This is a genomic window from Sporosarcina sp. P37 (assembly GCF_002109365.1).
Classification (GTDB): Bacteria; Bacillota; Bacilli; order Bacillales_A; family Planococcaceae; genus Sporosarcina.
This window is the reverse complement of record NZ_CP015349.1, coordinates 861851-918917: the sequence shown is the minus strand read 5'-3', so window position 1 is coordinate 918917 and position 57067 is coordinate 861851. Positions and strand designations below refer to the sequence as shown.

Annotated in this window: 58 protein-coding genes and 1 riboswitch (2 of these 59 cut by a window edge); of the genes, 37 read left to right on the top strand and 21 right to left on the bottom strand. The window is 44.8% G+C overall.

All coding sequences use genetic code 11. The features are described from left to right. Nucleotides 1-307 carry the 5' portion of an S-layer homology domain-containing protein gene (locus SporoP37_RS04875; protein WP_085430392.1) on the bottom strand. It extends 41 nt beyond the left edge of the window, so only the first 307 of its 348 coding nucleotides appear in the window; the start codon lies at nt 305-307; its stop codon lies off the left edge, out of view. A gap of 184 nt (nt 308-491) precedes the next feature. Between SporoP37_RS04875 and SporoP37_RS04870 the strand changes: the two genes are divergently transcribed. The 6 genes from SporoP37_RS04870 to SporoP37_RS04845 all read left to right on the top strand — a co-directional run bounded on the left by SporoP37_RS04870 (nt 492) and on the right by SporoP37_RS04845 (nt 5327). Next, on the top strand, nt 492-1277 hold the full coding sequence (locus SporoP37_RS04870) for an arylamine N-acetyltransferase family protein (protein ID WP_085430391.1): 786 nt from the start codon (nt 492-494) through the stop codon (nt 1275-1277). Between the two features lie 255 nt (nt 1278-1532). Continuing rightward, the gene (locus tag SporoP37_RS04865) at nt 1533-1946 is read left to right on the top strand and encodes a DUF1801 domain-containing protein (protein ID WP_085430390.1); all 414 of its coding nucleotides are present in this window, start codon (nt 1533-1535) and stop codon (nt 1944-1946) included. 147 nt (nt 1947-2093) lie between these two features. After that, a complete protein-coding gene (locus SporoP37_RS04860; protein WP_081242550.1) occupies nt 2094-2276 on the top strand; it encodes a hypothetical protein in 183 nt (60 codons plus the stop codon). Nucleotides 2277-2428: 152 nt separating this feature from the next. After that, nucleotides 2429-3271: a tyrosine-type recombinase/integrase gene (locus tag SporoP37_RS04855; protein WP_085430389.1), complete on the top strand. Its 843-nt coding sequence runs from the start codon at nt 2429-2431 to the stop codon at nt 3269-3271. Between the two features lie 417 nt (nt 3272-3688). Then, complete coding sequence (locus SporoP37_RS04850) at nt 3689-3937, top strand: hypothetical protein (protein ID WP_157118617.1); 249 nt, start codon at nt 3689-3691, stop codon at nt 3935-3937. 748 nt (nt 3938-4685) lie between these two features. Continuing rightward, nucleotides 4686-5327, top strand: a complete 642-nt coding sequence (locus SporoP37_RS04845; RefSeq protein WP_085430388.1) for a metal-dependent hydrolase — start codon at nt 4686-4688, stop codon at nt 5325-5327. An 85-nt stretch (nt 5328-5412) separates the two neighbouring features. Here SporoP37_RS04845 and SporoP37_RS16875 read toward each other — a convergent pair whose 3' ends face one another. Further along, a complete protein-coding gene (locus tag SporoP37_RS16875; protein WP_157118616.1) occupies nt 5413-5577 on the bottom strand; it encodes a hypothetical protein in 165 nt (54 codons plus the stop codon). Between the two features lie 182 nt (nt 5578-5759). After that, entirely contained in the window at nt 5760-5936 is a 177-nt protein-coding gene (locus tag SporoP37_RS17240) for a hypothetical protein (protein ID WP_198160053.1), read from the bottom strand. 684 nt (nt 5937-6620) lie between these two features. On the opposite strand from SporoP37_RS17240, the gene SporoP37_RS04840 reads away from it, so the two are divergent. Further along, a complete protein-coding gene (locus SporoP37_RS04840; RefSeq protein ID WP_085430387.1) occupies nt 6621-7193 on the top strand; it encodes a hypothetical protein in 573 nt (190 codons plus the stop codon). An 84-nt stretch (nt 7194-7277) separates the two neighbouring features. Beyond that, nucleotides 7278-7760 (top strand): nucleoside deaminase, encoded by a 483-nt coding sequence (locus SporoP37_RS04835; protein WP_085430386.1) that lies wholly within the window; start codon nt 7278-7280, stop codon nt 7758-7760. A gap of 93 nt (nt 7761-7853) precedes the next feature. Here SporoP37_RS04835 and SporoP37_RS04830 read toward each other — a convergent pair whose 3' ends face one another. The 6 genes from SporoP37_RS04830 to SporoP37_RS04805 form a co-directional block, all read right to left on the bottom strand. After that, nucleotides 7854-8987, bottom strand: coding sequence for an alcohol dehydrogenase catalytic domain-containing protein (locus SporoP37_RS04830; RefSeq protein ID WP_085430385.1), 1134 nt, complete (start codon nt 8985-8987; stop codon nt 7854-7856). A 321-nt stretch (nt 8988-9308) separates the two neighbouring features. Further along, on the bottom strand, nt 9309-9851 hold the full coding sequence (locus tag SporoP37_RS04825) for a hypothetical protein (RefSeq protein ID WP_085430384.1): 543 nt from the start codon (nt 9849-9851) through the stop codon (nt 9309-9311). Nucleotides 9852-9982: 131 nt separating this feature from the next. After that, nucleotides 9983-10840, bottom strand: a complete 858-nt coding sequence (locus SporoP37_RS04820) for an ABC transporter permease (RefSeq protein ID WP_085430383.1) — start codon at nt 10838-10840, stop codon at nt 9983-9985. Between the two features lie 3 nt (nt 10841-10843). Beyond that, nucleotides 10844-11755, bottom strand: coding sequence for an ABC transporter ATP-binding protein (locus tag SporoP37_RS04815; RefSeq protein ID WP_085430382.1), 912 nt, complete (start codon nt 11753-11755; stop codon nt 10844-10846). After that, nucleotides 11748-12161 carry a DUF3021 family protein gene (locus tag SporoP37_RS04810; RefSeq protein WP_158233611.1) on the bottom strand — a complete coding sequence of 138 codons (414 nt, stop codon included), beginning with the start codon at nt 12159-12161 and terminating at the stop codon, nt 11748-11750. The genes SporoP37_RS04815 and SporoP37_RS04810 overlap by 8 nt, the downstream gene beginning before the upstream one ends. 10 nt (nt 12162-12171) lie before the next feature. Continuing rightward, on the bottom strand, nt 12172-12618 hold the full coding sequence (locus SporoP37_RS04805; protein WP_085430380.1) for a LytTR family DNA-binding domain-containing protein: 447 nt from the start codon (nt 12616-12618) through the stop codon (nt 12172-12174). A gap of 266 nt (nt 12619-12884) precedes the next feature. Between SporoP37_RS04805 and SporoP37_RS04800 the strand changes: the two genes are divergently transcribed. Beyond that, nucleotides 12885-13811 carry an HNH endonuclease gene (locus tag SporoP37_RS04800; protein WP_099662743.1) on the top strand — a complete coding sequence of 309 codons (927 nt, stop codon included), beginning with the start codon at nt 12885-12887 and terminating at the stop codon, nt 13809-13811. Nucleotides 13812-14016: 205 nt separating this feature from the next. Beyond that, the gene (locus SporoP37_RS17235) at nt 14017-15351 is read left to right on the top strand and encodes a hypothetical protein (RefSeq protein WP_198160052.1); all 1335 of its coding nucleotides are present in this window, start codon (nt 14017-14019) and stop codon (nt 15349-15351) included. A 57-nt stretch (nt 15352-15408) separates the two neighbouring features. Here SporoP37_RS17235 and SporoP37_RS04785 read toward each other — a convergent pair whose 3' ends face one another. Further along, nucleotides 15409-18009, bottom strand: a complete 2601-nt coding sequence (locus tag SporoP37_RS04785; RefSeq protein WP_085430379.1) for a CBS domain-containing protein — start codon at nt 18007-18009, stop codon at nt 15409-15411. 245 nt (nt 18010-18254) lie between these two features. Next, on the bottom strand, nt 18255-18695 hold the full coding sequence (locus SporoP37_RS04780) for a cell wall hydrolase (protein ID WP_085430378.1): 441 nt from the start codon (nt 18693-18695) through the stop codon (nt 18255-18257). A 319-nt stretch (nt 18696-19014) separates the two neighbouring features. Here SporoP37_RS04780 and SporoP37_RS04775 point away from each other — a divergent pair, with 319 nt between their 5' ends. The 9 genes from SporoP37_RS04775 to SporoP37_RS17230 all read left to right on the top strand — a co-directional run bounded on the left by SporoP37_RS04775 (nt 19015) and on the right by SporoP37_RS17230 (nt 28615). Next, nucleotides 19015-19794: a gluconate 2-dehydrogenase subunit 3 family protein gene (locus SporoP37_RS04775; RefSeq protein WP_085430377.1), complete on the top strand. Its 780-nt coding sequence runs from the start codon at nt 19015-19017 to the stop codon at nt 19792-19794. A gap of 22 nt (nt 19795-19816) precedes the next feature. Beyond that, on the top strand, nt 19817-21577 hold the full coding sequence (locus tag SporoP37_RS04770; protein WP_085430376.1) for a GMC family oxidoreductase: 1761 nt from the start codon (nt 19817-19819) through the stop codon (nt 21575-21577). Nucleotides 21578-21661: 84 nt separating this feature from the next. Then, the gene (locus SporoP37_RS04765) at nt 21662-22237 is read left to right on the top strand and encodes an SCO family protein (RefSeq protein ID WP_085430375.1); all 576 of its coding nucleotides are present in this window, start codon (nt 21662-21664) and stop codon (nt 22235-22237) included. Between the two features lie 134 nt (nt 22238-22371). Further along, the gene (locus SporoP37_RS04760; RefSeq protein ID WP_085430374.1) at nt 22372-23967 is read left to right on the top strand and encodes a long-chain-fatty-acid--CoA ligase; all 1596 of its coding nucleotides are present in this window, start codon (nt 22372-22374) and stop codon (nt 23965-23967) included. 183 nt (nt 23968-24150) lie between these two features. Beyond that, the gene (locus SporoP37_RS04755; protein WP_085430373.1) at nt 24151-25437 is read left to right on the top strand and encodes a polysaccharide deacetylase family protein; all 1287 of its coding nucleotides are present in this window, start codon (nt 24151-24153) and stop codon (nt 25435-25437) included. Between the two features lie 40 nt (nt 25438-25477). Next, the gene (locus SporoP37_RS04750; protein ID WP_232329807.1) at nt 25478-25963 is read left to right on the top strand and encodes a sigma-70 family RNA polymerase sigma factor; all 486 of its coding nucleotides are present in this window, start codon (nt 25478-25480) and stop codon (nt 25961-25963) included. Further along, a complete protein-coding gene (locus tag SporoP37_RS04745) occupies nt 25950-27026 on the top strand; it encodes a S26 family signal peptidase (RefSeq protein WP_085430371.1) in 1077 nt (358 codons plus the stop codon). Before SporoP37_RS04750 ends, SporoP37_RS04745 begins: the two co-directional genes overlap by 14 nt. A 329-nt stretch (nt 27027-27355) precedes the next feature. Further along, the gene (locus SporoP37_RS04740; RefSeq protein WP_085430370.1) at nt 27356-27748 is read left to right on the top strand and encodes a hypothetical protein; all 393 of its coding nucleotides are present in this window, start codon (nt 27356-27358) and stop codon (nt 27746-27748) included. Nucleotides 27749-28135: 387 nt separating this feature from the next. Next, nucleotides 28136-28615, top strand: a complete 480-nt coding sequence (locus SporoP37_RS17230; RefSeq protein ID WP_158233612.1) for an OsmC family protein — start codon at nt 28136-28138, stop codon at nt 28613-28615. 86 nt (nt 28616-28701) lie between these two features. On the opposite strand, the gene SporoP37_RS04730 is transcribed toward SporoP37_RS17230, so the two are convergent. Together SporoP37_RS04730 and SporoP37_RS04725 are read right to left on the bottom strand one after the other, a co-directional pair. Continuing rightward, entirely contained in the window at nt 28702-30456 is a 1755-nt protein-coding gene (locus tag SporoP37_RS04730) for a GMC family oxidoreductase (RefSeq protein ID WP_085430368.1), read from the bottom strand. Nucleotides 30457-30482: 26 nt separating this feature from the next. Continuing rightward, nucleotides 30483-31298 (bottom strand): gluconate 2-dehydrogenase subunit 3 family protein, encoded by an 816-nt coding sequence (locus tag SporoP37_RS04725; RefSeq protein WP_085430367.1) that lies wholly within the window; start codon nt 31296-31298, stop codon nt 30483-30485. A 346-nt stretch (nt 31299-31644) separates the two neighbouring features. Here SporoP37_RS04725 and SporoP37_RS04720 point away from each other — a divergent pair, with 346 nt between their 5' ends. Continuing rightward, complete coding sequence (locus tag SporoP37_RS04720) at nt 31645-32217, top strand: SCO family protein (protein ID WP_099662744.1); 573 nt, start codon at nt 31645-31647, stop codon at nt 32215-32217. Between the two features lie 108 nt (nt 32218-32325). On the opposite strand, the gene SporoP37_RS04715 is transcribed toward SporoP37_RS04720, so the two are convergent. The 3 genes from SporoP37_RS04715 to SporoP37_RS04705 form a co-directional block, all read right to left on the bottom strand. Next, nucleotides 32326-33462 carry a CapA family protein gene (locus SporoP37_RS04715; protein ID WP_085430365.1) on the bottom strand — a complete coding sequence of 379 codons (1137 nt, stop codon included), beginning with the start codon at nt 33460-33462 and terminating at the stop codon, nt 32326-32328. Nucleotides 33463-33660: 198 nt separating this feature from the next. Next, entirely contained in the window at nt 33661-34635 is a 975-nt protein-coding gene (locus tag SporoP37_RS04710) for a bile acid:sodium symporter family protein (protein WP_085430364.1), read from the bottom strand. Further along, nucleotides 34632-36032, bottom strand: a complete 1401-nt coding sequence (locus SporoP37_RS04705) for an FAD-binding oxidoreductase (protein WP_085430363.1) — start codon at nt 36030-36032, stop codon at nt 34632-34634. Before SporoP37_RS04705 ends, SporoP37_RS04710 begins: the two co-directional genes overlap by 4 nt. A gap of 340 nt (nt 36033-36372) precedes the next feature. Between SporoP37_RS04705 and SporoP37_RS04700 the strand changes: the two genes are divergently transcribed. The 3 genes from SporoP37_RS04700 (at nt 36373) to SporoP37_RS04690 (ending at nt 39166) form a co-directional block, all read left to right on the top strand. Then, nucleotides 36373-37599 carry an ATP-grasp domain-containing protein gene (locus SporoP37_RS04700; protein WP_081242543.1) on the top strand — a complete coding sequence of 409 codons (1227 nt, stop codon included), beginning with the start codon at nt 36373-36375 and terminating at the stop codon, nt 37597-37599. 2 nt (nt 37600-37601) lie between these two features. Beyond that, nucleotides 37602-38615 (top strand): YheC/YheD family endospore coat-associated protein, encoded by a 1014-nt coding sequence (locus SporoP37_RS04695; protein ID WP_081242542.1) that lies wholly within the window; start codon nt 37602-37604, stop codon nt 38613-38615. 167 nt (nt 38616-38782) lie between these two features. Further along, a complete protein-coding gene (locus SporoP37_RS04690) occupies nt 38783-39166 on the top strand; it encodes a CotY/CotZ family spore coat protein (protein WP_198160051.1) in 384 nt (127 codons plus the stop codon). A 150-nt stretch (nt 39167-39316) separates the two neighbouring features. On the opposite strand, the gene SporoP37_RS17640 is transcribed toward SporoP37_RS04690, so the two are convergent. Together SporoP37_RS17640 and SporoP37_RS04680 are read right to left on the bottom strand one after the other, a co-directional pair. Next, the gene (locus SporoP37_RS17640) at nt 39317-40018 is read right to left on the bottom strand and encodes a hypothetical protein (protein ID WP_085430362.1); all 702 of its coding nucleotides are present in this window, start codon (nt 40016-40018) and stop codon (nt 39317-39319) included. 36 nt (nt 40019-40054) lie between these two features. Further along, a complete protein-coding gene (locus SporoP37_RS04680) occupies nt 40055-40438 on the bottom strand; it encodes a hypothetical protein (protein ID WP_232329806.1) in 384 nt (127 codons plus the stop codon). A gap of 282 nt (nt 40439-40720) precedes the next feature. Between SporoP37_RS04680 and SporoP37_RS04675 the strand changes: the two genes are divergently transcribed. Then, a complete protein-coding gene (locus tag SporoP37_RS04675) occupies nt 40721-41608 on the top strand; it encodes a 5'-3' exonuclease (RefSeq protein WP_085430360.1) in 888 nt (295 codons plus the stop codon). Here the strand turns inward: SporoP37_RS04675 and SporoP37_RS04670 are convergent. Continuing rightward, nucleotides 41597-42112 (bottom strand): C39 family peptidase, encoded by a 516-nt coding sequence (locus tag SporoP37_RS04670; RefSeq protein WP_085430359.1) that lies wholly within the window; start codon nt 42110-42112, stop codon nt 41597-41599. The genes SporoP37_RS04675 and SporoP37_RS04670 overlap by 12 nt on opposite strands. Before the next feature lie 283 nt (nt 42113-42395). Further along, a complete protein-coding gene (locus tag SporoP37_RS04665) occupies nt 42396-42716 on the bottom strand; it encodes a thioredoxin family protein (protein ID WP_081242536.1) in 321 nt (106 codons plus the stop codon). A gap of 165 nt (nt 42717-42881) precedes the next feature. On the opposite strand from SporoP37_RS04665, the gene SporoP37_RS04660 reads away from it, so the two are divergent. The 10 genes from SporoP37_RS04660 (at nt 42882) to SporoP37_RS04615 (ending at nt 53274) form a co-directional block, all read left to right on the top strand. Beyond that, a complete protein-coding gene (locus SporoP37_RS04660; protein ID WP_443028535.1) occupies nt 42882-45308 on the top strand; it encodes a 3-hydroxyacyl-CoA dehydrogenase/enoyl-CoA hydratase family protein in 2427 nt (808 codons plus the stop codon). Nucleotides 45309-45335: 27 nt separating this feature from the next. Beyond that, nucleotides 45336-46511 (top strand): acetyl-CoA C-acetyltransferase, encoded by a 1176-nt coding sequence (locus SporoP37_RS04655; protein WP_085430357.1) that lies wholly within the window; start codon nt 45336-45338, stop codon nt 46509-46511. A 31-nt stretch (nt 46512-46542) separates the two neighbouring features. Further along, the gene (locus tag SporoP37_RS04650; protein ID WP_369821955.1) at nt 46543-48342 is read left to right on the top strand and encodes an acyl-CoA dehydrogenase family protein; all 1800 of its coding nucleotides are present in this window, start codon (nt 46543-46545) and stop codon (nt 48340-48342) included. Between the two features lie 496 nt (nt 48343-48838). Continuing rightward, entirely contained in the window at nt 48839-49198 is a 360-nt protein-coding gene (locus SporoP37_RS04645) for an arsenate reductase family protein (protein WP_081242533.1), read from the top strand. A 76-nt stretch (nt 49199-49274) separates the two neighbouring features. Next, nucleotides 49275-49655: a glycine cleavage system protein GcvH gene (gene gcvH, locus SporoP37_RS04640; RefSeq protein ID WP_081242532.1), complete on the top strand. Its 381-nt coding sequence runs from the start codon at nt 49275-49277 to the stop codon at nt 49653-49655. Nucleotides 49656-49717: 62 nt separating this feature from the next. Then, nucleotides 49718-50071, top strand: coding sequence for a toprim domain-containing protein (locus SporoP37_RS04635; protein ID WP_081242531.1), 354 nt, complete (start codon nt 49718-49720; stop codon nt 50069-50071). Next, nucleotides 50064-50363: a thioredoxin family protein gene (locus SporoP37_RS04630; protein ID WP_081242530.1), complete on the top strand. Its 300-nt coding sequence runs from the start codon at nt 50064-50066 to the stop codon at nt 50361-50363. The genes SporoP37_RS04635 and SporoP37_RS04630 overlap by 8 nt, the downstream gene beginning before the upstream one ends. A gap of 50 nt (nt 50364-50413) precedes the next feature. Continuing rightward, a riboswitch (SAM riboswitch) is annotated at nt 50414-50519 on the top strand. A gap of 147 nt (nt 50520-50666) precedes the next feature. Then, a complete protein-coding gene (locus tag SporoP37_RS04625; RefSeq protein ID WP_081242529.1) occupies nt 50667-51692 on the top strand; it encodes a methionine ABC transporter ATP-binding protein in 1026 nt (341 codons plus the stop codon). Beyond that, nucleotides 51685-52353 carry a methionine ABC transporter permease gene (locus SporoP37_RS04620; RefSeq protein ID WP_081242528.1) on the top strand — a complete coding sequence of 223 codons (669 nt, stop codon included), beginning with the start codon at nt 51685-51687 and terminating at the stop codon, nt 52351-52353. The genes SporoP37_RS04625 and SporoP37_RS04620 overlap by 8 nt, the downstream gene beginning before the upstream one ends. Nucleotides 52354-52419: 66 nt before the next feature. Then, nucleotides 52420-53274: a MetQ/NlpA family ABC transporter substrate-binding protein gene (locus SporoP37_RS04615; RefSeq protein ID WP_085430356.1), complete on the top strand. Its 855-nt coding sequence runs from the start codon at nt 52420-52422 to the stop codon at nt 53272-53274. A gap of 67 nt (nt 53275-53341) precedes the next feature. On the opposite strand, the gene SporoP37_RS04610 is transcribed toward SporoP37_RS04615, so the two are convergent. Continuing rightward, nucleotides 53342-53584: a hypothetical protein gene (locus tag SporoP37_RS04610; RefSeq protein WP_085430355.1), complete on the bottom strand. Its 243-nt coding sequence runs from the start codon at nt 53582-53584 to the stop codon at nt 53342-53344. Between the two features lie 133 nt (nt 53585-53717). Here SporoP37_RS04610 and SporoP37_RS04605 point away from each other — a divergent pair, with 133 nt between their 5' ends. The 3 genes from SporoP37_RS04605 to sufD all read left to right on the top strand — a co-directional run. Beyond that, nucleotides 53718-54899 carry a dicarboxylate/amino acid:cation symporter gene (locus tag SporoP37_RS04605; protein ID WP_085430354.1) on the top strand — a complete coding sequence of 394 codons (1182 nt, stop codon included), beginning with the start codon at nt 53718-53720 and terminating at the stop codon, nt 54897-54899. Between the two features lie 263 nt (nt 54900-55162). Then, a complete protein-coding gene (gene sufC, locus SporoP37_RS04600; RefSeq protein ID WP_081242524.1) occupies nt 55163-55942 on the top strand; it encodes a Fe-S cluster assembly ATPase SufC in 780 nt (259 codons plus the stop codon). An 18-nt stretch (nt 55943-55960) separates the two neighbouring features. Continuing rightward, nucleotides 55961-57067: the 5' portion of a Fe-S cluster assembly protein SufD gene (gene sufD / locus SporoP37_RS04595; RefSeq protein ID WP_085430353.1), read on the top strand. It continues 201 nt past the right edge of the window; the window shows 1107 of its 1308 coding nt (coding positions 1-1107); its start codon is at nt 55961-55963; the stop codon falls past the right edge of the window.

The window sequence follows — 57067 nt, the reverse complement described above, 5'->3', positions numbered from 1 at the left end:
TTGCTCCGTGATAGCCGTTTGCTGTCGAGACATCCGAAAAGCCCGGATCGCTGACATTCTTTGTGTCCAGTTTGATCAACTTTGCAATAATCGCAGCGGCTTGTCTGCGTGTGATTGAATTGTTCGGTTTAAATGTGCCGTCCGGATAACCTCCAATTATATTGCGTTCTGCTAAATCATTGACCGCTTCCGCAAAATGCTTTGTAGAAGGCACGTCTGAGAATCGTTGCTTACTAGCGGCGGTGCTGGATAATGGAAGACAAAGCGCGAGTAAAAGCGCACCTGCTATCATAATGATTTTTTTCATCTACTTACTCCCTTTCTATTGTGTATTTATACATCAGCGTACAGACGGAGAATTTACGGAATAGTTTCATATTTTTTACATATTATTTGGGTGCCTGCACAATAATCATCACGTCATACTATTATCATCGCAAGAAAATTTGCTATGATGTGGTCAGCGCAACTGAAGAAAGGATGGATGAAATATGCTGCAATGGATTTCGGAACGGCTTACACTTACCGGCACACCGCTTGAGCAGATCAGCCAGGTTCAGACGCTTTTCGCCCAGCAATTCGAATTTGAAAACCTTGATGTTTTGCTTGCGAATGAAGAACCTATTACCGAGCAATACCTTCAATATAAAATGATCAAACAAGGACGCGGCGGTCTGTGCTATGAACTCAATGGATTGCTCCATATCACACTTAGAGATCTGGGCTTTCCGGTACAGCTTGCCGCAGCCACTGTCTGGGCACCGCCGCCGCGGGACAGCTACGTCTTAGACCGGACACACGTCGTGAACTTGTTTGAATACGAAGATACTCTGTACTTGATCGACAGTGGTTTCGGCAACAACCTTGTCATGCAGCCTGTCGCATTAGATGGTGAACCCGTCACTTCACCTGCCGGCACATTCCGCTTGCGGAGCGAATCGACCGAAAAAGGTACGATGGTATTCGAACAACTAAAAGACGACAGCTGGGAACTTCGCTACGGCCTCTATCCTGATTCGATAGGCTGGGCGCACTTGGATCGTGTGAAACAGCAGATCCATCACAGCCCAGAATCTTCATTCAACAAAGCGCTGCTCATTGCTAAATTAACAGATGGCGGTACGTACTCGATTAATGACGAACGTTACCATCGTAAATATAATGGCGGCGAAGAAACCCTGACGTTTCAAGATCACAGTGAATTACTTGAACAAGTCAGGGAGCATGCAGCCCCAGCCGTTTATGAAGCAGCTGTACATTATATCAAACAGAAATAAAAAAGGTGCCAGGTCCCGACACTATTTTGAATTGTGTCGGGACCTGGCACCTTTATGAAACTTTTTTAAAAAAGTATCTGACTATCAAAAGAGGAAGAGTTGCCTTTTGTAAAAGCTTTTTTAATTGAGGAATTAAGAGCTTCCGGGGACGATTGTTATGTTAACCTGTTGTATATACCGGATGAATAGGAAGGTACTGTCAAACCGGCCGATTATGTAATCAATAATTTGATTAGAGAATAGGAGCGTGCATATATGACCGAACGTAAGATGAAAGAAACTGAAAATAGTGTAATTGAATTTATTGAAATGATGGAAAATGAAAAGAAGAAGGCAGATGCTTATCAGTTATTAGAAATTTTTGAAGAGGCGACGGATTATAAAGGGAAAATGTGGGGTCCTAGTATTATAGGCTTTGGCAGCTACCATTATAAGTATGCATCAGGACGTGAAGGGGATGCACCTTTAGTCGGTTTTTCTCCAAGAAAAGCGAAAATTAGTCTTTATCTGTCATGTGAAAGGGAAGAGTTATTAGAAAGCTTTGGTAAACATACGAAGGGGAAGGCTTGTATATATGTCAATAAATTAGCAGATATTGATACGAATGTTTTAAAGGATTTAATAAAACAGTCAGTCGAGACATATCAGAATCTTTATCCGAACGAGTAAAATGATTGCCTTGTGTTTTCAATCCAATTCTATCTGGAAAAATGTTGATTTAAGTTTCACAGTTGCCAGATCAACAAACGAATACCTTCTTAAATTTATATATCGATAGACTCATAAAAATTAATTAATTATATGGAGATGTTGCAAATGAATAAAAATGAATGTCCAAAATGTAATGGCACTGAATTTGGAGAGGGTACCGATTTTATGGCAGTTAAACCGCTAGACAAAAAAATGTCAGTTGGATCGAATAAAATATTTACCTTCTGCTTAAATTGTGGAGAAGTTATTTCTGCAAGAATTGAAGACCCAGGTAAATTTCGGAAGTGAATTGTAGCCCTACTCACTTTGCTAAACCAGAGAGTATTGTCAACATATTTGAGTGGATTATGTTTTTGAAAACTAGTATCTTGCAGGGATGGATCGGTTAATTAAATTGATACTTAGTATTTACTTGATTCATAGTATGGGAGCGTGGAAATATGTTGTTGACAGAAGCTTGGGAAAAATATCAGTTCGATAAAAGAATTGAAGGCTACTCGCCGCTAACATTAAAAATGTATGGATTTCAATGTAATCTTCTAATGCGTTATTTAGGTAATATCCCCATGGACGAAATTACAGCGGATCATCTTAAACAATACTTGGGTGAAGTGGGGGTACATTTAAAACCATCGAGTTTGGGCCACCGTGTACGTTTTATTAAGCCATTATTTAGATGGACTCATGAAGAAGGGTTTATTTTAAAAAATCCGGCTGCAAAATTAAAAGAGCCTAAACTAGGAAAGCGGATTCCAAAGTTTCTTTCCAAACATGAAATTGAGCTTCTTAGAGAAGGCTGTCACACATCACAGGAGAATGCACTATTTGAATTTTTTTATTCAACAGGTTGCCGAATAGGCGAAATCGCGAAATTAAATCGTGACGATATTAACTTTGCAGGAAACTCGGTAATTGTCCATGGGAAAGGTGATAAAGAGAGGGAAGTATATTTCAATATACGCTGTGCGATTTGGTTGAAAAGATATGTAGATGAGCGCGATGATGAAGAACCATCTTTATTTGTCACAGAACGTAAACCAATACGACGAATGAGTGTGGATACTTTAAGATACGTTGTCAAACGAATTTCCAAGCGTGCCGGAATTAAAAAGACCATTCACCCGCATCGATTACGTCATAGCTATGCTACACATATGGTCGACAACGGTGCTCCACTTGAAATAATTCAAAGTCTTTTAGGTCATGAAAAGAGTGAGACGACGAGAATTTATGCTCATCTCAGCGGGAAATTAAGGTATGACTTTTACAAGAAGTATTTTTAATAGAAATGAGTTCGGTTGTCAGTCAGGGAAGAAACGTTAAACTTCAGTCTAAGAGGGGACACAATTCACATATGAACTGGTGTCTCCTTTTTAATTGTGACTCAATGCCTTAACGGGTTGTACAATTGAGCTGAAATTGCTGCATTAATTTATATGATGTCGTTAATACCAATGCTAAAAGTATTTCATAACACTAATTTCTTGCAGGGTCTTGGAATTTTTATGTTAAACTAGATATAGATGGGGGAATAATTGGAATTCTATTTTATTCAACAATCGGGCCATTTTATGAACGCTTTCACGTGTTCATAAATAGTAATTGTGATTGTAAATAAATACTTAATAAGAGTTGCAAATTAGTTAAAATACAAACTCAAATCGGAAGACAGGTTTTGAATGAATATATATATGTTGATAATGAGCTCATTATTTTTATTATTTATTGCAGGAAATACTTTTTATGTTACTTTTAAAAAATATCGAGAAGATGATGACTTTACTTTTAATACTTTAACTTGGATTGAAGTGATATTTAGTGTTCTATTATTAATTTCTGAAAAGTTTGTACCAAATAAATATCAAATTATTATCTTTAAAACTTTTTCCTTTTTATTTGGGATATTCTTTTTAGGATTTACAGTTTTATTATGGATCCTTTTTGCTTAATACATATCCTTTAACTAAAGGCACTTTAGTTGGATAACAATCTTCAATAATCGGGCGCGATTGTGTAGCATGGTTTATTCGTAATCACTTAGTTGATCGGAGTGGAAGCCGGCGACTCTGGGAGGATCAGCGGGACAGGTGAAACACCCAGCGAGCGAAGTGAGGGGTGTGGTTCACCGCCCGCCCTCCAGAACGCGTCCGGCTGCAACGCAGATCAACGGTTTCCAACCACTATTCCGCTATCTAACTAACGGCTACGATTGTTGAAGAAGCTTATTTGTAGTCGCTTAGTTGATCGTAGCGGAAGCCGGCGACTGGGAGGATCAGCGAGAGCCGTAACGAAGAACGGCTTTTGCGAGTGAAGCGCAGCGAGAAGGAGCGCATCTCTGCTTTGATAGGTGAAACACCTAGCGAGCGAAGCGAGGAGTGTGGTTCACCGCCCGCCCATAGGACACGAGTCCGGCTGCAGCGCAGATCAACGGGTTCTAACCACAATCCCGATGGGGCACAATTGTGGAACATCAAAAGCCTAATTTCCCTAGCTTTTAAAAGGGAAATTAGGCTTTATTATTTATTTTTAATGCACAACCGCAATTACAACGAATGCAGAACAACTCTAAAATGGAAGGCTTGGGAACTGCACACGCAATGTTTTCCTTTTCATCCCTAAATCGTTTATACTGGAATTGACGGAACGAATATATGTTCTTGATTCGGCCGTACTTTATACATCCAGAGAGGTTTACATATGAAAGGGACTTCACATCTATTTGTCGGCACAGCTGTTGGTGCCATCGCGGGGTACGCTGTGCAGCCGGATATCAGAACCGCATTGATCGGCGCGGCTGTCGGTGGAATATCCGGCGTTGTTCCGGACCTCGACACGAACGGGCTCGCCAGCAATAGCATCACACTCAGCAAAAAAGTCAGCAAATGGCTCATGGAGACCGCCGGCATGGTCATATTGCTGACACTTATCTATCAGACGGTTATATACGGGCTGAGCAGCGACATATATTTGTACGGCGGCATCGGGTTTCTGCTGCTTATTGTTTCGCGCCTGATTACACAACGGAGGATGCTTACGATTACCGGTATCCTCGTCATGCTACTAGGGCTTGTCCTGGATCAGTCGCCGGGCGTTCTACTCGCGGGCAGCTATATCATCATTGCTTCATTTCTGCCGCACCGATCCTACACGCACTCTATCCTAGGCATTGTTTTCTATGTATATATTTTGAAGCAGCTGTACGCACAATGGCCCGTCGACGGCCTTATTGCCGCAGGGACGGCGGGTTATATCAGCCACTTATTTGCTGACATGAAACTGCTTCCCGTCAACCGTCGCGGCGTCAAATGGTTCCTGCCGTTGTGGAAACGGGAATTTTGAAGCGAATGAATGTAATATACCTTTTTATGCAAGTGTCAAATGTCTATGCAATTTATCAGGACATGGCACGTGCCATAAAAGCTGCTTACTTTTCTTTGTCTTGCAGCTGTGCAATTGCTAAACAGGAAACACCGATTGACAGTAGGGTGATGGCAGTATCTGCAGATAAATCGCCCAATATATTTAAAACAAGTGTACTCACACCCATTGCCAAAGCAACTGCCTTGAAAATGATTATGAAGTTTTTCATAAGAATATGCTCCAATCCGCCAGCTGGTGACAAATAATTATTTTGTAATCGTACCTATTAATTTAATCGGTTTTTTTATTGGAACAGTCGCCGCAAATGAATGTTCCTTCGTTTCTTCCACACGCTTTACTTTCATTAGTACACGCTTCACATATAGGTTTACCCCAGAGCATTTTCATTTCTTACTTCCCGTCGTTGTTCTTGTCAGTCTTAGTGGTAAACGCAGTCATCAATATCATAAACACAGACAATAAAGCCCATAAGAAGAATCCCCAATGACTTGTGATTAAGGATAATACTAAAAAGAAAGCAAGTACTGCGCTTGAAATATAGACAGAACGTTTTTGGTAAGCATTCATTTTGCACGCTCCTTTTTTAATGGATTAACTGATGCGGGAGTCATTCCAAATTAGGTTTGCGGAATTCGTCTTCTATTTCTATTCAGTAAAATAGGTGGATTACAGACAGCATGTTGTGAGCCAGTATGGTAACGGCGCAGTCTTGATTCAATCATCATGCGCCGTTGCCCCAAAAAAAGAATTTTATGAGCTGACGGGATTTGATTTCATTTTCGGGATTAGTACGTAAAGTATAGCTAACAGATTCAGGCAGAAGGAGATGGAGTAATATATACTCTCAGATCCCCCCTAATGATAGGTGCCGTATCTAAGTGTATTGAATCCTAAAATGATCAACAGCAAAACAAATACTCTGTTACTCACAATCTTTTCACCTCTTACAGAAATTCCAAATGCTTTTAAGAATTGACTGAATTAACTTTTGTAGAACTATGTATCTATTGTTATTTTAGCACAAATAGAGCGGTAATATGCCTCGTTGTGTGATTACTCAGATAACTGTCCGTTGCTTTTATACAGAGGGCTGCGTTAAAGGTGTGAATGAGCGTGCCAATCTTCGTCCGTACCGTGCAATAGACAAGGCGTACCGTGCAAAGCCGGCTATTCATTTGAATCCATATAAAAAATCTATTTCTGACCGATATAATAACAGAATAGTGTGATATGAAAAGAGGAGGAAATAAAATGAAGATTACACCGGGTCAACCTGTTTTTAGAACCCCTCAAACACAAAAGCCTGCAGCGGAAAATGACAAGGCCGCGAATAAAAATTCATCTGCTCCCGATAAACCGGTCGATCAGTATATACCGTCTGAAACGGTTAAGAGCGTCACGTACGAGAAGCCGTCGGCAAAAGCAGATACGGCAACGATTGAACGACTAAAAGCGGAAAGTGAACAAGCCTATGAAAACCTGCGTAATATAGTTCGGGAACTCTTGGAGAGACAAGGAATTACGATGAAAGAAGCACTGAGCGGGGAAAAAGAAGTGGTCGTAGATGAGCAAACACGTCTGCAGGCAGAAGCGGCCATTAGTGACGGCGGAGAGTTCAGCGCTGAAAATGTCAGTGATCGCATAATTGAATTTGCCAACGCTATTTCCGGCGGAGACAAAAGTACATTTGAAGTGCTGAAGAATGCCATTGAAGAAGGATTTCATGCGGCGAAGCAAGCGCTCGGCGGGACGCTCCCTGACGTTTCGCAAAAAACATATGAATTAGTGATGGAGAAATTGAACAATTGGAAGGAAGAAGCATAATATTTTTGTCAGACAGGATATTTATTGAATGAATGTTACACTTCACGTGATAAAGGGAAGTGTAGAACGAGGAGGGATTCATTCATGGTATCAGAAACAGATCTGCGGCATTTAGAGCGCTGCATTGAATTGGCTGAAATTGCGGTGGACCACGGGGACGAGCCGTTCGGTTCAGTTCTTGTTTCCGCAGAAGGCAAGGTCCTGGCGGAAGACCGGAATCGGGTAGGTGGCGGTGACCCGACGCAGCATCCGGAATTCGCTTTAGCGCGCTGGGCTGCACAGAACATGGCGGTGGAAGAACGGGAGAAGGCGACCGTTTACACGTCAGGCGAACACTGTCCGATGTGTTCTGCAGCACATGGATTCGTCGGCTTAGGGCGGATTGTATATGCAAGCTCATCAGAACAGTTGTCTGTGTGGAAGAACGAGCTGGGTGTTGATTTCTCGCCAGTTCATACGCTTCCGATTGAAGAAATCATTCGCGATGCTCAAGTGGAAGGCCCAGTTCCCGAATTAGCTGAACGGGTTCACACATTGCATCGTCGGTCGCACGCATCTAAAAATTAAAGGAAATGCCAGGTCCCGACACTATTTTGAATTGTGTCGGGACCTGGCATTTCCTTAGAAAAGCGCGATGCCTGTACATCGCGCTTTTACAACTCATGGCTGGATCAATACTTTAATACAGCCGTCTTCTTTTTTATCGAAAATGGAGTAAGCATCTGCTGCATCTTCCAGTTTCACTTTATGTGTAATAATATCTGTCGGGTCAAATTCTTTTGCTTCAATTTTTTTGAACAGCTCCGGCATTAGATGGATCACAGGAGCTTGTCCCATTTTGATGGAAACGTTTCTGGTGAAGAAGTCGCCGAGCGGGAAGTTGTTGGCTTCTGTCGCATAAACTCCGGTTAATTGGACAGTGCCAAACTTCCTGACTACTTCTGAAGCGGTAACAATCGGGCTGATAGTTCCAAATTGATTATCACCGCTAGAGCCGAATGTTTCACCCGGCTGCACCGTTCCATCCATTCCTACACAGTCAATTACGACGTCTGCTCCGCCTTCTGTTTCTTCGTGCAGCAGCTTGCCGATGTCATCATGCTCTTTGAAATTATAGGTTTCTACTTTATTGGTCTTTTTCGCATGCTCCAAACGATAATCGACATGGTCAACTGTAATGACTCGTTTTGCGCCTTGCATCCAGGCGAATTTTTGAGCCATTAAGCCAATTGGACCCGACCCGAGGATGATGGCTGTATCTCCTTTTTTTAAGCCGCTGTGAAGAACGCTCCAATACGCTGTTGGAATAACGTCTGACAGCAATGCAAGATGCTTGTCATCCAATTCACTGTTTTCCGGTACTTTGAACGATGTAAAGTCGGCATAAGGAACGCGCAAATACTCAGCCTGGCCGCCCGGGAAGTTTCCGTTTGGCTCCGCAAAGCCGAACAATCCCCCCACTTCGCCATGAGGATTCGAGTTGTCACATTGACTTTCCATTTCATGCTGGCAGAAAAAACATTCCCCGCACCCTATATTAAAAGGAATGACGACACGGTCGCCTTTCTTTAAAGTTTTCACTTCGGAACCTACATCTTCGACAATACCCATCGGTTCATGGCCGACTACATAATCTTTTTCCGGTACGATGCCGCCATGGTAAAGATGTAAATCCGATCCGCAAATTCCGCTCGTTGTAATGCGTACGATCACATCACTGTTTTCCTGAATCTCCGGGGCTTTCACTTCTTTTGTCACCATAGATTTCTTGCCTTGAAATGTTACTGCTTTCATACGATCACGTCCTTTTTTAATGTACTAGTTTTGTACCCGGCGTTTTAGCAGGTAAACAGAATTAAAATGAATACGTTAAAAATGCCTAGTTCCGCAATGAATAGTTTGAATGAGTGAAGAGCGTATTTTTAGATTATATAAGAAGTAACGATTACTAAATTTCCAAATTACAGAAGTTTCGGCAGATTGCTGTTGGTATTTTATAGTGCTGGCGGTGAGATAACTGGTGTGTACACCGCGCCAAACCCGCCCAATCTGAATAAAAAACAGCGGGAAACAGCAAAAAAGCCAATTCTCAACTGAGATCGGCTTATGCGTATTTCACTTCTCTTTACCTGCCCGCGGCCAGACGAAGTAGGAAAGCGATATGGCCAGATCAATCGCTAAAATTAGTGTCCATAATTTTAACATTTGAAGCAGTGCTTCGGTTTTACTGGCATCCCCCACAAAGTAAATCATTGCCAGCAGGAAAACTCCGCCGATCACATATGCCAGCACATGCTGCAGCGAGCCTTTCATGGAATGGCGTGCATAGGCATATCCTGTTTTCTTCTCGGGTTTTGTGCCTTGCTTCTTGATGTAGTAAAGAAAACGTTCGTCCGCCCAACGGATCATGCTTTTGCCGAAAGCGATTGATACACCGAGATACATCGCCGCAATGGCATGAATTTGTGTGGCAACTGCGCCGTTATAAAGATCTGCAGCAGTCACGATTAACAATATCAAATCGACGACAGGTGTGAGCGCCAGAAAAAATAAACCTAGACTTTTACGGTTGAATAGATACCGTGTCAGTAGCCCAGCCAGAATAACCACCCAAAAGCCGATTTCACACGCAATGATGGTCCAAGCGATGAAATTCATGGAATCACCTCTTCGTTTAGTACAATTCTATGAATGATATAAATCATACCACAGATGAAACACGAGCCTGTCTGGAAGTCTGGCTTGTGTTCATTGCGTATGTTAATTAAACTACCATATACGATTACATATTATGATCTAGTAGTTAATGTATTCACAAAAATTGATAGAATAAAGAATACTATAACTGTGATGAGTAAGTACAGGACGCTGAATAAAGGGGAGACTTGTGAGCCGCTGAATTCAAAAAACACACCAAGGTTCAATTGGAAATTTTCCTTCAGTTCGTGCGGTGCGGAGGCGAACGCTTCGGCCATTGGAGCTTCCATGAAAATTTGGCGAAGCAGAGCGGCAACGTGCGATGCAGGAAAAACTTTTATGATTGTCTGTAAATATGAAGGCAACGTTCCGATTGGAATGTAGATGCCTGCCAGAAAACCGAGGAGAGTGCCGATTACCGTGCTGGCGGCGGAAAATGCGTTCGTTGTCCGGAAGAAAGATACAAGAAAAGAAATCATGGAACTGGCAGTCAAAACAGCCAGAAGAATAACGCCCAGAGATTTAGTCAGTTGCATAAATGAAAGTAATGGGTCACCAGCTATATAGAGGAGAGTATTTGCTGCGAGAAGGGTCATGATGCACATGAGAAATCCAATGGACAGTGAGCTGATGATGTAACCGCCAAGTAAAGCGGAGCGTTTAACCGGTGCAACACGGAAATCTTTGTAGGCGTTTGTTGCCCGGTCGTTCACCAGTACACTGAATGCTCCTAAAGTAGTTGTTACGCTGGTTACTGCCAGCACGCCTGCCATGATCCATGACTGGAGAAGCCAATGCTTGGATGGGAAGTCGGGTACGCCTTCGGCAATCAGATCACCCAAAAAGAATACGTATAATGCAATCAATATGAATACAGCGAGCAACGAGAAAAATACCGCAGATTTGTCACGGAAATATATCAGCAAATTTCTTTTAGCGAGTACAAACACCGCCTACACGTCCTTTCTATCATGAATTCGGATGAATACATCATCTAGGCTAGATTTTCGTACTTCAAATGATGATATGAGTGATTTATATCTGTTTAATATGCCGATGGATTCTAATGTATTTGAAAGATTGACAGTGAATCCGCCGTTTTCTTCCTTGAATTCTAATTGTTCATTCTGTAATTGCGTTCGCATTTCATGATGGTTGGCCGTTCTGATGAATAAGCGGTCAGCAGAGTATCTATGTTTTAAATCGCCGGGTGTCCCTTCAGTGATAATCTGTCCCTTTTTCATCACTACAACAAAATCAGAGTTGGCGGCTTCTTCAATATAATGTGTCGTCAGAAAAACTGTCATCCCATGGTCTTTCTGCAGTTTTTCGATCATGTTCCAAATATGCTGGCGGCTTTTCGGGTCAAGTCCTGTCGTCGGTTCATCCAGCAGCAAGATCTTCGGCAGATGAAGAAGGGCACGTGCAATATCTGCTCTTCGCTTCTGTCCCACCGATAATTTGCCGTATCGGCGTTTCATGATGTCATGGATATCTGCAATTTTAGCGCACTGTTCTATCGCGATCTTTCGTTCATGTGAAGTCATCCCATATAACTGTGCGCGTATATCCAAGTTCTCAAGAACCGTCAGCAAGGGGTCCAATAAGCTATCCTGGAATACGACACCAATCTCTTTTCGGATTAATTCATCCTCTTTGCCGACTCTGTAGCCATTGACAGTCACGTTTCCGCTGTCTGCGTGAAGCACTGTTAAAATAATAGAAATGACCGTTGATTTTCCGGCACCATTCGTTCCGAGAAATGAAAACAGCCTGCCTTTTTTTACACAGAAGCTAATATTGTCGACCGCTTTCACATCACCGAATGACTTACTTACATTCTCAACTTCAATGATATTAGACATCCAGCTTCCTCCTATGCAAAATTGCCTGGTTAATTTTCTGCTCATCTGCTTTAGTATTCAAATAGATTAGCAATATAACTGAACCGTATGCGATCAATGCCGACAGCACAGTCATCACTGTATAATAAATGCCAAACGGATATAAACCAAAAAATGCACCAGCTGCAGTTACAACAGCGACTACACAGCCCGCTTCGTACACATAAATCAATAGTTGATTCTCAACCGGCAGCTGATGCGACAGGAAAATGAGACCGGTAATGATCGTGCAAATAATGAACAATGAGAGACTCATACTCTCTGTCAGCGGTGGAAAAACAGCAAGCAGACGAAAAAGATAATAGACGATCGAACTGAATGTAAATGCAAAGCAAGCCGCGCTTATATAGACTAAACTAGTTTTCATATGATTCACCTCATCCCAGAAAATGCTTTCGAAACAATTTTGCATAATGACGATTCACGATTACTTTTTCACCGGTTTCCAATATCGCTTCAAATCGGCCGTTTAATAATGCGCGGACACTGTCAATTTTGGACGTGTTGATCAACACCTGTTTGCTCACACGTATAAAGCTGGTGTCCAGTAATTGACTCTCGAACTCATACAGCTTCAGCTCGCTTTCAAATAGATCATCCTTTGTATATAAAAAGGATGTATTGTCGACTGATTCAATATACAAAACTTCGTCAGATTCTATTATATGTACAGCATCATCTTTTTTAACTGTGAAGCTGTACATCATTTGATTGATCTGCCGTATCAGCCGGGATAGGCGCTTATCCACTCCGGGGCATCTAATCGTAATTTCTACTTCTTCATAATTTATGGATTCCTCGATATTCAGCCGTATTGTAATCACCTCTTTTTAAGCTCTTGGCTGAATCGTATCATGCAGAGGATATACGAACAATAGCCCCCGCAGTGACTTGCATTCTATATTAGGTAAGTTGCGTGGAAGGAAGTTTGCAGATGAACTATTTGAAAGAGAATAGGAGAACACCTAAAAACCTTAGGCGCATCTATGCTAATACCCAGTACAGCTACTCTTTTACCCCCCACAAGAAGCCATTTTTAGTATACTAATGTAAAAGAGGCATAATGCAGCTCATAAAGGAGTGAAGAGTCTTGCAAAGTTATATCGTCATGCAAGGACGTACATACGATCAGGAAAAAGAATTAGGTGTACTTTGGTCATTGCGGCAGGACAGTATAGGCAATCCGCAGCATTTCTGGGAACGGATGAAAGAAGTGCGCGAAGGGGACCGTGTCTTTCATTACGTGAAAGGAGATATTGTTGCTGTCAGCGTGGCGAAATCAGCATACAGAGTAGAGCGGAAACCTTCTGCGATTCCACTTGCAGGGAGTGAAGACGCAGACGGCTATCTGATTGAGGCTGCGTATTATGAACTGGAAAAACCGCTGACGATTGCGCAGTATTTCGATGAAATCCTTCCGCTTCTGCCTGTAAAATATTCTCCGTTTCAAGATAATGCCAATGGAAATCAGGGCTATCTTTACCCGTGCAATGAAGAACTGACAGACAAGCTGGTTGAGCTGATCGCGGACTTGAACATATATGAAATCGATGATGAACAATTAGAGTTTGCCATCAGTATTGTGCGGAAGAAAGAACATAATTTTCTCATTCCGCTGCTTGCCGAAACTGAATCAGAGGCGAAAATGAAAGTGCGGACGGGGCATCAGCGATTCCGCAAAGAACTGTTTCCGCTGTGGAACGGAAAATGCGCGCTTTGCGACATCGACATGCCTGAATTGCTTCAAGCCAGCTATGCAAAACCATGGAAAGACTGTACGGACAGTGAACGGCTTGATCCGCATAACGGCCTCTTGCTTTGCCGAAACCATGACGCACTTTATCAGAAAGGTTTCATCGCGTTTGACGGACAAGGCAGAATTCATATTTCATCCGAAATACCAGAAGATGAATATGAAAAGTATGGACTGCATGGGAAGATGCGAGTGCGCAGAACAGAGAAGAACAAGCCGTATTTTAAATGGCATAAGAAGCATATGTTTAATGAAGTTAAATAATAAGACGTTCATTGCCGGCTATGGTCAGCAATGAACGTCTTTTTTGTAATATAAAAATCTTTTTTGCTGTTTGTAAAACGGTTGTTTTTCATTGTACGCAGCACCTGTACACCGTCACACTGCAAAACTTGGTGAGTTTACTTGGTTTTTGTAGTATGATGCATAGAGAGATAGAATTCGATAATTTATTATGCGGAGGTACGTCATGAACTACGGTGATCCGTTAAAAAATAGAAACGTTGTACAAGACACGACTTTTTATAACAGTGAGGGTTTCGACAGACAAGGATATAATAAGTTCGGTTATGATCGTCATGGATTCGATAAGCAAGGGTATAATTCGAGCGGATTTGATAAGTATGGCTTTGATAAAGAAGGCTTTGATAAAAATGGCTACAATAACCGGGGCTATGACCGGGAAGGCTACAAGGCGACAGGTTTTAATAAAGACGGCTTTAACCGCGAAGGATATAACCGCTACGGCTATGATGAGCAAGGGTTTAACAAAGAAGGCTATAATGTGCAAGGGTACGATAGAGAAGGCTATAAGGCGAACGGCTTTAACCGTCAAGGTTTTCACAAGAACGGCTACAATCAGGAAGGTTATGACATCCGTGGCTTTAATAGAGAAGGCTACAATAAACAGGGCTTCGATAAGGACGGATTTGACCGTAACGGATTGACTGCACAAGGTTACAACCGCGATGGTTTCAATAAATTGGGCTATGATATAAACGGTTTTAACAAGGAAGGCTATAATAAATTCGGCTACGATAAAAGAGGCTTTAACCGGGAAGGCAAACATGCAAACGGCACAAGGTATGACGGCAGAGGCTTCGACTATAAAGAAAAGCATCTCAATGGAACGTACTATGATGATTTTGGCTACGATCACGCGGGGTATGATCAGGACGGCTATAATTACAGAGGCTTCAATCAGGATGGCTTCAATCTCGACGGAGAGCATATCAGTGATAAGATGTTCGACGAAGAAGGCTATGATCAGAATGGTTTTAATCTGGACGGGTATGACCGCGAAGGGTATAATGCATCGGGCTTTAATGCGCTCGGCTATGATCGGGAAGGCTATGATCAGGAAGGTTTTAATAAGCATGGAATCGACCGGGAAGGTTATGACCGTGAAGGCTTTAATAAAGCAGGTATGGACAGACAAGGCTTTGGCAGGAACGGGCGAAACAGAAGGGGGTATGACAGGAACGGCTTCAATCCCCAAGGGTATGATGTAAACGGCTTTAATAAAGAAGGGTATAACCGCTTCGGCTACGACAAATATGGTTTTAACCGCGACGGCAAACACGCGAATGGCACGAGATACGACACAAAAGGGTTTGACAGCAACGGCTTCACTCCGCAGGGTGTCCATCGGAACGGTACGCGTCTTGATGACGAAGGGTACGATAAATCGGGCTATGACACGAACGGCTATGATCGGAAAGGCTACAGTAAACTGGGCTATGACAAGAATGGCTATAATAAATACGGTTATGATAAAGACGGTTATAAAGCAGGTTCTCATTAAGCGATATACGATACAAATACCCCAAACTTCAGCGGATGAAGTTCGGGGTATTTGAATTTACACAGATTCCTGCTGATTATTGCTTACGTATGCTTCCAGCCATTTCTGTGCGTCTTCTTCAGAAGAAACGTCTCCGCTCAGCTGGCAGATCTCCAGCCGGTAGAGAATTTCTGAGAAAGCGGGGCCTGGTTTGAGTCCGGCTTTTACTAAATCCGCACCATTCAAATAGTTTTGGAGCCGGCTGCGGTTGTGCAAGTATTTGAGCACGGATTGCGATTGCACCGTCTGACGGGCTGCCAGGGTAAACAGGATGGCTTCATCAGAATAGTCATGCAGAAACTGATGGTATTCTTCGGGCTGAACGGCAGCTTCCCATTGGTCTTGTCGTGTTAAGTCCGTTACTTCCTCCAGCAGTTTTCGGCGGTTTTTCCGTAATGTAAACGTATCTGCCGCATACAGACTGTCGTTATAGTAAAACGGCAGTAAAAAGAAATTGAACCAATTTGGATTTTCATCGACATCCAGGTTCTTGTCATTTTGTATCTGGCCGCTGTAAATCGTTTGCAGCCGGTCAGCTGCTTCACAGGACGCCTGCAGGTACTTGCCGTTTACGCCAAACTGCTGCCAGACTTGCAATTCAAAGAGACGTTTTATTATTTTCTGCGGATCACCTTCTGTAAATAAACGTTTCATTTCTTCATTTATTCGTTGCGGCGATAGATGAATCACTTTATCGATGGATTCCAGCGCAAGGTTTTCGGTCTGCTCATCCATTGAAAATCCGAAGCGCTCTTCAAAGCGGACGGCACGGAAAATACGGGTCGGGTCTTCGATAAAGCTGATATTATGAAGGATTCTAATTTTTTTATCCTGCAGATCCTGCTGTCCGCCGAACGGGTCAATTAATTCCCCATACGCTTCTGCATTCAAGCGGATTGCCATAGCATTAATAGTGAAATCGCGCCGTTGCAGATCATCACTTAATATTGACGTTTCGACCTGCGGTAAAGCAGCGGGCTGTTCGTAGTATTCGAGTCTGGACGATACCATATCAATCGGCAGGCCGGATGGTGTTATCCATGTCGCTGTCCCAAAACTTTCGTGCTCAATTACTTCTCCGCCATGCGTTTCCTGCATACATTTCGCAAGCCGAATTCCGCTGCCTTCCGCGACGATGTCGATATCGTGATTTGGCTTGTCCAGCAAAATATCCCGTACAATGCCGCCGATTAAATAAACAGGTGTATCGATGCGGCTCGCCGTTTCACCAATATCCTTCAGCAGCTGGGAGACGTCTTCCGGCAAATGCTGTTCCATTTTTTCAGTCAGGTCATTTGAATTTTGCGTTTCGGGTGTAGCTGGATTGTTGAGCATATCACTGTACAGCACTTCGATAATATTCGTCCGGGTAACAATCCCTATCAGTTCTCCGTCTGCAATGACCGGCAGCCGTCCGATATTATGCTTGATAATGAGTTCCTGGATTTCTTCGAGTACAGTATCAGGGCCGACCGTTACAAGCTTTGTCGTCATATACGCTTTGACCGGCGCGTGGCCGAGGCCATGGTGGTTGGCCTTGTCCAGATCACGTCTCGTAATTAGGCCGACTAACTGACCGTTTTCGACAACAGGATAACCGGAATGACCATAACGGTACATACGGCGGCCTGCTTCTTCAATGGTAGTTTCAGGCGCAAGAGTTTTCACCGGGCTGGTCATGAGTTCTTTCGCTGTAATAGCAGGACGCAGCATAGATTCCAGACTGTTGACAATCTGGTCAAGAATCTGCTCTTTGTCACCTTTTTTTACCGCAGCGGAACCGGCATGCTGATGACCGCCGCCGCCAAGTTTCTTTAATATCGGCTGCAGCGTAATCCGTTCAGAATTGGCGCGGCCTACAATGAATACATTGTTCTTCATTTTGACTACGGTAATGGCGGCGTCTGTTCCTTTTACGCCAAGTACTTTCGATGTCACGAGAGCCAAGCCGTTTTGGAAACTGTCCAGTTCATGCGTACTCACCGCAATTTCCAGTCCATCCAGTTCATAAATTTCCGTGTGGGATAGAAGTCCGTCCAATAATCCTTGCTGCTCCGGCGTCAAGGTCTCTTCCGCAAAGCTCTGCACCATTTCCAGACTCATTCCCTGTTCCAGTAAATAGGCCGCTATCTGCAGGTCGCGTGCCGTTGTATTTGCATATGTAAAATTTCCTGTATCCGTATACAGACCAAGTCCGAATAAAGAGGCTTCCAGACTGGTGATAGGCAGGTTTCTTTTTTTAATTTCCTCAAGAAGAAGCGTGACAGCTGCACCTGTTAACTCTACGATGCCTTCATCATACTGCACGTCTTTATCACCTTTTTGATGATGATCATAGACAATGATATGTCGCTTGGATGCATCAAAATCATCAGGCAGCGTGCCGATCCTTGACAAGGAGGCCACATCGACAATGATCATCTCTGTCACTTCATCCCAGTCGATCCGTGCATTTGGGACAAAGTCGAACATATCCCGGTACATATTTAGAAAACGTTGCACCCGGCTTTCTAATTTATCGGAAATGATGAGCTGCGCCTCCGGATACAGTTTTTTCGCCGCAACCATAGAAGCGAGCGCATCAAAGTCGGTATTGACGTGTGATGTAATAATTTGCACTTGAAATCCCCCAGTTTAATCTGTGCCCATACATAGAAGGCCACAGAAATTTTTATAATCATAGAAAAAAGTAACCACCCTTAGCTCATAGTGTGGGGGTGGTTACTTTTTGAGTTAAATGAGCTTCAGCCTGACCGCCTGGCACATATCAGCCGAAATGAGCACATGGAAACTACTCTTTTATAGGTATAGTTTATCATCTTCCCATAAAATGTACAATTGAATCCAAGGAGGTAGTATGTTTATTATCCCATGTAGACACTGTCACATGTGCCGGCCTGCGGTTCGTAAAAACAGTGGTTCTTAAATTGACCGGTAAATGGCTGATTGTACCATGTAGGCGGGCAGGGCGCATACGGATTAAAATACCAAAGCGCATAGTGGGCAGGATGCTCTCTCCAGTACGTCAAAGCTTGCTTAGCCAGTCTTCTCTCAGATTCTCTTGCCCGTTGATAGAACAGGTTTCCTTTTTGTACCGCTTCAAATGAATAATTATTGCCTTGTATTTGGAAGATAACATCATTTATTGACCGTACGTCCCTGAAATCTAAACAGTCCGCTATCGCCCGGTTCACGATTACATTTCCAACGTATAACATTCCTTGATTTCCTTCCGCTTCTGCTTCTGCTCTCATCATCCTGGCCATCAAATCAATGTCCGAATCTCTGTATTTGACTCTCGCCATGTTTTTCACCTCATTAATAGTGTATGAAGAAAAGACGGGATGATGTGACTAATCCGCAAATTTACCTGTAAGATAAATCAAACTAAAAAATATTGACAGCTGCCAGATGTATTGCCGGGTCTGCCGTCTCTGCTGAAATAAAGAAAATCTATAGTTTAAAAGAATCAAAACAGAGTATCACAAAATAACCAGTGTGTTATATTCCATGTTAAATAGTAATTATTATTGTAAAAATATGTGGTTCACGCTAGGATGATCAGTTACGTCTCGTCGGCATCTGCATCAGTTGCCGGTAATACATAAAAGGGAGGAAATGTTAATGGCAGATAAGAATACAAACAATCCAAAAAACACGAATGAAGTAGCCGATCCGGGTCGCCGTACGTTCGTCAAGAACACAGGGATTGCTGTCGGAGGTGTTGCTGGAGGCGCGCTGCTTGGAGGTCTATTTGCGAATCGGTCTCAAAAAGAGAATGATACGGCTTCGACTGGGGGTAAAGGAAGCACAACAGAGAAGCGGTATGAAGAGGCGCGGATGTTCTTTACACGTATTGCCGATTTTGCAATTCTGGAGCAGGCGGTCGAACAAATTTTTCCGGAGGATCATAATGGTCCGGGAGCCATTAAATTGGGCGTGCCGTATTATATCGACAAACAGCTGGCGGGTCCTTATGGTTCAAACGTAAAGGATTACAGACAGGGGCCTTTTAAAGACGGCAATACTACGGCTGCGGATTCAAGTCTCAACCGCGGGCAGATTTTCATCAATGGATTACGGTCGATGGAGATGGAAAGCCAGAAGCGGTTTGACACAAATTTCGTCAAGGCAACGGAAGAACAGCAGCTGGAAATTATGACAGACTTTGCTGACGGTAAAGTGGATATAAAAGGAATTAATTCTAAAGGGTTCTTTGCGTTACTGCGTTCGATGACTCTTGAAGGTGCATATTCTGATCCGTTATACGGCGGCAACAGAAATATGGAAGGCTGGAAAATGAAAGAATATCCTGGAGCGATCGCGTCCTACGCCAATATGATTGAAGAAGATAAGTTTGTGAAAATGGATCAGGTCAGCCTGACAGATTACCAGCCAAAATAAATGAAGAGAAAGGGAGTACAGAATGGTAAAAACATTAGAAAAAGTAGATGCAGTCATCGTCGGTTCAGGATGGGCCGGTGGAATTACGGCGGCTGAACTGACAAAAAAGGGATATAAAGTCGTCGGACTTGAAAGAGGGCATGCACAGGACCGGCAAGATTTCGTCGGGTCGAAAGATGAACTGCGCTACGATGTCCGGAAAGTCATGTTCCAGGAACTGAACAAGGAGACATTGACCATCCGCAATACGCTGAAAGAAACAGCGACACCAAACCGCAGTAATGATACGAATGCGATCAACGGAACAGCTACTGGCGGTTCGGGTGTACACTGGAACGGCATGGTGTATCGCTGGCTTCCGACTGATTTTGAAATCCGCACCAAAACTGTGGAAAAGTATGGCGAAAAGATTATCCCAAAAGATATGCAAATGCAGGACTGGGGGATTACATATGATGAGCTTGAGCCCTACTATGATCAGTTTGAAAAAACAGCCGGTATTTCCGGCGAACCGGATCCGTTGCGTCCGGGTCAGCGGTCAGATGATTACCCGACACCGCCGATGAAAGAAACGGATATCATCCGCACGTTTACGAAAGCAGCAAAAGAATTAGGCTATCATCCGTACCGCATACCTTCTGCTAATATTTCAGAAACGTATACGAATCCTGACGGCGAAACAATCAATGCATGTGTGTACTGCGCATTTTGTGAAGCGTTCGGCTGTGACTTCGGAGCGAAAGCCGATCCAATTGCCACGGTGCTGGCTACTGCTCATAAAACCGGTAACTATGAATTGCGCAATAACGCGTACGCCGTTCGAATCGAACACGAGAACGGGAAAGCTGTCGGTATTAAATACGTAGATACTGAGACCGGTGAAGAATTCATCCAGCCTGCAGACCTGGTTGTCGTGGCGGGCTTTACGTTTACAAATACCCGTTTAATGCTTTTATCCAAAATAGGGAAGCCGTATAATCCGGTTGACGGAACTGGTGTCATCGGCAGTCATTTGACGGCGCACCAGCGCAACTTGACACATACGCGCGTTCGCGGATTCTTTGATGAGAAAAAATTCAATCGCTATGCAGGAACGGGTGCACTAGGCGTAACACTGGATGATTTCAATATTGAGCAGCTCGATCATTCGAAACTCGATTTCCTTCATGGTTTCTGTTTGCGTACTTCCCAAAGAGGAGACAGACCGATTACGAATAACCATGTTCCCGCAGGCGTACCGTCTTGGGGCAAGGAGTTTAAAGATAAATCGATCTTCTATGCAAACCGCCGTATAGACGTCCAGCAGCAAAATGGCGCACTTGCTTGGCGCGAAAATTATATGGATTTGGATCCGACATATACGGATATTTTCGGTGATCCATTATTGCGTGTCACCGCCAAATTCCATGACCAAGACCGTAATATTGTCAGATATGCCCACCAAAAGGCAAAAGGCTTGCTTGAGCAAATGGGTGCAGATCATATTACTGTTCCCGAAATAACGGACGAAACAGAATTTGATAAGACTTCACTTTCCGATCATACTGGCGGCGGTGTTATTATGGGAGATAATCCGGAAACGTCAGCAGTGAATAATTATTCGCAAGTTTGGGATATGCATAATTTATTCGTAGTCGGAGCTTCTGCATTCCCTCATATGGGCAGCTCCAATCCGACAGCGACAGTCGGTGCCCTGGCTTACCGGGCTGCGGAAGGTATGCTGAAGTTCCTCGAAAATGGCGGAGGTCAGCTGATTCCCAATAAGGATAAAGCAAAGGCGTAAGGTAAACGAATAATTACTCAATGGAGAGAGGGCATGACATGCTCTCTCTTTCTTCTATACATAGTAAAGTGAGGAAAGATATCTATGAAAATACGTTCACTATTCATCCTCCTGGCAGCTGTTTTGTTCTTAAGTGCCTGCACTGATAAAATTGAAATGAACAGATCCGAGAAGATTCCGGATTTTGACTATACAACGCAAGATAATAAAAAACTCGGACTGGATGATTTGAAAGGCGACTGGTGGATTTCTTACTTCTCCTATACGAACTGCACGACGGTATGTCCTAGAACAACTGCCGCTATGGTCGGTATTCAGGAAGAATTGAAAAGCGCAGGCTTAACGCCTCCTATTATTTCATTCAGTATTGACCCTGAACAGGATACGCCTGAAGTCTTGCAGGAATATGCGGAAGATTATGGAGCGGATACAGATACGATGACTTTCTTAACAGGCTATTCTTTTGAAGAGATTCAAGATCTGTCGGTGCATACGTTTCAGGCAGTACTAGAAAAAGGTGCGCTTGATCAGCGTTCACACAGCTTTTTCTTTTACTTGATCAATCCCGACGGTGAGATAGTGAAACAATATAATGGCATGAGTGATGCAGAAAATGATTTGCTGGTGGCAGATTTGAAGACCGTAGCAGGAACGCAGTAATGGAAGCTTTTCCAGCCGGCCGAAATAGAAATAAATCCCTCTATTATCCTGTAGAGGGATTTAAAATATTTGAAAATATGGATAATTGGAAGCGGTTACTCTATAATAGAAAAATAGAAAGAGGAGGGATATGGATGAATGTTCCATTAGTATTGACACATTTTCTGGACCGGGCAGTTTCGTTGTATGGCAATAAGGAAGCGATATTCGGAGAACATGGACGCTCGTATACATACGCGCAGTTATCCGGCAGAGTGAATCAGCTGTCACGGGGGTTGCGTGATGCTGGCGTGAAACAAGGAGATCATGTGGCGTATTTATGCGGAAACAGTGTTGAGATGCTGGAAGGGTTTTACGGATTATACCAGACAGGCAGTGTCATGGTGCCGCTCAATACACGGCTGAAGCCTGAGGATTATGCTTTTATTTTAAATCATAGCGAGTCGAAATTATTATTTGTAGATCAAGAACTTTATCATCTCATTCAACCGATCGAGCACTCGCTCGAAACGGTGGAGAAAATTATTGTACATTATAAATCAGACGAAAATTCCACTATAGATTATGATCAATGGCTAGTCTCTTTCTCTGATGAACCGTTCGCACGGGCGGATGTGCAAGAAGACGATGTGTGCAGCTTGCTCTATACGAGCGGTACAACTGGTAATCCAAAAGGGGTTATGCTGACGCACCGCAATAATTACTTGCATGCGATGAGCGCAATGCATCATTTGCGTGTGACCGATGAAGACGTATTGCTTCATGTGCTGCCAATGTTTCATGTGAATGGGTGGGGGTCTCCATTTTATTATACGGCGAACGGAGCATCTCAAGTATGTTTCCGCAAAACATCGCCGCAGACAATTATTGATGCAATACAAAAATACAAAGTAACAATTTTGCATATGGCACCGGCCGTGTTAAATTCGATTTTCCAGTATTGCGAGGAGCATAAGCCAGTATTTGATCATCAGATTCGGGTCATTGTTGCAGGGTCTGCTCCGCCGCCATCGTTCATTTCACGCGTGGAACAAGAGCTTGGCTGGGAATTCATTCAGGTGTACGGCATGACAGAAACATCTCCGCTCAGTCTGTTCTCTGGCATCCGTTCGACGGTGGCACATTTGCCGGACGACAAGAAGATAGAGTTGAAGGCGAAAGCAGGCTATTCAATGATTGGCGCGGAAGTTCGTATAGTCGATGACCATGGGGATGAAGTGGCGCATGACGGTCAGCAGGCCGGAGAAATTGCGGTGCGCAGTCATGGCGTCATGAAAGGCTATTGGAAGAATAAAGAAGCAACGAACGAAGTGTTGCGTGACGGCTATATGATGACGGGCGACATGGGAACAATCGATGAACACGGCTACGTGAATATCGTCGACAGAAAGAAAGACGTCGTCATCAGCGGCGGGGAGAATATCTCGTCGATAGAAGTAGAAGGTGTGCTTTACGATCATCCCGACGTTCTAGAAGCAGCTGTGATTGCGGTTCCGCATGAGAAGTGGGGAGAAACACCGCATGCGTATATTGTGCTGCGCACCGGTGCAAGAGCCACCGAGCAGGATATTATCGATTTTTCCAGATCGAATCTGGCGCATTTTAAAGCAGTGACGGGTGTGACGTTTGTCGATGCACTACCAAAAACTGCTTCAGGAAAGATATTGAAAGTGCAAATCCGTGACGATTACTGGGACAAGGCAGGAAAGACAGGCCGCAAAGTAAATTAACCATATGCCAGGCATTCTTTCGTTCTTAGAAGAACGGAAGGGTGCTTTTTCTATGCTGGGGAAAGACTTTTTGCCGACTCTGCACTAGATTCATTCCTTGCCGAAAACATTTTGAAAAACTTTTGAAACTTTTTTCCGATTCCTCCGTCTGTACGGTGCGCAAATGATTATAGGGGGATTCACATGAAGAGAATATATAGCTGTGTACTGTTACTTGCGAGCCTGATCTTATTTATAATGGAGGATAGGGCAAAATGGAATCTTAATGAAACACCGTTATTCCATGAGCAATCAGCCGCAGCATTTGCGGAAACAGTGCAAAGTAACCCGTCCGTCACAGACAGAGAATTTGAACGGGTGCTGACACTGCAAAACAACCAGCCAATTTATATGAAGCAAGACAATCTCATTCCAATCGGTGAACTGAAAGCGAATCAGCCGATTGCGGTTACTGATGAAGATGAAGAGTATTATGAAATTCGATTTGGCAAAATGGCGGCTTTTATTCGTAAAGGGCAAGCAACGGTAAAAGAAAATGTACTGCAAGTGCCTTTGCATACGGATTCAGGTGCTGTCAAGACAGAACGGCAAACGCCGGTTTACTCGAAAGCCGATGTGGAAAGTGAAGTCTTTCTGCAATTACAGGCAGGATATCGATACCCGATCGTGCAGCAGGAGGGGGAGTGGTACACGATCCAAATCGGAGAGCGTGCAGGCTATATTCATAAGCCGTCAGTGGCACTTGACGAAGGAGTTCCTGTCCTGCTGTATCATCAGGTGTTGCCGCGTAAATTGATGAAAACAGAGATCAGCACCATTTCATTGGAGAACTTCAAGAAGCAGATGGCCTATTTGGCAGACAGACAATTTACAGCACTGAACTCAAAGGAGTTGTATGATTACTTGGAAGGACGTCTGATTGTTCCGGAGAAATCAGTAGTGATTACGTTTGATGACGGATTATTATCATCGAAAAAATATGCCTATCCTGTTCTGAAACAGTACGGATTCACTTCTCCTCACCATATCATTTCAGCTCGTTTAGATAGAGGAAAAGGCGCACCGGCGTTTGATGGCGGTGGCCTCCTGAAATATCTGAATGCTGAGGACCTGCAAGAAATGAACGATGTGTTTCAATTTGAAGCTCATACATGCGCACTACATGAGCTCGGTACAGACAGCGGGGCAGGTGTGGTTTTTGAACACTCGCAAGAAGAAATCATCGAAGACTTACTGGCAAACTTGCAGCATGTGCCTTCAGCAGTTTCTATAGCGTACCCGTATGGTCAATATAATGAAGAGTTTATCGCGGCCGCAAAAGAAGTAGGATTATTAATCGGTTACACGACAGTGGAAGGGTATGCCAATAGAGAGAAGTCTAATTATGAAGTGAATCGCTTTGGTCTGACAGAAAAAAGGTCATTTGAAGATTTTGTACAGTATGTTGACGGAGATATGAGATGGCCATAGAAAAGAGTGTGTAACGAAAATGAATGAAATGGATCAAATAATGAATGAGCATTCGCGCTATTTGGTGCGTATTGCGTATTTATACGTAAAAAACTGGTCAACCGCGGAAGATGTGGTGCAGGAAGTATTCGTTACGTACTTCCAGAAAAGCGATCAGTTCCGCAATGAGGCATCTATTAAAACATATTTAACGAAAATGACAGCCAATCGTGCGAAAGATTATTTGCGCTCCTGGAAGCATAAAAAAGATGTGGTGTTCGAAACCATTTTTGTTTCGTCCAAAAGTTCAGAACAACAATTATTGGAACAGGAGCAGCTGGCCTCACTTGAAAAGCATCTGTTCCAGCTGCCGCTCAAGTATCGTGAACCGCTGCTTTTATATTATTATGACGAGCAATCGATCGCAGACATTGCAGAATTTCTCGGGTTGAATGAAAATACCGTCAAAACCAGGTTACGCAGGGCAAAGCTGCAGCTTAAAGAGTTTTTCGCGGAAGAGGAGGCAGAAACTTATGAACGATTTTAAACGCAAGCTGGACCAAATGATGGGAGACACAACGGAACAGGAACGCCGGATCAAACAACGGGTGCATGAAAACCTTCAGCCTCCGCGGAAGAGAACATTCTCCTGGCAGGCACTGCTCGTCACGGCCGCTCTGCCGGCAGTCGCCTTGCTGCTGGTGTTTAATCTGATCTCGGACAATCAGCTGTCTTCTGATCAAGGACCGGGCACACCGTATGATCCGCTCGATGATATGGCACAAATTTCTGCACTGCAAAAGAAGAATCAGTTATCGAACGTTGATTATGAAGAATTCGCCAATTTGCCCGAAGTGAAGAATGTTGACAAATTATTGTTTATAGACAGTGAAGCATTTTCATTGCAGTGGAGTACCGATACATTTCATACCGTGATTGAGCGGAAGGCAGATATGTACGATGCTATTGTCTATGAACCGGGGGATATCGTCCGCACACTGACGAATACGAGCAGTCATTTGCCGACATATGCGGGGGTTTACTATGAAATAGTGGCGGTTCCGGGAGATCGTGTCGTGCTGAAAGACGGTCAGCTGAAAATCAATGGCAATAAATTATCATCTGACTTGATGAAGCGCTACGAAGAGAACAACGTCACGATTGCAGGCGGATACGACCAGCTTTTGAACGCGCGGGAATATTTATTGCTGAATCATTTCCCGGCTGAAGGCACCGTGCAAGGGGCTACGATTACACCTGTCCATAAAATTTTCGGGGAAGTCGTAGGTCTTGCAACGGAAGAAGGCACTGATTCCATCTATATGGATTATCTGACAGACCGGCTGCAGGCGGACTATACACCAGAGCAATATTTTGATTTGTATTTATACGATCAGCTGCTGAACGGAAATAAATTACCCGGATCTGCCGCATTTGCACAATCCACCAGGGTGGGCGAACTGTTCCTGGAAGCTGCCTATCGACGGGCAACGCCGCTGTCTGCGAATCAGACAGAACTTCGCTATCACTATGGGCGTGAAGGCGTGGCGGAGATTGTATTTACTATGGGAAGAAATACAGACTCCGAACCGTGGACAGTAAAAGACTGATTTCAATGAAATGAAAGGGGGTGATGCCGGCATCTCTCAACAAAACCAGGTTGGGCAACTGTTCAATACAAGCCGTCAACCAGCCGCTCGCGCAATAGAGCCTGCCTGGTTTTCGTTATATCTACAAAGGCATAACAGACAAAATGGGGCATATCATAAAGAGGATACCGGGCCGGCATCACTTCAGCACAAAGCCATCAACCAACCGCTCGCTATATAGAGCCGGTCCGGTGTTCTTGCATACAAGTTTCACTTTAGCCTCTCCTGATTGCTTTAAGAGATGCATGATGAAACACCATTCGTGTATACTCAACACAGGAGATGATACTATGGCAATCAGCAGAAAAGACTACTTACAGAAAATCATTCGATTACATGAACGCTTGATTATAGCGTCAGAAGAATATGAAGGCATATCCGAAGAATTCATTGAAAAGCAAGAGCTTGATATTCCCGCAATGAAAGAACAATGGCTAGTGAAAGTGGAAGAGTTCAAGCAAATACTGGCAGACATGAATGCCCTGGAAATTCCGAATGCATTTCAGACAGAAGGCAAGGAGCTGCAAGAAGCATACGCAACATTCGTCAGCTGTGTGGAAGAGAAGACAGAGAAGTTCAGTGTAGAGGCTATGGAGAATGGCGTGCTGGATGCACTTCAGTCAAAAGAAATGCATGCTGCGGAGGATATGGAAGAGTTGATTGAGAGTATGTTTGAGAAGTGAGATGGTCGAGTGAAAGTACATGGGAAAAAGAATCATAATTATTCGATGTAAACTGTAAGCATAATGTGCTTGCAGTTTTTTTTACGGATTCATTTAAACAGATAAGGGTGAATAGGTATGTGGTGCTGCCTGGCTGCGGGCAGTTATTATCACAGCAAGTCCCGGAAGCCCAAACTTGGGGGAATCTGTTCATTGATTACTTTTCCAAAAGATGTTAAAATCCACTCAGTTAACGATTTCTTAAAAATACGCTATGATTTGTTCGGCTTACTTTTCAATATCAGCAGTGTGCAGGACAGAACTTCCCGTCTCAATACTTCCAGCCATATCAATTTTTTCTGTGACATGTATAATGGATACACAACTAAGAAGCAGGAGGCACTATATATGAGTACTACAAAAATCATGACAGAAATAAAGAAGCTGATAGAAAAAGATCCGTCGCTTGCGATCAGCGAATGGCAGGGTACTTGCCGATATGTTGTAGGGGAAATGATCTCGCTGGAAACGAAAGACTTGCAGGAGATTGACCTGCAGGGGATTGCGCAGCCTGGAGAAAAACAAGTGATGCCGATTGAATTATTAATTGCGGCAGCAGCTACCAGTTTCGGTGTGACATTTCATTTGGAGGCCCATCAGCAAGGCGTCACGGTAGATTCAGCAGAAATCGTCTTTAATGGAATATGCGACAAAGCGCCATTTTTGGGAATTAAAAGCGGGGACAGCGGTATTACCAAACCGATGATCAGCCTGTCTGCAGAGTCAACAACGAATAAAGGACATCTTTCTGAAATTGCGGCGATTGCAATCGAGCGTTCGCCAATCCTTTCCAGTTTGAAAGAGAAGGTTATATTGCATATTAAGTGATGTTCGGCATTGCATATACTCACACAAACATACGCCTTCTCCCTGTTACGCTATACAAGGGGAAGGCGTATTTATTTCATTTATAATCAGGCATTTTTCTCTAGAGCTTTTGCGGCTACATTACCGCCTTCTTTTAAGTACTTGATCATACCTTCCGCTGCACGGTAGGCGAATGCCCCAATTGTAACAGTCGGGTTATAGTTACTGTTATGCGGGAATGAGGAGCCGCCCACAACAAACAGGTTTTCCATATCCCACATTTGTGAATACGTATTGACTGCGGAATTTTCAGGAGAAGCCCCCATGATTGCACCGCCGAAGAAGTGGTCCGTGTAAAATTTATGGTCGAACACGATATCATCTTTTACGACATCGACATTTATTTTGTCCGCGCCCATTTCTTTCATGATTTCTTCACAGCGCGCTACACCGGCTTTTGCCCGGGCGATATCCTGTTTTGCATAAGTAACAGTAACGCGAAGAAGAGGATTGCCAAGCGCGTCTTTATACGTCGGATCCAGGTCCATATAGGATTCTTTGTTTGGCAAGAAGCCGCTTTGGGCTGTGATGAATAAATTACGGTTAAAATATTTTAATGATTGCTTCTTAAATTCTTTACCCCAGCCCGGCGTGCCTTCAGGAACCGAGTTATGCGCAATCGGACGTGTTCCAAGCTGACTGTAGTGCACTTCGTAACCGTGCAGGAAGTCGAGATTCGTATGGTCTTCATTGTCGCCGCTGAAATCATCGATCGTTGCACCGAGTCCGCCTGTGCCCATAAAGTTGTTAAACTTTTTATTGTCAAAGAATCCGCGTGCACCGATATAGGTCGACAGATTATTAAAGTGGCCTGTAAAGTTCTTCCCGATGATCCCCTGACCGGTTACCGGATCATACGGCTTTCCGATTTTGGATGTCAGAAGGAGCTTTGTGTTGGTGAAAACAAAACCTGCAAGCACCACGAGATCAGCAGGCTGCTCGAATTCTTCACCTGTTGTCGTATCCGTATACACTAGCCCGTTCGCTTTTTTGCCGTCATGACTTACGCGGCTGACGAAGGCATCATTGCGGATTTCCATCTTGCCGGTTTTCCTTGCTGTTGCTAGCACCGTACCGATTGGATCACCTTTTGCACCGAAGTCACAGCCGTATTCTTCACAAAATGCACAGTATACACATCCGTTGATTGTTTCCCCGTCTGGATTGGTATACGTTTGAGAAGCGTTAGCGGACGGAATGCGATACGGATGATAGCCAAGAGCTTTCGTTGCATCCATGAATAAGCGAATGTTCGGTGTTTCTTTCATCGGTGGATTTGGGTATTTATCGGAACGAGGGGGACCAATCGGGTTTTCTTCACCTGAAATGGCCGCTGTTTTCTCGTATTTATCATAATAGGGCTCGAGCTCGTCGTATGTAATGCCCCAGTCCTGCATCGTCGACTCTTTTGGGATTTTCTCTTTGCCATAGCGCTCGACTGTTTTACTGTAAATCTCGAAATCATATGGCAGCCAACGGAAAGCCATGCCGTTCCAGTGGACACCTGCGCCGCCTGTATGGTTTCCAAGGCGTGCATTCATATTATTCCGTACAGGCATTGCCTCTTTACTCATTGAGTTTCGCGATGTAATTGTATCTTTATTAAGTTCTTGCATGAGGTCATAACGCTTGGAATAGCGTAATTCATCTTTTGTTCCGATAAAGTCTTCGTGCTTTTTGTTTTTACCCCGTTCCAGCACGACGACGTTATATCCTGCTTTCGTCAGTTCCGCTGCCGCAATTCCTCCGACCCAACCGGAACCGACGATGACCGCATCTACTTTTTCTAATTTTTTTACCATTGCATGTCCTCCTTATCGTTCATTTCTTAATGTCCTTGATAGTCTCTTAAACTGACTGGATCCATCTTTTGGAACTCGTCCAGTTCAATTACATTTGCATAGGAAGCTACAGCACCCGGGAATTCCTTCATCTTCCAGCCTTCCATATTCACGTTCCCTCCATAAAGTGGATCGCAATAAGCGCCTTCCAATGTTGCCTGTTTCAATAAAATGAAGAACTCTGATGCCTTTACGCCTTTCATAGCGACTTTGTTCGCTTCAAAATCAGTCATAATCTCGATTTGCTGTTCTTCGCTTGCTTGATCAAATGTGACGTTAAAGCGTTTTTCGCTTTCTTCGTCCATTTTACGAAGACCAAGCAAGAAAATGCTGCCGCGGTCCAAAATGGATTGTTCACCGCCTGGACCTGCTGTTTGATCGGCTTCTTTCAAATCTACTGCGTACGGGCTGTGGCGGTAGTCACGCCCGTTAATGCCCCAGCGGCCTGCCAGTTGTTTGTCGATATAGTAGGGGACACCCAGTTTGATTGCACCCGGGCCAAGTTCATCCTCCGGGAGAATTTGTTCTGTGGAGGCCATCAATACTTTAAAATCCTGATGACGCGTGAAGAATTGTCGTGCCTGTGTAACTTCCAGTGCATTATTGCTGTCATTTCCAGCTGTTTGGTTATCTGTTTTATTGTTTTTCTTATCCAATCCGCCTGTCAGAAGACCTCCAAACAGTGATCCCCCCACAAGTCCGCCAGCAACTAACCCAGTGTTCTTCAGGAAGTTTCTTCGGCCCATGTCTTGCTCATGCTGCGGTTTGTTATTCACATCTTTCGGTGGCTGATGATCTGCCATCATAATCCCTCCTCATACATAATAAATGAAATATAATTTCGCTTGGTAAAGCATACACACTTATGTTTACCCAAAATCCTTTCATTTAGACAGATTCATACTATACATCTGTATTTTTTTCAGTTTTTGATATAAAGTAATGAAAAAATAAAAGCTGCAGCGCAGGTGACGTCAATAGAAGCGTGCTGCACTGCGCTGAAAATCCTGCAATTTTATTGGAATGGGGAAGAGTGTGGAGAATGTATAAACGGGTATTTGAGAGATAGACTGGAAAATGAAGTTATGCATATAAATGAAGGAATGTGTATTCCTTCGTTTCGGCATACTATGATTAGGGAGGATGTTCATGAAATTAAGAGCAGCTTTATTTCTTTGCGCTGTCACACTCATGCTCAGCGCATGCAATCATACAATCGAAACGAATATGTCCGAGATGATGCCCGATTTCAAATTTGTCACCCAAGACGATGAACCGCTCGGCCTGGAGGATCTGAAAGGGGACTGGTGGATTGCATATTTCTCCTATACAAACTGTGAGACCATCTGTCCGCGCACGACTGCTAATATGGTCAGTATTCAAGAGGAGTTAAAAGAAGAAGGTTTGACACCTCAAATTATCTCGTTTGGCATTGACCCGGAGAGGGATACGCAGGACGTGCTGAAAAACTATGCCATGGATTATGGAGCTGATCTTAGTACCATGAGTTTTTTAACCGGTTATGATTTTGAAACAGTCCGGGATCTTTCCATGAATACGTTTCACTCCATATTGGAAAAAGGTGCACTGGATCAGCGTGCACACAGTTACTTCTTTTATTTAGTCAGTCCAAAAGGAGAAGTGGTGAAAAAGTACGATGGCATCACGAAGAGCCAAAATGAATTGCTCGTGGAAGACGTGAAGACCGTGTCAGGAAAGTAAGACAAGCAGCCGTTATGCTTCGGTTCTGATACCCGCTGAATAACGGCAAAGGAGCTGCCCGGAAAAGTCACAAAGACTTTACGGACAGCTCCTGTACTGTTTTTTCGTTTACCATTTTGGCACGCCAACGTGGCTTTCGACCCACTCTTCACTGTAATGAATCGTTGCGTTCGCCTGATGCAGCGGCACAACTTTAAAGCGGTTCTGCTGATTCCTGATGACACCTGTCGGGAAAAACCGCGGGTCATCGATTGTCACTTCCGTCAGGTCGCCTGTTTGTTCCTTCGTCACTGACAATCTGGCAATCCCGCCAAAATTCGTGTAATCAAACGGCTGGGCAGAGTAGAAGTTGCCGAGCGAGAAGAAAACTTTTGTGTTGCCGACTTCACCATAGCGCTGCAGTACATGCGGGTGATGCCCGAAAATGACATCGGCACCTGCATCTGAGACGAATTGCGCGAGGTCAGCCTGGTCTTCCGAGGTTTCTAAATGATACTCCGGACCCCAGTGCAGCGACACAATCGTAACGTCCACCAGCGGCTTCATCTCTTGGATTTCATTTTCTATCCGATCCCGGTTGATATAGTTGACCAGGTATTCTTTGTCCTGCAGGTCGAGTGTAATATTAGTTCCGTACGTATATGCCAATACACCAATCTTGATGCCATTCACATCAACAATTCGCTGAGTCTTACGGTCTTTGAAAGATTCATAAGCCCCGACATACGGCATCCCGAACTCTTGCGCGTGTTCAATAGATTTCCGCACCCCGATTTCACCTTTGTCGAACGTATGGTTATTGGCAAGAGTAATCATATCGACACCTGCGTTTTGCAGATCAGGAATGATATGCTTAGGACTGTTGAATTTCGGATACGTGGACAGTCCAAGTTCCGTTCCCCCCGGCATGGATTCCTGGTTTGCCAGCAGGAAGTCGATTCCGGTCATTTTCTCTTGTACCGCTTCAAAGGCAAAGTCGAAGCTTGGATATGTATAGATGGGATTATGCAGCAGCACATCTCCAACCATCCCGATTGTCGCTGTACTGATGGAGGTCTTTTCTATTTTTTGTTCTGTTTCGACTTCCGTTACGGCCTCTGCCGAAGTCACCGCTGAGTCTTTACTTGCGTTTTCTTGCGGTCTGTCAGAAAGCGCATATTCTCTGGAATTCCAGTCTTGCCATAAAATTACGCCTCCTGCAATCCAAATAACCAGTAATGAAGCGACAAGCCATTTTCTTTTCAAAGTAATCTCTCCATGTCAATTTGTCGGGTTTTCCATATTCCGCCTATATAGCCTAAACATAGCACACTATTCGCGCGCTAACCATTGAATCCGGCAATTGTAACAATAAATTAATATTGGAAAATAAAATGTTACAAAAAACATCAGGCTTCGAAATCTTCTTAAGAGATCGAAGCCTGATGTGCTTTCTATAAGTGGTTATAAATCTACTTTTGCGCGTTTGATTGCGATATCCGAATCTTCCCCGCCAGTCTTTTTCTTTGACCAGATCGTTGCAAGAATAGGGCCCGAAATATTATGCCAGATTGCACCCCATACACTTGGCAGGGCGGCAAGCGGTCCGAAATGGGCAGTTGCGAGTGCGACGCCGAGACCGGAATTTTGCATGCCGACTTCGAGTGAAATCGCACGTCTGTCGTTTTCATTCAAACCAAGCAATAACGCAATGAGATAGCCGAGCAGGAGCCCCAGTCCGTTATGCAGGAATACTGCGATAAACACAATTACTCCTGAACTTGCGACGTTCCCGCCGTTGGCAGACGTCACAGCAGCCACGATGATGAGAATCGCAGCGACGGAGATAATTGGAACGACGGAGACGCTTTTTGCGACAGCCCCGGGAAAGAACCGCTGAATAAGCAGTCCCAGAACAATTGGTATGATAATGACCTGAACGATGGATTTAAACATCGACATGGCATCAACCGGAAGCCATTGTCCGGCCAGCACTAACAATAATAACGGCGTGACGATTGGCGCGAGCAATGTGGAAAGTGAGGTCATCGCGACTGATAACGCAAGATTTCCTTTTGCCAGATAGACCATAACGTTGGATGCAGTGCCGCCCGGGACACAGCCGAGCAGCACAAGGCCCGCCGCTAATTCAGGAGGCAGCTTCAATAAGTACGCGATGCCAAATGCGATCAGCGGCATAACGACGAACTGGGCAGCGACACCGATGATGACCGGCAACGGATTCGTCACAACAATTTTAAAGTCAGCTGCGCGCAATGTCAGCCCCATTCCGAACATGACTACGCCGAGCAAAATCGTAATGTACGCGCCTAACCCCAAGAAAGGACCGGGGAACATGAATGCGATGACTGCGGTAATAATGACCCACACTGCAAAGTATTTCCCTGCGATGGAACCAATCATTTCAAGAACTTTCATAGCTTTGTCTCCGTGCTGTCAAGTGGAAGAATTTTATTTGGATTAAGCAGGTTGTCCGGATCGAGTGCCCGTTTAATCTTTTCCATCACAACTAGAGCAGCGCCGTGTTCTTGTTCCTGGTACTTCCGTTTGCCTGTCCCGACACCGTGCTCACCTGTACAAGTACCGCCTCGCTCCAATGCGTAGAGAACGATTTTTTCGTTCAGTTCGTCAGCCTTGGCAATTTCTTCAGGATTGTTCACATCCATCATTAAAAGTACGTGGAAGTTGCCGTCACCTACGTGGCCCACAATTCCTGCGGGCATATCGAGGGATTCTACTGTTTCTCGCGCGTGATTCACTGCATCCGCCAGTTCTGAAATTGGCAGGCAAACATCCGTCACCATCAGTTTCTTTCCGGGATGTGAATGGATGAATGCATAGGCAAGGTTATGGCGGGCTTCCCATAGCCGATTTCGCTCTGCGTTATCCGTTTCAAATGCCACATCTTCGCAATGATGATCGGCAACAATTTCTTTGGTGAATTCGACATCCTGCTGCAGCCCGGCTTCATTGCCATGGAACTCAAGGAACAGTGTGGGTTTTTCCTTATAGTTTGTTTCGCTGAATAGATTTACTTGTTTCATGGATGGCTCATCGACCAGTTCGACGCGTGCAATCGGGATGCCGGCCTGTAAAATCGATACAACCGCTTCCACTGCATCGTTTACAGTCGGGAAGGAAGCGCGTGCTGCTGTCGTGAATTCCGGAATTCCATAGACGCGTAATGTCAGCTCTGTGAAGCAGCCAAGAATACCTTCCGATCCAACGAATAATCCGTTTAAATGAAGACCGGATGCTGATTTTGCCGCTTTATTGCCTGTGTGGATTATGGTGCCGTCTGCCAGTACGACTTCTAGATCACGGACCTGATCACGCATGATCCCGTATTTCACGGAAGTGGTTCCGCTTGCGTTCGTTGCTGCCATTCCGCCAAGTGTGGCATCAGCGCCCGGGTCGACAGAAAAGAACAAGCCGTGTTTTTTCAGTTCTTTGTTCAGCTGAGAACGAGTGACTCCGGGCTGTACAGTCACTAGAAAATCCTCAGCCTGCACACTGAGGATCTGATTCATATGGGAAAAGTCAATCGTAATGCCGCCGTTTTCCGGAATGACGTGACCTTCCAGACTGGAGCCAAGGCCGTATGGCGTGACGGGGACGCGGTGCTTGCTGGAGACGCGCATAACGTGACTCACATCTTCGGCGGATGAAGGGAATACCACGATATCCGGTAATTTCATTGTATGGTAAGACTCATCTTTTCCGTGAAGTTCACGCACGGTTTTATTGATAGTCACCTGTTCTTCAGTCAATACCTCTCTTAAGGCTTGAATAATAGTTTCTGTTGCTGCTGTCATAGTTGATCTCCCCTTAAATGATGAATTGGTTGTATCACGCACAGTTTTGCTGGCTGACATGCGGTTGCTATAGATACAGTTATTATTTTATTATACTTAATTATCAGAATAGCACAAAGGTTATTTTATTAAATTCAGGTATTCTGCCTGTGAAGTTACCCGGTTTTTACATGTGAAATGACAGAATGCTGAAAACATTATAGTGGCTTGTTCTAAGGCCTATCAGACTTACAGTGCATTTTCATATGAATAAGAGAATGAAAAAATACAAGTGGCCACTTATTTTGTTCATTCTGCATCTGCACGTGATGTATAGGTTTTGGCTGAGGAGAGTGAAAAAATGAATACTATTGTTTTTGTGGAAACTACGAAAAGTGGTTCGAGCAGGGAAGCGATAAAAGCTGCGGATAGAATGGGCTATGTGACGGTTTTGCTGACGGAGAATGTGAAATTCATCGATCAGAGACTGGAATTCCCAGACGTCACGGAAATGATCCACGTAAGTGAATTGACGGAGGAGCAGATTCGCGCGAATATCCGCCTCTTACAGAAGCAGGGACGCAAGATTAAAGGGATTTTCAGCTTTGTAGATCCGTTTGTATCGATGACGGCATTGCTCATGAATGAATTATGTCTGTCGAAGATTTCAGGGGAATCCTACAGGAAGATGGAAGATAAAGTGCTGACCAGAACCGCACTGGCTGATAATCCAGTAACACCGATGTTTGCTGTTTATAATCCGGAAAATAATCTGCAGCAGTTTATCGCAGAAGAACACCGCTTTCCGCTCATTATTAAGTCCCCGTTATCGAAAGCGTCAAGGGATGTCTATCTGGCAGCAGACAAAAAAGAAATGACGACGATGATGAGGCGGATGCTGAAACTGTATCCAAATCAGAACATTGTAGTAGAAGAGTATTTGGATGGACCGCAATATTTGGTGGAGCTAGTCGTTGATCATGGCGAACTTCATATAGTCGCCGTAATCAAGCAAGATATTAAAAAAGAGTTGAAGTTCATTATCACGGGTTATGATTTTCAGCTCCAGCTCGAGAAAGAATTATATGCCACGCTTTATCAGGCGGTGGAATCTATTTGTCACGACTTGGGCGCAAAGCATGTGGCGTGCCATATAGAATTGCGCTATGTGCGGGGTAAATGGAAATTGATTGAGTTAAATCCGCGGATATCCGGCGGCGCGATGAACCGGATGATTGAAGAAGCATACGGTATTAACTTGATGGAAGAGACGTTAAAACTGTTTATGGGTGAAGAAGTTGACTTGAAACGAAAGCACGAACGTCATCTGTATACACACTACATTACTATCAGCACGTATGGATATCTATTGAAGGTAACAGGAAAGAATGCGGCGATGCGACAGGAAGGGGTGCGGGAAGTATATGTGAAACCCCGAAAAGGTGCCTATATGACACCGGCCGTTTCGATGGGAAGCAGATACGGATATGTTATGGCGACCGGCAATTCATCGCAAGAAGCTAAGAAAAACGCATTACAAGCCGCGAAAAATTTGAGGTTTTATATTGAACCTGAAGAGGAGAGATAGAGATGGTGACAGTAGGAATGTTGCATACAAGGAAACATCCGAAAAATGTGAGGAAAGCTTTTGCCTGTGCAGCGGTTGCTAAAATGGAAGGTGTTGGATTTTATTACTTTTCACCGAAAGATGTAAATTTTACCGCACGCCGGATTATGGGCTATGTCTATGAAAATGGCGAGTGGCTGCAGAAAGACCTGCCATTTCCGAATGTCATTTTCAACGCGGTGGGCATGAAAACGGATGAGGAAATAAAAGTCTATCAGCAGCTTAAAGATCTCATTCCGTTCACATCTTATTCAATCGGGAATAAAATGAATGTCTACAAACGGATTGAGAAAATGCCGGAGTTCGCAGATTACTTGATTCCGTCGATCACAATTGTGAATGCCGCTGAAGTGTTTGACGCGTTAAAAAAATATGAAAAAGTAATTGTAAAGCCTGTTTCCGGAAGTCAGGGGAGAGGTATCTGGTTTATTGAACAGGATGGGAAAAAGTACTGTACGATTTCAGGGGCAAAACACCAAACAATGAATAAAGAAGAACTGACGGAAGTTTTGCAGATGCTCATAAGTGATCAGGCGTATTTGGTGCAGCCGTATATTTTATGCCGGACAAAAGAAGGGAATCCGTATGATTTTCGGATACATGTGCAAAAAGACGGGCAGGGAAAATGGATGATTACAATCATTTATCCTCGAATTGGAGCCAAGGACAGAGTGACGAGCAATATTTCCCGCGGCGGCAGCATGGGCACGCTTTCATCCTTTTTAGAAAGGGAGTTCGAGGGGGAAAGCAGAAACATCCGAAAGATTTTACGAAAGTTTGCCGAACGGTTCACAAATGAATTTGAAAAATTATACGACGTTGAATTCGATGAGCTAGGAATAGATATTGGTGTCGATGAAAATCATAAGCTTTGGATATTTGAAGTGAATTGGAGACCAGGGAATGGCCAACTGGCGTTTGATGTAGCTAAAAATTTAATTCCGTATGCAGTTTATGTTGCTAATAAAGCAAAATAAGAGAATGTTTTAAATTAGCGCGTACACACCATTCAGTATGCTTCTATTGCAAACCCACAAGCAACTGCCTATCTCAGCGTCAATCTTTGTAATATATATAGGTAGAATGTGTTTATGACAATGGAAGGAGAGAAATCATGAATCATCCTGAATGCATATGTCTTTCGATGAAAAAACTGCTTGAAGAACAACAATGTCTTTCCAAACTGGGTGCCGATCTTCAATTTGTCTGCAAACGCTCCGTCCACGATACAATTCCTTTCAAACTTACAGGCTGCAAATTACACAAGCCGTTTGGCGCTTATTGCTCCGGCGTAAAATCACCATATTTCCGGGTAGAAAAAGTAGATATTGAGACGTGCTGCGCATTATTGACCATACTTGAAGGTGTGGATATGGAGGGGTATCCGACTGACTCCTGTACAGAACTTTATTCACTTCGGAAAACAAAGAAATGTATTATTGTGAACTTGAATTGTTTTTGCGCTATCACACCACTGCCGCCTTCCTTAGTAAACAAACCACTGCCTATTATTGAGCCGAAGAAATAGACATCCTCCGCATGCAGTGCTGGAATTTTCTTAAATTAATAACAGAAGAGATTACTCTGATCGCGGCATGAAGCGGCAACCAAATAAAAAACCTGGCAATTTTGCCAGGTTTTTTGCTTTATAGAATAAAAACATACACCGGAATTCCGCTTACGTACATCTGAATGAATCAATCTTCTGTAAATCCAGTCCATAATATTCCCATCGATAATGACGCGGATCCCATCGGTAACCAGCAATGGAGGTTCTGCCTACAAATGTTGGATAGTACCAGAATCCTTTATTTCGAGACGTCCATACATACGTGTACCTGTACAGACAGCCTGCTATGCCGCCCGGATCCACAGCCCGTAATAGGGAATCCGGATAACTTGGCGTCTGGCTCGGCGGTGCGGATGTAGGTGCACTTTGCTCAGGGCGCTGGCCGCCATGCTGTCCCGGATAGCCGTGTTGATCTCCGTGATGTCCGCCGGGATAGCCATGCTGATTTCCGTGATGTCCGCCGGGATAGCCATGCTGATTTCCGTGATGTCCCGGAAAATTAGGCTGCGGCGGATATCCCGGGAATCCTGGGAATCCTGGCTGTCCGGGATAACCATGCTGCCCTGGGTAGCCTGTTTGTCCGGGATACCCAGGCTGCTGCCCAGGATAACCATGCTGTTGCTGCCCCGGATACCCTGGCTGCCATGAATGGTTCGGCTGACTTGGCGGCGCATGGTACGGCCACCCTTGCTGCTGATATCCTGGTTGCTGCGGCTGGCTTTGCTGATGATACATTTCATATTGTGGCTGCTGTCCCGGATAACCATCGGGCAATTTAGGGTACCACATTTCTTCTTCCTGCTGACTCAAACCATCACTCCTTCAATTCTATTTGCACCTGCAGCGTCAGACGCATCGAAACGCATCGATCCGCTGCAAGTCAATCCCGATATACTCCCATCGGAATCTGTTTGCGTTCCATTGAAATCCTGCCACTGACTGTCGGCCGACGAATGTCGGATAGAACCAGAAACCGCGTCTCCTGGAAGTCCATACGTAGGTAAAGCGGTACAGGCAGCCCGAAATAGCACCGGGATCTACCGCAAACGTCTGGAATTCAGGATAGCTCGGGATTTGACTGGGCGGCGCGGTTGTAGGTGCAGCAGCCTGCCCGCCTTGCCCCGGCCGATTCGGTTGCTGCCCCGGAAAATTCGGTTGTGCAGGGAAAGTCGGTGAACTTGGGAAACCCGGCTGTGGCGGGAAACCTGGTGAACCAGGGAAACTCGGCATGCCCGGAAACCATTGGGATCCAGGAAACCCTTGTGAACTTTGCTGCCCTGGAAACCACGATTGCCAAGGGGAAAATAATTGTGCCGTCGCGAAGCCTTGATACTCGTTTTCTTGCCAAGATTGCGCCGGGTATTGCGAATACCACATATACTCATCTTGCGGATTCAAATGATAACGCCTCCTTTTCTATTCGTTTTATCATATGCAGCCTGTTGGTCATTTGACCTTATCCTCTCTTCATTCGTCAGCTGTGTTAAACTATAGGAAAGGAAGTGGAACAAGATGAATGAAAATAAACCTCATATTTTAGTAGTGGATGGAATGGCGTTATTGTTCCGTTCGTTTTTTGCGACGGCACACAGCGGACAATTTTTCCGCAATGCATGGGATGTGCCGACGAATGGCGTCCAGGGATTTGCGCGGCATACGATGAGTGCCATCTCCATTTTTCAGCCGACTCATTTGGCGGTGTGCTGGGACATGGGAGCGAAAACATTCCGCAATGACCTATTTGCAGACTATAAAGCACACCGGCCGGCTCCTGCACCCGAATTGGTTCCGCAGTTCGACATGGCCAGAGAAGTATCTGAAGCTTTGGGATGGAAGAGTTACGGGATTCCGAATATGGAAGCGGATGATCTAATCGGTTCGTTGATTGAGACATGGAAAGGTGAAGCGAAGCTGACGGTAGTTTCGGGCGACAAGGATTTACTTCAATTATTGCAGCCTGATGTTTCGATTGCGTTGACGAAGAAAGGATTTACACAGTACGACGAATACAATGAAGCGCGCTTCGTTGAGGAATATGGAATTACACCATCACAATTCATTGATATGAAAGCATTCACGGGAGACGCGAGTGACGGTTATCCCGGTGTAAAAGGAATTGGGCCAAAGACGGCGCTGAAGCTGATTCAGGAGTACGGTTCAGTGGATGGTGTGCTTGCGGCACGGGAAGAATTAACTGCAGGTATTCAAAAGAAGCTGGCAGCCGATGGAGGCATGCTGATGATTTCGAGAGAGCTTGCCGCCATCCATTGTGAAATTATCATCGATGATCCGCTTGAAGAGCTGGTCATTCCTGAGTTCACGGCTGACACGGCAGCCATCATGGAAGAGCAGGGCTACTCCATGATCGCAAAACAGGGGCTGGCTGTTTCACCGTTTTGATGGTTCGATTTTGATGAACGTCACGATTTTTTGATTGATGCCGTAGGGAATGGACCGGACACGGCTATCGCGATTTCTGCCGCCATGGTCATGGACAAGAATGTGAAGGTCACCCTTTACGTATTCATAACCGGCCATCACTACCCAGTGATAATCAAATGAAAAATTTCCGCGCCATCTGAAGTTGAACCATTTATCAAACTTCACTGCAACGGGGCGGCCCGCGTCAATCTGCTCCATCGCCTGCTGCACATCGCATATTTTTACTGTCCAATCCGCGCCAAGCAAACGTCTGAACCTGCGGACAAATCGCCAGGCAGGCAGACCTATCTTCGTGCCGCCAAGCTTTTTATACAGTTCATTAATAGAAGGAGTCTGATCGGCCGGGAAGAAATAACGCAGCAAAACAAAAGCTGTAACAGGCCCGCATGCCGAGGGGCGGTAGCCGGGGTGAATATCATGGTCATACTGAGACTTGCCTTGGACGTCTATATATTTGGACATGTAACACTCCTCCTTCATTAATAAGTGGAACTGGATGAAAAGCTGGGCGCACATAAAACAACGGCAGGCGCTCAATGTTGCCGGCTGGGCGCTCATACATCCCGGCCAGCGCTCAATGTTATCGGTTAGCCGCTCATAACATCAAGCGGCGCGCTCAATGTCAAAAGTCAAGCGCTCATAACATCGGGGCAAGCGATCTTAGCCTGCAAAAATCACACATAAATAAAACAAATGCTGAGAACGAGAAGGTTCTCAGCATTTTCGTGTGTCAGAAATCAACGGTTCAGATCTTTACGCCATCCAAAAATTCTGTCACCTGAGCAGGGGACTTGGCATTCGCGCTGTGCAAGTGTGCATGCTTCTCACCGTTCTGGAAAATAAGCAGACTAGGAATCCCCATTACTTCATACTTTTCAGCAATTTCAGGAATAACGTCACGATCCGCTTCATACCATGTATAGTTATCGTATTTCTCCACAATCGGATCGATAAACATATCCATGCGCTTACAGTCAGGGCACCAGTCTGCCTCGAACTTCACCAGTACGGGCTGATCGTTTGCAATGATTTCGTTGAATTCTTCTGCAGATGTAATTTGTTTCACAATTATCGCCTCCATTCAATGAATAGTGTACAATGATTATAGAGCATTGGGTATTTTATTGCTTATTTTAAAAAATCTGATTAAATAGCAATTAAATATTGCGAAATAGTTTCAAATGATTTATACTAGCATTTATAAGCAACGCGTATTTTTTTTACGCCAGAAATGAATGAGCATTCATTCAAAGTTGAAAAGGGAGGATTGCACGTGACTTATCAAATTAGAAAAGCGGCAGTTTTAGGATCTGGAGTTATGGGTTCTGGTATTGCAGCGCATTTGGCCAATATTGGGATTCCTGTTCTTTTGCTGGATATCGTACCGCCGAAGTTGGGGGCGGATGATGAAGCAAAAGGATTAACGGCGGAAAATCCGAAATTCCGCAACAAGTTTGCAGCAGGAGCATTGGAGAAATTGCTGAAACAGAAACCAGCACCTTTGACAACGAAGAATAACCTTTCATTAATTACACCGGGAAATTTCGAGGACCATTTAGATCAATTGAAAGATGTGGATTGGATCATTGAGGTCGTCGTTGAAAACTTAGATATTAAAAAGAGTTTGTATGAAAAGATTGAAACCGTACGAAAACCGGGAACAATTATTTCATCTAATACATCAGGCATCAGCATTGAAGCGATGGCAGAAGGACGTTCGGAAGATTTTCAGAAACACTTCCTTGGAACACACTTCTTCAATCCTCCAAGATACTTGAAATTGCTTGAGATTATTCCTACTCAGACGACATCGCCAGAAGTGGTGGAGTTCATGACAGTGTTCGGCGAAGATCGTTTAGGCAAGGGAGTCGTAATTGCGAAAGATACTCCGAACTTTATTGCTAACCGCATTGGCACGTACGGCCTGCAAGTCACATTGCACGAAATGCTTGAACGCGGCTATACAATCGGTGAAATCGATTCTATTACCGGCACATTAATTGGACGTCCGAAATCCGCGACATTCCGTACATTGGATGTAGTGGGGCTTGATACGTATATGCATGTTGCGAAAAACGTCTATGATCAAACGGCCGGCGATGAACAGAGAACGTTTGAACTGCCAGATGTCGTAACAAAAATGATTGAGAATGGCTGGATCGGAGCAAAAGCAAAACAAGGCTTCTATGTTAAGAAAGACCGCGATATTCTAGAACTGGATATGAGAACGCTTGAATATATTCCTACACAGAAAATGAAAGCGCCTTCAATTGAAATGGCGAAGCAGCAAAAAGGTTTGGCTAATAAGATAAAGACGCTGGTTTACGCTAAAGATCGTGCAGGAGAGATTTTATGGAATACGTTAACACCGACGATGCTTTACGCCGCACAGCTTCACGGTGAGATTGCCGATGATATCGTCGCGATCGATAACGCGATGAAATGGGGCTTCGGATGGTCACAGGGACCGTTTGAGATATGGGATGCGATCGGCGTGCAAAAGTCTGTCGGTCTGCTGAAAGAAGAGGGCAAAGAAATTCCTGCTTTCGTACAGTCGCTGCTCGATAAGGGCTATGAAACTTTCTATAAAGAAATAGACGGCGATCTGTACTACTTCGACGGTTCAGATTATCAGGCTGTACAAGTGAATGAAAAAGCGATCAACCTTAAGCAATACAAGAAAAAACATGGTGTTATCAAGAAAAACTCGGGTGCAAGCCTGATTGACCTTGGAGACGGCGTAGCATTACTGGAATTCCATTCACAATCTAATGCGATCGGCCTTGATATCATTCAGATGATCAACTTCGCAGTAGATGAAGTGGAGAAGAACTTTAAAGGGCTTGTCATCGGTAATCAGGGGAAAAACTTCTGTGTCGGTGCGAACCTTGGCATGATCTTGATGGAAGCACAGGATGATAATATCTTTGAACTCGATTTTGTAATCCGTTCATTCCAGAATGCGATGATGAAAATTAAATACAGCAGCAAACCGGTCGTTGCAGCACCGTTCCAAATGACGCTTGGCGGCGGGGCGGAAGTTTGTCTGCCGGCAGCGCATATTCAGGCATCTATGGAAACGTATATGGGATTAGTGGAAGCAGGGGTAGGCTTAATACCAGGCGGCGGCGGTAACGTCAACCTGTATCAGAAACATTTAAAAGGTTTGCCGAACGGTGTGCCGACTGATTACCAGCACATTGCCAATAAAGTGTTTGAATCGATTGCGATGGCAAAAGTATCAACTTCTGCCGATGAAGCAAGAGAAAATAACTTCTTAGACTTTGCGGATAGCGTGAGCGTCAATCCCGATCATCAGATCTACGATGCGAAGCAAGCGGCATTGTCTCTATATGAAGCAGGCTATACAGCGCCGAAAAAAGAGAAAGTTCCAGTGACTGGCGATTCAGGCTATGCAACGTTATTGCTGGCAGCTGAAGGGATGTACGGATCCGGTTTCATCAGTGAACATGACTTGAAAATCGCGAAGAAACTGGCATACGTCTTGGCAGGCGGTAAAATTCCGTATGGCACGCGTGTCGATGAACAGTACTTACTAGATTTAGAGCGCGAAGCATTTTTAAGTTTGGTGGCAGAGCCGAAATCGCAGCAGCGCATGCAGCATATGCTTGTAAAGGGCAAACCGTTACGTAACTGATGAGAGATAGTTAAAGGAGGAAACAGAATGCGTGAAGCAGTAATTGTAGCCGGTGCTCGAACACCGATAGGAAAAGCAGGAAGAGGTTCTTTAGCGACTGTCCGTCCTGATGATCTCGGGGCGCTGACGATAAAGGAAACATTGAAGCGTGCAGGAAATTATGACGGGCCGATTGATGATGTAATTATCGGCTGTGCCATGCCTGAAGCAGAACAGGGAATGAACGTAGCGCGAAATATTGGCGCGCTGGCTGGGTTACCGGATACGACACCTGCCGTTACGATCAACCGTTTTTGTTCGTCAGGTTTGCAGTCTATCGCTTATGCGGCAGAGCGTATTATGCTTGGCCACTCAGAAGCAATTTTGGCGGGCGGCGTCGAGTCGATGAGTATGGTGCCGATGATGGGGAATACGATTCGTCCAAACTTTAAATTAGCGGAAGAAGCTCCTGAATACTACATGGGAATGGGACATACAGCGGAGCAAGTGGCGCAAAAGTATGGCATCTCCCGCGAAGATCAGGATGCATTCGCAGTAGAATCACATAAGCGTGCAGAAGCAGCCATTAAAGAAGGAAAATTTGTCGATGAAATCGTTCCGGTTGAAGTTACGAAGCGTTTTGTCGGTGACGACGGCAAGTATCAGGAGCAGCAAATGATCTTCGAGATGGATGAAGGCGTGCGCCCGGGAACAACCACAGAGGTGCTAGGTAAATTGCGCCCCGCGTTCGCAGCCAAAGGTTCTGTTACGGCAGGAAACGCATCACAGACGTCTGACGGTGCTGGAATGGTCTTGGTCATGGATTCAGAAGTTGCAGAGCAGCGCGGATTGAAGCCATTGGCGAAATTCCTTTCATTCGCAGTAGGCGGCGTACCACCCGAAATCATGGGGATCGGGCCGATTGAAGCAGTGCCAAAAGCATTGAAAATTGCAGGGCTTTCTATTGAAGATATCGATCTGTGGGAGCTGAATGAAGCATTTGCCTCCCAGTCACTTGCTGTCATCCGTGAGCTTGGACTAGATATGGAAAAAGTGAATGTCAACGGCGGTGCGATCGCGACAGGTCATCCGCTGGGGGCCACAGGAACCGTCTTAACATTAAAATTAATTAATGAACTGAAACGTCAAGGGAAAAAATACGGTGTCGTTACGATGTGTATCGGCGGCGGAATGGGTGCAGCGGGAGTATTTGAAGTTCTATAAATAAAAAAACGTTCAAACAGGGGGAAATACTATGACTAAAGCTATGGAGGGAAACACTATGACAGAATTCGTAAAGGGCGGAGCATTTTTAACGGAGGATATGGACGCATCACGCGTATTCACACCGGAAGATTTCACAGAAGAGCAAAAAATGATTGCCAAAACAACGGAAGAGTACGTTAAAAATGACGTGGCGCCGCTGATTGAAAAGCTCGAAAATCACGAGTTTGAAAACTCCGTGACATTGCTGAAGAAAGCGGGCGATCTGGGACTTCTTGCGGCAGATATTCCGGAAGAGTATGAAGGTCTTGGACTGGATAAAATTTCGTCTGCATTGATTGCGGAAAAATTATCCGTAGCTGGCGGCTTCTCGATTACTCACGGCGCACACGTGGGAATCGGTACGCTGCCAATCGTACTGTTCGGTAATCATGAGCAAAAGATGAAGTACTTGCCGAACTCTGCAAGCGGCACGAAAATCTCCGCTTACGCATTGACGGAGCCAAGCTCGGGTTCTGACGCACTGGGTGCCAAGACAACTGCTACATTAAATGCTGCAGGCACTCACTACGTATTGAATGGTGAGAAGCAATGGATTACAAACTCTGCATTTGCTGATGTCTTTGTCGTATATGCGAAAGTGGACGGCGAAAAGTTCACGGCGTTTATTGTAGAAAGAGACTATCCGGGTGTTTCTGTAGGGCCGGAAGAGAAGAAAATGGGCATCAAATCATCTTCTACACGTACATTAATCCTCGAAGATGCAGAAGTGCCTGTGGAAAACTTATTAGGAGAAATCGGGCGCGGCCACATTATTGCGTTCAATATTTTGAACATCGGACGCTACAAACTCGGAGTAGGTACAATCGGCGGATCGAAGCGTGCACTTGAGCTGGCTATTAAGTACGCGAATCAGCGGAAGCAGTTCGACACACCGATTTCTTCATTCAACTTGACGAAAGAAAAGTTCGGTACGATGGCTTCTATGCTGTATGCAACAGAGAGCTTGATTTACCGTACGGTCGGATACTTTGAAGAGCGCAATGCGGCGATGAGCCCAGATGAGCAAAAAGATGGCGCTAAAGTGGCGGCTTCCATTGCGGAATATGCTATCGAATGTTCCATTAACAAAGTGGTAGGATCCGAAGTGCTGGATTACATTTCCGATGAAGCAGTTCAAATTCACGGAGGCTACGGCTTCATGGCAGAGTACGAAGTGGAGCGCATCTACCGCGATTCCCGTATTAACCGGATCTTTGAAGGTACGAATGAAATCAACCGAATGATCGTTCCTGGGACATTCCTGAAGAAAGCAATGAAAGGCGAACTGCCATTGCTGCAGCAGGCACAGGCGCTGCAGGAAGAGCTGTTGATGATGATGCCTGAAGAAGTGGGCGACGAAGCATTGGCGCAGGAGAGAGTACTCGTGAAGAATGCGAAGAAGGTCGGTATCCTTGCCGCAGGACTGGCAGCACAGCGCTACGGCACGAAGCTCGATCAGGAACAAGAAATCCTGGTCAACATCGCAGACATCGCCAACGACATTTTCGGAATGGAGTCTGCTTTGCTGCGTACGGAAAAAGCGATCAGCAAAAACGGCGAAGAGAAAGAGAACCAAAAGCTTCTTTATACACAAATCTTCTGTCAGGAAGCGTTTGGACGCATCGAAGCGGCGGCGAAAGAAATACTGCTCGCAGCAGTCGACGGCGACAACCAGCGCATGATGCTCTCTGCATTGCGCAAGCTGACTCGTAACAATCCATACAACCTGATTGCGAAAAAGCGTGAAGCGGCAGAAAAGCTGATCGAAGCAGAAAAATACATCGTGTAATCATAACGTACACTAGACGCCTCCTGTGTGGGGCGTTTTTTTGTGGTGCGGGTTGAAGCTCTGGCTAATCCATTGGGAGCCGCCATCAGCCCCGCTTCAATCCTGCGTGAATAGCGGCGGGACTTGGATTACGCCCTATAAGTAGTTTGGAAATTAATTTTGTCTTAGAACCTGATGAAGTTCAAGTTCAGATACTTGTATAACGATTACAACTCCAATTCAGTGAGCATCAATAAGTATCACCCGCTTGCGTTGCAAGGGATTGGCGCGCAGGAGAGGCGACTCCCGGAGGATCAGCCCGACAGGCGAGACAGCCAAAGGAAGCAACGCGACCTGGCTGGCTCACCGCGGGCCCCCGGGAAAGCGTCCCCTCCGAAGCGCCCATCCCCGCCCCTGGCCAAACTCCAGCCTCTCAAAGTCTAAAAAAAGTGACCCGTCGCTTGGTTGGCATCAGCATACGCTTATTTGCTATACTGAAAAAAAGGAGGATTCCATTATGACTATGACATACTACGGTTATCCAAAATGCACCACGTGCCGCAAAGCGAAGAAATGGCTTGAGAATGAAGGGATTTCATTCGAGGAAAAAAACATTGCAGAACAACCTCCAGGCGAAGACGAACTGCGCACGATGATCAAGAACTCCGGCCTTGAAATGAAAAAGTTGTTCAACACAAGCGGCAAGAAATATCGTGAGCTTAACTTAAAAGACAAACTGCCAACTATGACAGACGATGAAAAAATCACATTGCTCGCTTCGGACGGGATGCTCATTAAACGGCCGATCGTCTCTGACGGCCAAAAAGTTACCGTCGGATTTAATGAAACCGCGTTTTCAGAAACGTGGAAGAAATGATTTAGTTTCTTGTTTTTACAGGGGAACTATGGCAAACTGAATAAAGACAAACTATTATAATTTTGGAGGTAACGACATGAGCACACCAAAAGAATTGCGTTATTCAGAAGAGCATGAATGGGTAAAAGAAGAAGACGGTAAATACCGAATTGGAATCACACATTTCGCACAGTCTGAACTGGGGGACATCGTGTTCGTTGAATTGCCGCAAGTAGGCGATCAATTGAAATCAGACGAGCCTTTCGGAAGCGTTGAATCAGTGAAAACTGTTTCAGAATTATACGCTCCACTGACTGGTAAAGTTGTGGAAGTAAACGAAAATCTGGAAGACAGCCCGGAATTAGTTAACGAATCTCCATATGAAGATGCGTGGATGGTTGTTGTCGAAATCGAAGACAAAGCTGAACTTGATGCGTTAATGACAGCTGAGCAGTACGAGGAAATGACAGCTGAATAATACCGAAATTTAAATGCGCTGGAACGTTTCAGCGCTTTTTTTATACGCTGGGAGGAAACAGCATGGACACGAAAGTTCTAATTGTGGAAGGCGGCTCCGACCGCAAGCGGCTGTTGCCGATCCTTGCTGAGCCGGTGGAGATTCTCTGTACTAACGGCACCATCAGTCCGTACCATATTGAAGAACTGCTGGCACCCTACGAACAACAGGAACTCTTCGTTTTTCTGGATGCGGACGCTTCAGGCGATTCTATTCGCAAGCTCTTCAAACAACTGTATCCGGAAGCGAGACATTTATATACGGACCGTCTCTACCGTGAAGTGGAAACGACCCCCGTCAAATTATTGGCTGCCATTTTAGCGGCCGCCAATTTTAAAGTACATCCGAACTACTTGGCAGGTGGACCTCATGAATAACTGGACAATAGAAGACTGGCAGCGTGCACAGGCGGCAGAGCAAGTGGCCGCTTTCTATTTATTTACCCCGATGTGCGGTACATGTGCAGTTGCTTCCAAAATGCTGAATGTAATTGAAACGATGCGTCCGAAGTTACCTATCGGAAAAGCAGATTTAAACTATGTTCAGGAAATTGCAATTGAATATGAAATCGAAAGTGTGCCGTGCCTGCTCATTCATCGTAAAGGGCAGCCAATTGAAAAGATTTATGCCTTTCAATCCGTGCCGTTTCTACTCGGGAAACTCAGTTGACAATGGAATTCAATGTGTGGTATAAGTAGGGTAATCAACTGAATACAAAACTCTTATATAGAGCGGTGGAGGGAAGTGCCCTATGAAGCCCGGCAACCGTCACATTTGTGAAATGGTGCCAATTCACTCAGAGCAAGTCGCTTTGACAGATGAGAGAAATGGAAACGTACATAATGACTTATACGTTCGGCCTTTCTGCTTGTCCGCAGAAAGGTTTTTTTATTACCAAAAGCGAAAGACGCCGTTAAGCTCCGGCAGGCGTTAGAAGACAATGAAAGAGGATTACATGAGGTGGTGCAGAAAATGATTCAACTAACAAACGTTCATAAAAAATTCCATTTGAACCGTTCAGAAATAATCGCGGTAGATGATGTATCGCTAACCATCAAAGAAGGAGAAATTTTCGGCGTCATCGGTTACAGTGGTGCAGGAAAAAGTACTTTGATTCGGCTGCTGAATGGTCTTGAAACACCCACGTCCGGCAGCATTATGATTCACGGACAGGAAATGACGACATTAAAAGGAGCCGGTCTTCGCAATGCCCGTCAGAAAATCAGTATGATCTTCCAGCACTTTAACTTGCTGTGGTCAAGAACCGTGGAAGAGAATATTATGTTCCCGCTCGAAATTGCGGGTGTGAAAAAATCGGTTCGCAAGCAAAAAGTAAAAGAACTGATAGATCTGGTCGGGTTGACTGGCCGTGAAAAAGCTTATCCCGCACAGTTATCAGGCGGTCAAAAACAACGTGTCGGCATCGCGCGCGCACTTGCGAATGACCCGGAAGTACTACTTTGTGATGAAGCGACATCCGCGCTTGATCCTGAAACGACAAATGCAATCCTCGATTTATTGACAGACATCAATGAACGTCTTGGACTGACTATTGTCCTTATCACGCATGAAATGCATGTTATCCGTAAGATTTGCCATCGTGTAGCAGTCATGGAAGCAGGGAAGGTCGTGGAGATCGGCAACGTGCTCGACGTCTTTCAATCTCCGCAGGCTGACATTACAAAGCGTTTTATTTCACAGGTGACCGACACTGGCGATACAGACGCAGCGATCGCACACCTGCAGGAGGAAACTCCACACGGAAAGCTGATTAAGCTAGCCTTCATCGGGGAGCGTACAGAGCAGCCTGTCCTTGCTGAGCTGATCCGGAAATACCCGATTGAGGTCAATATCGTCCAGGGAAATATCTCGACTACACGGGACGGCGCGTACGGCACACTGGTCTTGCAGCTGGCAGGGGACGCGGCGGTTGTTGATGAAGCGATCGCTTTCTTAGATGCCAATGAAGTGAAGACGGAGGTGCTGAAGAATGATTGAGCAGTGGTTCCCGAACGTCAATTGGGAGAAAATGTGGGCGGCGACGGGCGAGACACTTTATATGTCCGCGTACTCCACGTTATTCACGTTTATTTTTGGTGTCGCACTCGGTTTGCTGCTATTCCTGACAAGTCCGGGGCAACTCTGGGCCAATAAAATCACCAATGTCTTTACAGGGGCATTTGTCAATGTGTTCCGGTCCATTCCGTTTATCATTTTGATTATTTTATTGCTGCCTCTGACTAATTTGCTTATTGGAAGTATGCGCGGACCGAATGCCGCGTTGCCAGCGTTAATTATCGGCGCAGCACCGTTCTACGGACGCATGGTGCTGATTGCGCTGCAAGAAATTGATAAAGGAGTTATCGAAGCGGCACGTTCAATGGGTGCGAAAACTTCTACCATCATTTTCAAAGTGCTGTTGCCTGAATCCATGCCCGCGCTAGTGTCTGGGATTACAGTGACGTCAATTGCGCTGGTCGGATATACAGCGATGGCAGGGGTAATCGGCGCCGGGGGACTCGGTACACTTGCGTATTTGGAAGGGTTCCAGCGTAACCGCGGCGATGTGACGATGATGGCGACAATTTTAGTTTTGATCATCGTATTCATCATTCAGTTTATCGGTGATTTCTTTGTAAAACGTATGGACAAGCGATAACAGGATTTTCAGGGAAACCTGTCAACCATAAATATAATCCAGTAATGGAGAGGGAGAAATGTGAAGATGAAGAAGTTTTTATTTGGTCTATTCGCGGCGGCACTTGTGCTGGCACTGGCAGCATGCGGCACAAAAGATGATAACAGCGAAGATGCGGCACAGGATGCAGATGACGCAGAAAAGGGCGACAAAACGACTTTGACAGTCGGAGCGTCCAACACGCCGCACGCAGTAATTTTAGAAAAGGCGAAGCCACTATTGGCTGAAAAAGGGTACGATTTGAAGATTGAGAGCTACACAGATTATGTACTGCCAAACAAAGATTTGGATGAAGGCACATTGGATGCGAACTATTTCCAGCACATTCCATATCTAGAGAGTCAAATTGCAGATTTCGGTTATGATTTTGTCAATGCAGGTGCAATTCACATCGAGCCGATCGGTGTCTACTCAAAGAAATATGATTCATTGGAAGAACTTCCTGATGGTGCAACGATCTTAATCAGTAACTCTGTAGCGGATCACGGGCGCGTACTGGCTATGCTTGAAGAAAAAGGTTTGATCAAGCTTGCTGACGATGTGGAAAAAGTGAAGGCGGAAGTAGAAGATATCGTTGAAAATCCGAAGAACTTGGAGTTTGACGCAAACTACGAAGCAGCATTAATGCCGCAATTGTACAAAAATGATGAAGGCGACGCATTATTGATCAACTCAAACTTCGCAATCGACGCCGGCTTAAATCCAATGGAAGATGCGATCGCTTTGGAAGATTCAGAGTCTCCTTACGTTAACGTAATCGCTGTAAAGAGCGGTAACGAAGACAGCGACGCAATCAAAGCATTGATAGAAGTGTTAACTTCAGAACAAATCCAAGATTTCATCGTAGAAGAATGGTCTGGATCAGTAGTTCCAGTAAAATAATGAATAGAAGGCCGGCAGCTGGAGCAGCTGCCGGTTTTTATATTGGAAATAGAGTTCATATATGGTGTTACGCGCTCATAGTTGCTGTGTATCCGCTCATAGCTGCCTGCCACGCGCTCAATGCGTCATCGCGTCCGCTCATAGCTGCCGTCCACGCGCTCAATGAGGCTTCACACCCGCTCATAGCCGCCGTCCAGGCGCTCAATGCGGCATCGCCTCCGCTCATAGCTGTCGTGTATCCGCTCAATGCGTCTTCACACCCGCTCATAGCTGCCGTCCACGCGCTCAATGCGTCATCGCGTCCGCTCATAGCCGCCCGCCACCCGCTCATCCCCGCAGCAAAGACACTAAATAAACTAAAATATTTTCTTCTCTATTCCCCGCTCTTGTGGTAAAGTTGTGTTGTTTCAGTCATACATATGTGTATTTGAGGAGGACGTATTGTGAAGTTTAAACTAGGGCTTATTTGGCGTATTTTGATAGCCATTGCGCTGGCGATCGGACTTGGATTATTGCTGCCCGCGATTCATGAAGGTTTCGCGAACTGGTTCGTTCGATTAGCAGCCACGTTCAATATGTTGTTTGGCGGATTCTTGAACTTTATTGTGCCACTCATCATTATTGCGTTTATCGCGCCAAGTATTGCGAAGCTCGGGGCGGGGTCAGGGAAGCTGCTGGGAATGTCTGCAGCGTTTGCCTATGGCTCCACCATTACCGCAGGATTGCTCGCGTATGCTGCGGCATCGACTATTCTGCCTAATTTTATTCATCAATCCACTGATGCAGAGATTGCGGAAGGTGCACGTGCTGCCGGAGAAGCCTTCTTTGAGATGGAAATGGCGCCGATGATGGGAATTATGACGGCGCTGCTCATGGCATTCGTGCTTGGAATTGGCATGGCGGCGATTAAGGGAAAGACGATGCTGTCATTCTTTGAAGAGTTTAACTTGATTATCGACAAAGTTATTTCTGTCGTAATCATTCCGCTGCTGCCGTTTCATATCTTCGGGATTTTCTTAAATATGACGTATACCGGTGAAGTGGCAAATGTATTGTCTGTATTTATCCTGGTATTTGTCATGATCATCATTCTTCATCTGATTATGCTGACATTCCAGTATACAGTGGCGGGTACATTGAATAAACGTAATCCGTTTGTCCTGATGAAAACGATGCTGCCTGCTTATTTAACAGCAATCGGCACGCAATCATCAGCCGCAACGATTCCTGTTACACTGCGTCAGGCGAAAAAGACCGGCGCTTCTGAACGGGTGACAAATTTTGCGGTGCCGCTGTTTGCGACTATTCACTTGTCAGGCAGTACGATCACAATTGTGTCTTGCTCTATCGGCGTCATGCTGATGAATGGATTCGACATTAGCTTTGGCATGTATCTGCAATTTATTTTCATGCTGGGCGTTACGATGATTGCAGCCCCGGGTGTGCCGGGCGGTGCAGTAGTAGCGGCAACTGGACTTCTTTCCACCATGCTTGGATTCACTGACGCTATGGTGGCGTTAATGATTGCGCTGTACCTGGCACAGGACAGTTTCGGAACAGCAACAAATGTTACAGGCGACGGCGCACTTGCAATGATCGTCGACCGTTTTACAAAAAAAGCATAGTACAGAGAAAAAGCCGGTCATTTGACTGGCTTTTTTCTGTCTAATTCTTATGTACTAATCTCTCGTTGATTCTCATTCATTAGTTGTCAATTGAAAAATGATAAACTGTGAAATTTCATAGAGGCCCATAGAATCAATGAATTTGCTTATAATTTATAATGATTCTTAAACATTTGCAACCGAATCAAATATGGGTTAAGATTAGAATGATACTAAATAGAGAATGGATAAACCATTCAAGTGATCATACTGGAGGTATTGGAATGGCAACTTTGGAAATTAAAGATCTTCATGTCCAAATTGAGGGCAAAGAAATCTTGAAGGGTGTTACCTTAACAATAAATACAAATGAGATCCATGCAATCATGGGTCCCAATGGTACGGGGAAATCCACACTTGCATCTGCAATTATGGGACACCCGAAATATGAAGTTACATCTGGAAGCATCACAATTGATGGAGAAGACGTTCTGGCAATGGAAGTGGATGAGCGTGCGAAAGCTGGTTTGTTCCTTGCAATGCAGTATCCAAGTGAAATCACTGGCGTAACAAACGCAGATTTCCTGCGTTCAGGAATGAATGCCCGTCGTGAAGAGGGCGACGAAATTTCCTTGATGAAATTTATCCGTGAACTGGACAGCAAGATGGAGTTCCTGGAAATGGATGAAGATATGGCAACACGTTATTTGAACGAAGGTTTCTCAGGCGGAGAGAAAAAGCGCAACGAAATTCTTCAGCTTATGATGTTGAAACCAAAATTTGCAGTACTTGACGAAATTGACTCAGGTCTGGATATCGATGCATTGAAAGTTGTTTCTAAAGGAATCAATGAAATGCGCGGCGAAGGTTTCGGCTGCCTGATCATCACTCACTATCAGCGCTTGTTGAACTATATCAAGCCGGATCACGTGCACATCATCATGCAGGGCAGAATCGTCAAAACTGGCGGACCTGAATTGGCTGAGAAACTTGAGAGCCAAGGATATGACTGGATTAAAGAAGAGCTTGGTATTGAAGACGAGACAGTTGGACAAGAAGCATAAGAAAGGGGACGACTTAAAATGACGGTTGAAACAACATTGGCATTGACCGAACAGGACGTCCGCTCTTATTCCGCAAAAGTGGAGGAAGCTGCTTGGATGGCAGATTTTCGTTCGAATGCTCTGGCGAAAGCTGAAGTGCTCGAAATGCCGAGACCAGATAAAACAAAAATTACTAATTGGAATTTCACGGAATTCCCTTCACATACAGTAGAAAGTTCAAACTTCGCGGCGCTGGAGGAACTTCCGACAGAAGCGAAGACATTAATTGATGATGAACAGCAGCAAAACATTTATGTACAGCATAATAATACACCTGCATACACTTCATTATCAGAAGACCTGAAGTCGCAAGGCGTTATTTTGACGGATATCTTCACAGCATCCCGCGAACATAGCGAACTGCTGCAGAAGTACTTGATGACGGACGGCGTGAAAGTAGATGAGCATAAATTAACAGCTCTTCATGCAGCATTAATTAACGGCGGCGTATTCGTATACGTTCCTAAAAACGTTGTTATCGAAGATCCGCTGCAAGTACTGTTCATTCATGACAATGAAGAAGCATCATTGTTTAACCACGCAGTGATCGTGGCTGAAGCGAACAGTTCCGTTACGTATGTAGAAAACTACCTTTCTACTATGGAGCACGCCGAAACACAGGCAAACATCGTATCCGAAGTATTTGCTATGGATAATGCGAAAATTGTCTACGGTGCAGTCGACGTATTAGCTGAAGGAATGACAACTTACGTCAACCGTCGCGGAGTAGCAGGACCAAACGCTCGCATCGAGTGGGCACTGGGTCTGATGAATGACAGCAATACGATTTCCGAAAATATTACGCACTTAGTCGGCAACGGCTCATCCAGTGATATGAAATCTGTAGTTGTAGGCCGCGGCAGCCAGAAACAAAACTTCACTTCTGAAATCGTCCACTGGGGACTGGACACGGACGCTTTCATCCTGAAGCACGGAGTTATGAAAGAATCGTCTTCTGCAATCTTTAACGGTATTGGCCGTATCGCCAAAGGAGCTACCCGCTCAAATGCGGTGCAGGAGTCACGTATTCTGATGCTGAGCGAAAGAGGGCGCGGCGACGCAAACCCAATCTTGCTCATTGATGAA

What these genes read in the sequence shown, in the direction of transcription:
- SporoP37_RS04705 (WP_085430363.1), bottom strand. Translation starts at nt 36,032, where the DNA reads ATGACAGCAGCAACAGAAACTATTATTCAAGCCTTAAGAGAGGTATTG.
- SporoP37_RS04865 (WP_085430390.1), top strand. Translation starts at nt 1,533, where the DNA reads ATGACCGAACGTAAGATGAAAGAAACTGAAAATAGTGTAATTGAATTT.
- SporoP37_RS04770 (WP_085430376.1), top strand. Translation starts at nt 19,817, where the DNA reads ATGGTAAAAACATTAGAAAAAGTAGATGCAGTCATCGTCGGTTCAGGA.
- SporoP37_RS04835 (WP_085430386.1), top strand. Translation starts at nt 7,278, where the DNA reads ATGGTATCAGAAACAGATCTGCGGCATTTAGAGCGCTGCATTGAATTG.
- SporoP37_RS04860 (WP_081242550.1), top strand. Translation starts at nt 2,094, where the DNA reads ATGAATAAAAATGAATGTCCAAAATGTAATGGCACTGAATTTGGAGAG.
- SporoP37_RS17235 (WP_198160052.1), top strand. Translation starts at nt 14,017, where the DNA reads ATGAACTACGGTGATCCGTTAAAAAATAGAAACGTTGTACAAGACACG.
- SporoP37_RS04750 (WP_232329807.1), top strand. Translation starts at nt 25,478, where the DNA reads ATGAATGAGCATTCGCGCTATTTGGTGCGTATTGCGTATTTATACGTA.
- SporoP37_RS04725 (WP_085430367.1), bottom strand. Translation starts at nt 31,298, where the DNA reads ATGGCAGATCATCAGCCACCGAAAGATGTGAATAACAAACCGCAGCAT.
- SporoP37_RS04625 (WP_081242529.1), top strand. Translation starts at nt 50,667, where the DNA reads ATGATTCAACTAACAAACGTTCATAAAAAATTCCATTTGAACCGTTCA.
- SporoP37_RS04635 (WP_081242531.1), top strand. Translation starts at nt 49,718, where the DNA reads ATGGACACGAAAGTTCTAATTGTGGAAGGCGGCTCCGACCGCAAGCGG.
- SporoP37_RS04710 (WP_085430364.1), bottom strand. Translation starts at nt 34,635, where the DNA reads ATGAAAGTTCTTGAAATGATTGGTTCCATCGCAGGGAAATACTTTGCA.
- SporoP37_RS04855 (WP_085430389.1), top strand. Translation starts at nt 2,429, where the DNA reads ATGTTGTTGACAGAAGCTTGGGAAAAATATCAGTTCGATAAAAGAATT.
- SporoP37_RS17230 (WP_158233612.1), top strand. Translation starts at nt 28,136, where the DNA reads ATGAGTACTACAAAAATCATGACAGAAATAAAGAAGCTGATAGAAAAA.
- SporoP37_RS04645 (WP_081242533.1), top strand. Translation starts at nt 48,839, where the DNA reads ATGACTATGACATACTACGGTTATCCAAAATGCACCACGTGCCGCAAA.
- SporoP37_RS04610 (WP_085430355.1), bottom strand. Translation starts at nt 53,584, where the DNA reads ATGAGCGGACGCGATGACGCATTGAGCGCGTGGACGGCAGCTATGAGC.
- SporoP37_RS16875 (WP_157118616.1), bottom strand. Translation starts at nt 5,577, where the DNA reads ATGAAAAACTTCATAATCATTTTCAAGGCAGTTGCTTTGGCAATGGGT.
- gcvH (WP_081242532.1), top strand. Translation starts at nt 49,275, where the DNA reads ATGAGCACACCAAAAGAATTGCGTTATTCAGAAGAGCATGAATGGGTA.
- SporoP37_RS04740 (WP_085430370.1), top strand. Translation starts at nt 27,356, where the DNA reads ATGGCAATCAGCAGAAAAGACTACTTACAGAAAATCATTCGATTACAT.
- SporoP37_RS04615 (WP_085430356.1), top strand. Translation starts at nt 52,420, where the DNA reads ATGAAGAAGTTTTTATTTGGTCTATTCGCGGCGGCACTTGTGCTGGCA.
- SporoP37_RS04660 (WP_443028535.1), top strand. Translation starts at nt 42,882, where the DNA reads ATGAATGAGCATTCATTCAAAGTTGAAAAGGGAGGATTGCACGTGACT.
- SporoP37_RS04780 (WP_085430378.1), bottom strand. Translation starts at nt 18,695, where the DNA reads ATGGCGAGAGTCAAATACAGAGATTCGGACATTGATTTGATGGCCAGG.
- SporoP37_RS04830 (WP_085430385.1), bottom strand. Translation starts at nt 8,987, where the DNA reads ATGAAAGCAGTAACATTTCAAGGCAAGAAATCTATGGTGACAAAAGAA.
- SporoP37_RS17240 (WP_198160053.1), bottom strand. Translation starts at nt 5,936, where the DNA reads ATGAATGCTTACCAAAAACGTTCTGTCTATATTTCAAGCGCAGTACTT.
- sufC (WP_081242524.1), top strand. Translation starts at nt 55,163, where the DNA reads ATGGCAACTTTGGAAATTAAAGATCTTCATGTCCAAATTGAGGGCAAA.
- SporoP37_RS04850 (WP_157118617.1), top strand. Translation starts at nt 3,689, where the DNA reads ATGAGCTCATTATTTTTATTATTTATTGCAGGAAATACTTTTTATGTT.
- SporoP37_RS04720 (WP_099662744.1), top strand. Translation starts at nt 31,645, where the DNA reads ATGAAATTAAGAGCAGCTTTATTTCTTTGCGCTGTCACACTCATGCTC.
- SporoP37_RS04630 (WP_081242530.1), top strand. Translation starts at nt 50,064, where the DNA reads ATGAATAACTGGACAATAGAAGACTGGCAGCGTGCACAGGCGGCAGAG.
- SporoP37_RS04650 (WP_369821955.1), top strand. Translation starts at nt 46,543, where the DNA reads ATGACTAAAGCTATGGAGGGAAACACTATGACAGAATTCGTAAAGGGC.
- SporoP37_RS04825 (WP_085430384.1), bottom strand. Translation starts at nt 9,851, where the DNA reads ATGAATTTCATCGCTTGGACCATCATTGCGTGTGAAATCGGCTTTTGG.
- SporoP37_RS04840 (WP_085430387.1), top strand. Translation starts at nt 6,621, where the DNA reads ATGAAGATTACACCGGGTCAACCTGTTTTTAGAACCCCTCAAACACAA.
- SporoP37_RS04655 (WP_085430357.1), top strand. Translation starts at nt 45,336, where the DNA reads ATGCGTGAAGCAGTAATTGTAGCCGGTGCTCGAACACCGATAGGAAAA.
- SporoP37_RS04730 (WP_085430368.1), bottom strand. Translation starts at nt 30,456, where the DNA reads ATGGTAAAAAAATTAGAAAAAGTAGATGCGGTCATCGTCGGTTCCGGT.
- SporoP37_RS04810 (WP_158233611.1), bottom strand. Translation starts at nt 12,161, where the DNA reads ATGAAAACTAGTTTAGTCTATATAAGCGCGGCTTGCTTTGCATTTACA.
- SporoP37_RS04745 (WP_085430371.1), top strand. Translation starts at nt 25,950, where the DNA reads ATGAACGATTTTAAACGCAAGCTGGACCAAATGATGGGAGACACAACG.
- SporoP37_RS04760 (WP_085430374.1), top strand. Translation starts at nt 22,372, where the DNA reads ATGAATGTTCCATTAGTATTGACACATTTTCTGGACCGGGCAGTTTCG.
- SporoP37_RS04870 (WP_085430391.1), top strand. Translation starts at nt 492, where the DNA reads ATGCTGCAATGGATTTCGGAACGGCTTACACTTACCGGCACACCGCTT.
- SporoP37_RS04845 (WP_085430388.1), top strand. Translation starts at nt 4,686, where the DNA reads ATGAAAGGGACTTCACATCTATTTGTCGGCACAGCTGTTGGTGCCATC.
- SporoP37_RS04680 (WP_232329806.1), bottom strand. Translation starts at nt 40,438, where the DNA reads ATGCCGAGTTTCCCTGGTTCACCAGGTTTCCCGCCACAGCCGGGTTTC.
- SporoP37_RS04670 (WP_085430359.1), bottom strand. Translation starts at nt 42,112, where the DNA reads ATGTCCAAATATATAGACGTCCAAGGCAAGTCTCAGTATGACCATGAT.
- SporoP37_RS04815 (WP_085430382.1), bottom strand. Translation starts at nt 11,755, where the DNA reads ATGTCTAATATCATTGAAGTTGAGAATGTAAGTAAGTCATTCGGTGAT.
- SporoP37_RS04775 (WP_085430377.1), top strand. Translation starts at nt 19,015, where the DNA reads ATGGCAGATAAGAATACAAACAATCCAAAAAACACGAATGAAGTAGCC.
- SporoP37_RS04695 (WP_081242542.1), top strand. Translation starts at nt 37,602, where the DNA reads ATGGTGACAGTAGGAATGTTGCATACAAGGAAACATCCGAAAAATGTG.
- SporoP37_RS04700 (WP_081242543.1), top strand. Translation starts at nt 36,373, where the DNA reads ATGAATACTATTGTTTTTGTGGAAACTACGAAAAGTGGTTCGAGCAGG.
- SporoP37_RS04765 (WP_085430375.1), top strand. Translation starts at nt 21,662, where the DNA reads ATGAAAATACGTTCACTATTCATCCTCCTGGCAGCTGTTTTGTTCTTA.
- SporoP37_RS04675 (WP_085430360.1), top strand. Translation starts at nt 40,721, where the DNA reads ATGAATGAAAATAAACCTCATATTTTAGTAGTGGATGGAATGGCGTTA.
- SporoP37_RS04620 (WP_081242528.1), top strand. Translation starts at nt 51,685, where the DNA reads ATGATTGAGCAGTGGTTCCCGAACGTCAATTGGGAGAAAATGTGGGCG.
- SporoP37_RS04690 (WP_198160051.1), top strand. Translation starts at nt 38,783, where the DNA reads ATGAAAAAACTGCTTGAAGAACAACAATGTCTTTCCAAACTGGGTGCC.
- SporoP37_RS04755 (WP_085430373.1), top strand. Translation starts at nt 24,151, where the DNA reads ATGAAGAGAATATATAGCTGTGTACTGTTACTTGCGAGCCTGATCTTA.